The sequence below is a fragment of the Zhongshania borealis genome (assembly GCF_039539625.1).
GTDB classification, from domain to species: Bacteria; Pseudomonadota; Gammaproteobacteria; order Pseudomonadales; family Spongiibacteraceae; genus Spongiibacter; species Spongiibacter borealis.
This window is the reverse complement of record NZ_BAABDM010000012.1, coordinates 1-57,671: the sequence shown is the minus strand read 5'-3', so window position 1 is coordinate 57,671 and position 57,671 is coordinate 1. Positions and strand designations below refer to the sequence as shown.

Here is a 57,671-nt window from a genome sequence, read left to right as displayed (position 1 = left end):
ATTGACCCACCCTGATAGCCAGATGATGGCCTATATTTTACTTCTTTGCTGCGTTCAATTCCTCCTGCTGTGTTGTTGAGTGTTTTATCTTAAGCTATTATTTCCTGTTTCGATAATGTGGCAATGATGAGTCAGTCGATCCAATAAGGCAGTTGTCATCTTCTCATCGCCAAACACCGCTGACCATTCTGCGAAGCAGAGGTTTGTCGTAATGATGATACTCGTGCGTTCGTATCGCTTACTGATTAAGTGGAACAACAGTGCGCCACCTGCCTGTCTGAAGGGTAAGTCACCTAGCTCATTTAGGATGACGAGGTCGGTATGGATCAACCTGTTGGCAAGTCGTCCTTGCTGCCCCCGCAGTTTCTCCAGTTCAAGGGCATCAACCTGTTTAATGGTAGATAGGAAGCGAACTCGCTGACGCCATCCTAAAATTGCGGAGTTGAGACTAAAAAATCTGTAGTTAGTGTTTTCGACCGTCTGTTTATTAATTGTAGCCCTTCGTTCGATAGCTAAGCGTTAGTCACAGGCGCATCAAATAACAAGTTCCTGATGCCGGTCACTTGAAGAACGCCTCTTTTTATTGCCTTTGCTATACAGGCGAGTTTATCAACAGATAGCTGCACTGCCTTTCCAATTTGTGGGGTTTTCTGGGTCAGGTTAACTGGACGGAGCTTGATTAACTAATTGAAAAGTATAATAAAGAAAGCCGCAATGTGCGGCCTTTGGTGAATTTAGGAGTTTTTTTCTACTGCTAAAATATTCTCCCTAGCGAAAACTGGGCCAAATCTCAGATGATGGTCGTTGGGAAAGCTTGTAACACACTGATATTAAATGAAAAAGGCCGCTAATTAGCGGCCTTCGGGATCATCACTAGTGACAAAATGTCGTTCTCTAGTGAGAATTGCCGTGATGATTTACATCACCAAGTAAGCGCCCCACCAGTCTGATACTCAATTACACGAGTCTCAAAGAAGTTCTTCTCTTTGCGCAAGTCCATGATTTCGCTCATCCATGGGAATGGGTTTTGCGCGCCGGGGAATTGTTCTTTTAAGCCGAGCTGGCTTAGACGACGGTTGGCGATGAATTGGAGGTATTCTTCCATCATGCCGGAGTTCATGCCGAGTACGCCGCGGGGCATTGAGTCTTTGGCGTATTCGATTTCGAGCTGCATGCCTTCCACGATCATTTGGGTCACTTCGCCTTGGAATTTTTCGTTCCAGAGGTGTGGGTTTTCCAGTTTGATCTGGTTGATCATGTCGATGCCGAAGTTCAGGTGCATAGACTCGTCGCGGAGTATGTACTGGAACTGTTCGGCGATGCCGGTCATTTTGTTGCGGCGGCCCATAGACAGTATCTGGGTGAAGCCACAGTAGAAGAAGATGCCTTCGGTGACGGCGTAGAAGCCAATCAGGTTGCGGAGCAGTTCCTGGTCAGTTTCTGGGGTGCCGGTGTGGAAGTTAGGGTCGCCCAGTGCTTGGGTGTGTTGCAGGCTCCACGCCGCTTTTTTAGCGATGGAGGGCAGTTCGCGATACATGTTGAAGACTTCGGCTTCGTCCATGCCCAGCGACTCTACGCAGTACTGGTAGGCGTGGGTATGAATCGCTTCTTCAAAAGCTTGGCGCAGTAAGTACTGGCGGCACTCTGGGTTGGTGATGTGACGGTATACCGCCAGTACCAAGTTGTTGGCAACCAAGGAGTCGGCCGTTGAGAAGTAACCCAGTGAGCGCATGATGATGCGGCGCTCGTCGTCGGTCAGACCCTCTGGATTTTTCCACATGGCGATATCGGCGGTCATGTTTACTTCTTGGGGCATCCAGTGGTTGGCACAGCCGTCGAGGTATTTCTGCCACGCCCAGTCGTACTTAAAGGGTACGAGCTGGTTAAGATCGAGATGGCAGTTGATGATGCGTTTGTCTTCTACCCGCAAACGGGCCGCGCCCATTTCCAGTTCTTCTAAGCCTGCGGCAACGTCGAGGCTTTCGAGTGCGGCGTTGGCTTTGTCGAGTACGGCTTGGTCGACAACGGCTGGGCTGTCTTCGCTATTCATGGTGCTCAGAGCTGCAGATACCACGGGTTCAGCGACGGGGGCGGTTTGGGTTTTGGCAACTGGCGCTTTGGCAGGTGCTTCTTCTTTATCGAACTCATCCCAACTTAACATTTTATAACCTCAATTCCTTTATATGTGTTTTACGTCAGACGCCTGACGTCGGAGGCCAGACGAAGGGGCTCCTAAGAGCCCCGCCGCTTTACTGGCAGGCTTCGCAGTCTGGATCATCCAGTGAGCAGGCCAGCGGTACGGGTGCCGCTTGCGCCTGCGGTGCAGCGGCAGATGCGGTAGCTGCCGCTTTAGGTGCCGCTGACTGTGACGAAACCTTGTTCATTGAGCCTTGAGAAACGGTGGATTTCTCGGTGGAGCTGGCGGCCAATGCGCGGAGGTAATAAGTGGTTTTGAGGCCACGGTACCATGCCATGCGGTAGGTGATGTCCAGTTTTTTGCCGTTGGCGCCAGCTATATACAGGTTCAGAGACTGGGCTTGGTCTAGCCATTTTTGACGGCGGCTAGCGGCGTCTACCAACCAGCGCGGCTCTACTTCAAACGCGGTGGCGTATAGGGCTTTTAGGTCGTCTGGGATACGGTCGATTTTGCTTACCGAGCCTTCGTAGTACTTAAGATCGTTAACCATGACCGCGTCCCACAAACCGCGCGCTTTCAGGTCTTTTACCAGGTAGGGGTTCACTACAGTGAACTCGCCAGACAGGTTCGATTTAACGTATAGGTTTTGGTAAGTCGGTTCGATCGACTGCGACACGCCAGTGATGTTAGCAATGGTGGCGGTTGGTGCAATGGCCATCACGTTTGAGTTACGCATGCCTTGGGTTTTAACAACTTCGCGCAGGCTGGCCCAGTCTAGTGTTTGGCTGCGGTCTACTTCGATGTAGTCTGCGCCGCGCTCTTGCACAAGGATCTCTACTGAGTCGATGGGCAGAATGCCACGGCTCCACAGTGAACCTTCGTAGCTCTGGTAGCTGCCACGCTCGGCGGCCAAATCGCTAGAGGCTTTAATGGCGTAGTAGCTGATTGCTTCCATTGAACGATCGGCAAACTCTACTGCCTCGTCAGAGGAGTAGGGCAGGTGCTGTTTGTAAAGCGCGTCTTGGAAACCCATCAAGCCCAGGCCAACAGGACGGTGCTTGAAGTTAGAGTTTTTAGCCTGTGGCACGCTGTAGTAGTTGATGTCGATAACGTTATCGAGCATGCGTACGGCGGTCTTGACCGTTTTTTCTACTTTAGCGAGGTCTAGGCCGTTGTCGCCGATGTGCTGGGCAAGGTTGACCGAGCCAAGGTTACATACTGCGATTTCATCTTTGCTGGTGTTCAGGGTGATTTCTGTACACAGGTTAGACGAGTGAACGACGCCAATGTGCTGCTGTGGGCTACGCAGGTTACATGGGTCTTTAAAGGTGATCCATGGGTGGCCTGTTTCAAACAACATAGACAGAATCTTGCGCCACAAGTCAGCCGCTTTAACGCGCTTGTAGAGTTTGATCTCGCCTTTGCGGGTTAGCTCTTCGTAGTGCTCAAAACGCTCTTCGAAAGCCTTGCCGTAGAGGTCGTGCAGATCCGGTACATTGTTGGGCGAGAACAAGGTCCAGTCGCCGTCTTGGAATACCCGCTTCATAAACAAGTCAGGAATCCAGTTAGCTGTGTTCATGTCGTGGGTACGGCGGCGGTCATCACCGGTGTTTTTACGGAGCTCGAGGAATTCTTCGATGTCGATGTGCCAGCTTTCTAAATAAGCACATACCGCGCCTTTGCGCTTGCCGCCTTGGTTTACCGCAACGGCCGTGTCGTTAACCACTTTTAGGAAGGGAACAACACCTTGTGATTTGCCGTTAGTGCCTTTGATGTAAGCGCCGAGGCCGCGAACCGGGGTCCAGTCGTTGCCTAAGCCGCCAGCAAATTTAGACAACATGGCGTTGTCTTGAATGGCGCCATAAATGCCGTGCAGGTCGTCGGGCACAGTCGTCAGATAGCAAGATGACAGCTGTGGACGCAGGGTGCCGGCATTGAACAAGGTTGGCGTTGAGCTCATGTAATCAAAGGAGCTAAGCAGGTCGTAGAACTCAATGGCGCGGGCATTGCGGTCTTCTTCGTTCATTGCCAAACCCATGGCAACACGCATAAAGAAGATCTGTGGCAATTCAATGCGTACTTCGTCGCTGTGAATAAAATAGCGGTCGTACAACGTTTGCAGGCCAAGGTAATGGAACTGCATGTCGCGCTCAGGCTTGATGGCTTCGCCGAGGGCGGCAACGTCGTATTCGCTTTCTAGGCGTGGGTCTAGCAGCTCCAGCTCTGCGCCTTTGCGCAGGTAAATAGGCAGGGCTTGCGGGTAGTAAATACTCATGTCGTGCTGAGTTGCGCTCTGGGCAACCCCTAAAAAGTTCAGGGCTTCGGCGCGAAGTTTGTCGAGCAGCAGGCGGGCAGTAACCAAACTGTAGTTGTGCTCTTTCTCGACCATGGCGCGGGCGGTGATGACCAGCGAGGTGTTGACCTCGTCTTGGGGAACGCCGTTGTATAAGCTTTTAAGAGCTTCGTCTTGCACGTCTTGGGCAGAGACGTCGCTCAGGCCTTCGCAGGCTTCTTGTACGATAAATTCTAAGCGGCCTAAGTCCAGCGGCGATTCAGTGCCGTCGGCGTTTTTAACACGAATGCTGGGGTGCACTTTTTCGCCAAGCGGTGCTAGCTGGCTGCGCTCATCGGCGCGGGCGGCGCGATACAGTACATAGCCACGGGCTATTTTATGTTCGCCACTGCGCATCAGGGCCAGTTCGACTTGGTCCTGAATTTCTTCAATATGAATTGTGCCGCCAGAGGGCATGCGACGCTTGAAGGTAGCGCTGACTTGTTCGGTTAGTTTGGCAACGGTCTCGTGAATGCGGGTAGACGCGGCAGCGTTGCCACCTTCTACCGCTAAAAAGGCCTTGGTGATTGCCACGCTGATTTTGTCGTCGGTATAGCTCACAACGGAACCATTGCGTTTTATAACACGCAGTTGGCCTGGTGCAGTGGCTTTGAGTTCGGCGTCGCTAGCGTGCTGCGGTGGAGCGCCAGTGGCGCTAGTGCTGGTATCTTGTTGGGTTTGCATGATGTCTCTGGCCCTTGCTTGATGTCGTAGAACTGCTCTGCGTCAGTCTTGTATTTACCTCGTGAATTCCCGGTGCGGGAAGCGAGGGCTTGCGTAATACCCAAATAACACGGCTGCGGGAGTTATCCCGAAAGTGTGAATAGTTGTTATAAGGCTTGGGTGGAAAACCCTATATATAGGGTTTGGGTGAATCTGGGATACAAGATAATGCGGTTTTGATGATTTCGCAAGCACAAGATGTTGTGCGTCTTCTGTGGATAAAGTGTGGGTATGTGGTGGGCAAAATTGGGTGGGTTTTGAAGCGCCCGTAAGGCGGGCTTTTCAGCGCGGTGTTGCGGGAGTGAATACATTCTCAGGGCTGGTAGACGGATTACGCATAAGAGAATCTTTTTTTAGTTACTTCTGGGCTTGTTTTCACTCTGGTGTAATTCTTCACGGCCGAAAGCAATGAGGTGGTCGGCTTCGGTGTTGATTTTTACCACTTCATTTATCGCAAAATCTCGGTGGCTGGGCAGTAGTGCTTCTACGTGACTGCCGGTGGGCAGGCGCAAGGTGTAGAGTGTGGCGCTGCCGGAGAACACCTTTTTTTCAATAGTGGCGCTGATGCCGCCAAAGTCACTGAGCACAATATCGTCTGGGCGCAGCAACACTTCGACGGGCGTGCCTGGTGGCCATGCGTAGGCGCGGTTGCCCATCAAGGTGCCGAGTTCGGTGGTGACTGTATTGAGTTCGGTACCAATCACGCCGGGTAAGAAACTACCCTCGCCGATGAAATCAGCAACCAGGCGATTGCTGGGTTCGTGGTAGAGGTTAAAGGGCGTGTCCCATTGCTGCAGCTTGCCGTTGTAGAGCAGACCAATATGGTCGCTGAAAGCAAAGGCTTCGAGTTGGTCGTGGGTGACCAGTATGGCGCTGATACCGAGCTCTTTGAGAATGTCGCGTACTTCCAAACTCAGGCGTTTGCGCAGTTCGGCATCTAGGTTTGAAAACGGCTCATCGAGCAGTAATAAATCAGGGCTAGGCGCCAGTGCTCGTGCCAGTGCTACGCGCTGCTGTTGGCCGCCTGAGAGCTCGTGAGGAAAGCGATTTTCTACGCCTTCAAGGCGCACGAGTTCCAGTAGCTTCATGACTTTCTGGTATTGCACTTGGCGGCTCACTTTGCCGAGACCAAAGCGAATATTGTCGAACACGCTCAAATGAGGGAATAGGGCATAATCTTGGAACACCATGCCGATGCTGCGTAGCTCGGGGGTGACCATTGCACCGGGTTCGCTCAGGCGATTGCCGCGCAGGGTAACTGAGCCTTGGGTCAGCGGCTGGAAGCCAGCGATGGTGCGTAAGATAGTGGTTTTGCCGCAGCCACTGGGGCCGAGCAAGCTACAGATATCGCCATCGTTAACATGGAAGCTAACGTCGTCGACAACAGAGAGGCCTTCGTATTGGCATTGGATGTTTTTAACTTCTAGCACGGCTAGAGGCTGCTGGATGCTAGACGGGAGACGGGCGACGCAAAAGCGGGCGCGGCTTTGCCGCGCAATGCTGAGTCTACGGCGTAGCCGTCAGGCCTTAGCGTCTCCCGTCTCCCGTCCAGCGTTAAGCTAAGCATTAGGCCCGCGCCTCTAACAACAAAAACTCCATCAACGCTTTTTGCGCATGCAGGCGATTCTCTGCTTCATCCCAAATCACGGTGTTTGGGTTGTCCATCAGTTCGGCGCTGATTTCTTCGCCGCGTTTTGCGGGCAGGCAGTGCATGTAGAGTGCGTCGGGATTGGCGTGGGCCATAAGTGCGCTGTTTATTTGGTAGCCGGCAAGTTCCCTGCGACGCTCGGCTTTTTCCTCTTCCTGGCCCATTGATGCCCATACGTCGGTAACGAGCAGGTCGGAGCCGCGGGCGGCGTCCACCGGGTCGCGGAATATTTCTACGCGACCGCCGGCCTTGGCTACGATGTCGGCGCGGGGTTCAAAGCCTTCGGGGCAGGCAACTTTTAAATTGAAATCAAATTGCATAGCGGCGTGAATATAGGACTGGCACATATTGTTGCCGTCGCCAATCCAGGCGACTTGTTTACCCTTGATGCTGCCGCGGTGTTCGATAAACGTTTGAATATCGGCCAATAGCTGGCAGGGGTGATGGTCGTCGGTTAGTGCGTTGATTACCGGCACGCTAGAGTACGCAGCAAAACGTTCAATAATGCTGTGCTCAAAGGTGCGCACCATGATGATGTCGCACATTGAAGAGATGACTCTGCCGCTGTCTTCTACGGGTTCGCCGCGACCGAGCTGGGTGTCGCGGGGCGACAGGAAGATGGCATGGCCACCCAGGTGCGCCATACCCGCTTCAAACGAGATACGGGTTCGGGTTGAGGCCTTTTCAAACACCATACCCAAAACGTGATTGGGGAATTGCACGCTGGTTTTGTGGGCCTTGTGCTCGGCTTTGAGTTGGATGGCGCGCTGCATTAGAGTTTCTAATTCAGCGGGGCTCAAGTCCATGAGAGTTAAAAAATGTCTTAATGCCATACGGCTACCTTTGCTGCTGACCCGGCTTACGCCGCGCTGGACTGAGCTGGCCACTGACGAATCAGCGGGCAGAGTGTCGCGAGCAACTCGTCAATTTCTTGCTGGTTAATAATTAGCGGCGGCAGTAAACGCACCACTCGCTCTGCAGTTACATTGATTAGCAAACCTTTTTCTAATGCTTGCGCGACGAGTCCGCCGCAAGGGCTGCTCAGTTCAATGCCGATCATTAGGCCTTGGCCACGAATGTCTTTTACATGGGCCACGTCGCCCAGTTGCGCTTTCAGCTCCGCGATAATATAGCGGCCGTTTTCGGCAATAGTGTCGATCATACCGTTGCTGCTCAGGGTATTGACCACGGCGAGTCCTGCGGCGCACACCAGCGGATTACCGCCAAAGGTGGAGCCGTGATTGCCGGGCTGAAATAGCGCCGCCGCTTTGCCGTGGGCGAGGCAGGCGCCAATGGGTACGCCGCCACCTAAGCCTTTTGCCGTCACGACGACGTCTGGCATGACGTCGCTATGCTGGTAGGCAAAATATTTGCCGGTCCGACCGTTACCCGTCTGAACTTCGTCTAGCATCATCAGCCAGTCGTGTTTGTCGCACAGGGCGCGCAGCTGAGAAAGAAAGTCAGCAGGCAAGGTGTGAATGCCACCCTCACCTTGAATTGGTTCAATGAGGACGGCAGCGATGCTGTCGTTGTGTGCCGCGATATTTTCCAGTGCGGCTAAATCGCCGAAGGGCGCGCGAATAAAACCGCGTACCAATGGCTCAAAGCCTGCCTGAATTTTGCGATTGCCTGAAGCGGTGAGTGTGGCCAGCGTCCGGCCGTGAAAGGCCTGCTCCATAACAATAACGTGGGGAATATCTATGTTACGTTTGTGGCCGTGCATCCGCGCTAATTTAATGGCGGCTTCATTGCCTTCGGCGCCAGAATTGCAGAAGAACACATTCTCCATGCCGCTAATGGCACATAGCGCGGCAGCGAGTTCTTCCTGTTTTTGCACTGAGTATAAATTGGATGTGTGCAAAAGCTGCCCAGCTTGAGATTGAATTGCCTCGGTCAATGCAGGGTGGCCGTGACCAAGGGCGTTTACGCCAACGCCGCTAATGCAATCGAGATAGGCTTTGTTCTGTGTATCAAACAGTCGCACACCTTCGCCCCGGGTAAATGTTACCGGAAGGCGTCCGTAGGTGTTCATTAAAGCCGGCTGTGTCATCAACAGATCTCCGCGTGCCGAATTTGCAGATTTCGATGCAAATAAGGCACAAATAAAGCAGTGCAATGGATTTAAAACGCAAAAAGGCAGCCAGCGCTGCCCAGTCAGACCCTCAATAATATAAGGATTACCTTGGGATTTCTAGGCCTGTGGCAGAGCCATGAATTAATTAGCCCACACTTTTTGATAGAGACCCGTGATTTCCGCTGCATTGGGAATGCGCGGGTTGTTATTCGGTGAGCCGGAATCCAGTGCTTGCTGGGCCATAAGTGGTAAAGATTGCTGCCACAGCTGGGCGTCAATACCAAACTCGCTGGGTGTTGGCACATTCAGGTCACGGCACAGTAAACGGAGTCCGGCGATGAGTTTTTGATTGGCGTCGGCGTCGCTGTCATTGGCGTCGGCCATGGCCATGGCGCGGGCGCAATCAGCATAGCGCGCTGGGGCGCCGCTAATTGACCACGCGGTGATCTCTGGCAATAACATGGCATTGCTTAAACCATGAGGGACATGAAATAGCGCACCAATGGGGCGGCTCATGCCGTGGATTAGCGTTACCGATGCATTGGAAAAGGCGATGCCACCCTGGGTTGCCGCCAGCATCATGGCCTCGCGCGCCGGGCGGTTATCCGGTAGTTGGCAGGCGGTGCGGATATGGGTGTTGATGGCGGTCATTGCTGCCAGTGCGATGGTGTCAGTGAAGGTATTGGCCTTTTTGCTGACGTAGGCTTCGAGCGCATGGCAGAGGGTGTCGAGCCCGGTGTCGGCGGTTAAGCGCCAGGGCATGCTCAAGGTTAATTCAAAATCAACCAGCGCGGCGATGGGCATTAGACCAAGGCCCATGCACAGCATTTTTTCCTGGGTTTCGGTGTCGGTAATAACGCTAGCGCGAGTGACTTCTGAGCCGGTGCCCGCGGTGGTGGGTATGGCGATAACCGGCAGGCCGTCGTCAATTGTATTGGGTACTTTATAGTTGCGCATGGGCTGGTCGCGATGCGCCATGGCGGCAATGGCTTTGGCCGTGTCGATAGAGCTGCCGCCACCGAGTGCGACAACGCAATCATGCTCACCAAGGTGCAATACCGCGAGGCCTGCGGTAATGGCGTCGGTTGTTGGGTCGGGAACAACCCCAGTAAAGCGGTTGTGCACAAATCCTTGCTTACTTAGCTGAGCTTCGAGATCGTCTAGCCAGCCAAGGCTGACAATGAACGCGTCGGTAACAAGCAGTGGTTGCTTTAGGCCGAGTTCATCGAGTACCTCGGGTAACTGGCGGCTGACACCCGCGCCGATACGCAGTATTCGGGGTAGATTGATATTGGCGGTCATGGTCGGAATCTCGTATTTGTTAGCCCAGTATTTAATCCTGAGTCAGGGTGGAACACAAATTAGGTGTTGGCAGCGCATGCTTTTTTGCGTCAAATAGGTGCGTTTTTGATTTGCTCTGCTATACCAATGAGAAGTCATTTTAGCTGTGTCACTCCCCCTAGGTTAGGGCGTGGCTGCGTAGCTCAAGTGAATTACTAAATAAGAAACATATTTCGACGGGGAAATATAATGATGAAAAAACCACATTCTGGGCAGGCGATACTCGGGGTATCAATGGCCGTAGGCTTAGCTGTTGGCGCGCCATTAAGTTACGCGGAGTCCCCACGGGCAATAGAAGAAGTCTTGGTGACCGCGCGAAAACAATCAGAATCTTTGCAAGATGTGCCGTTTTCAATTACGGCAATGACAGAGGGCAAATTGCAGCAAAGCGGTGCGACCGATCTTGAGTCAATGGCAAATAATGTGGCTGGTATATCCATTCAAAATTTAGGGCCTGGCCAGAGTCAGGTCGCTATTCGCGGAATCTCCGCTGGCCAAATTGTGCGTGACCAGCCAGGTGTGAAAGAGCAGGTTGGCGTGTACATGGATGAGTCCGTTATTTCCATGTCGCTGTTTACGCCGGATCTGGATTTTTATGACATTAATCGCGTGGAAGTTTTGCGCGGCCCGCAGGGCACGCTTTTCGGTTCGGGCTCTTTGTCAGGCACCATTCGCTATATTACCAATCAGCCGGACTTTGAATCGCAGAGCGGTTCTGTGCAAGTGGGCGGAGAAACAGTAAAAGACGGTAGTGAAGGCGGTAATATCAAGGGCCATTGGAATGTGCCTTTAAGTAATACGGTGGCGTTGCGGGCTGTGGGCTACTATCAGCAATATGCTGGTTATATTGATGCACGCCAGCCTGATGGTAGCGTTAAACAGGATGTGAACGAAGGTAGTCGCGAAGGTTTGCGTTTAGCGATGACCTTTCAGCCCAGCGACGCCTTAACGATCACACCGAAAATTGTTTATCAGTCAATTGAAATGGACGGGTTTAATCGGGAGGATCAATACAATATTCTAGCTAACCCTTACACCGATCCGGCTAGTAGAGCGCCAGTCACGCTCGGCGAGTATGCGCAGTTCACTCAACTTCAGGAAAAGTTTGAAGACGACTTTACCCTGTTTGATTTAACTGTAAATTACGATTTGTCCGATTCCTTGACGCTAACGTCGGTGACGTCTTATACCGATCGCGATGTGTTGGTGTTGCGCGATGCGACAACCTTAAACGCCAGTATCGTCGGTGGCTCATACGGTGAAGCCGAAGCAATTTATACGCTAGATGCTCCGCTGTACGACACCACTGCCGCTGAAGTAACTACCCAAGAGTTGCGTTTAAGCTCATCGGGCGACTCGGCATTGCAGTGGGTTGGTGGCTTGTTCTATAGCGATGTTCGCCGCGACTACGCTCAATCCCTGCTGGTCACTGGTTTTGAGGCCGCTGGTCCTGTGCATCCAGATCTTTCGGGCACCACTGCCGGCGCAAGGGCAAAAACTGACGAACTTTATTTCTCCGAGGTACCCTACAAGCTTGAGCAAATTGCGCTATTTGGTGAATTGTCATACGACTTTAGTGACAAAACGACTGTGGTTGTAGGCGCACGTTGGTTTGACTACGAAGAGACGCGGGAGCTGACCTTTGACGGTATATACACGGCTGCGGTTATCGGTAAAAAAGGTAAGGTCTCTTCTGATGGCGTTTCGCCGCGCGTTATGGTGCGCCACGACGTAAATGACAACGTAATGATTAATGCGCAAGTGTCACAGGGCTTTCGTCTTGGTGGTATCAATGATCCGCTCAACGTTCCGCTTTGCAGCCCCACTGATTTAACAACCTTTGGTGGCAATGATACTTGGGACGATGAAAAGCTAACGAACTACGAAGTGGGCGCCAAATCCACGCTCTTTGGCGGCGCAGCGACCTTGAATGTGTCGGCGTTCTATAGTGACATCAAGGACCTGCAGGCGACGGTTGTTGCCGGCTCTTGTTCCTCGCGGTTGGTATACAACGTGCCCAAAGCGCATAGCCAAGGTTTTGAACTGGAGCTCTTTAGTCGTCCGTTAGATAACTTGGAGTTTGGTTTGTCTGGTAGTTATGTGCAGGCTGAGCTGGATTCTGAAGTTACGTCGACAACGGGTGGTGTGACCAGTGTTGTGGGCGGTATTCGCGATGGCAATGAATTGCCAACGGCGCCAGGTTTTCAGTTAGCTGCAACTGCGACCTATTACTTTCCGATTGTTGATGCATGGGAAGGCTACTTCACTGCGACTTATCAAAATATCGGTGCGCGTTATACTCAAATAGCCGATCAGGAAAACGGCGGCCAAGGTAGTGCGACCTTGTTCTCTGGTGTTGGCGACCCCCTGTCGCAATCTACCTTTGAATATGATCGTGAGCTTCCGGCTTATCAAATCGTTAATCTACGTTTGGGTGCTAAAACTGAGCAGTGGAATACCGCCTTGTTTATGAATAATGCCGCAGATGAAAAGGCGATTCTGTCACTTGATACTGAGCGTGATGGTCGCGGGCGAGTTGCCTACCACGTCAATCAGCCACGCACGATTGGTGTGAGTGCGCGGTACGATTTCTAAAATACTGTTTGCTGGCTTTACTTGCGGCCCTTCGGGGCCGTTTTTGTTTCTGTTAGATTGGTATGCGCGCGGATAATCGCGATAATGTCTCCATTTTGACTCTCTGGATTTTCCTATGGCAACAGCGGCCCCCAAACTCGATTCGGTAAAACTCGGACTGTTCGTTAGTCGCATGGAGTCGGTGTGCGAGGAAATGGGGGCAGTGCTGCAGCGTGCCGCGTTCTCACCAAATATAAAAGACCGCCTGGATTTTTCCTGCGCTATTTTTGATGCGGCAGGTCATTTATGCGCACAGGCGGCGCATATCCCGGTCCATCTTGGCAGCATGGCCTACGCCATGGCCGATATTGTTGATGCCTGTGAATGGCGGCCCGGTGATATGGTGGTAGTGAATGATCCGTTTTTAGGTGGCACGCATTTACCAGACGTCACTGTTATTGCGCCGTGTTTTGATGCGGCCGGCGTTTTGCAAGCATTTATCGCTAACCGCGCCCACCACGCCGACATTGGCGCTTCGGCGCCGGGATCTATGCCGCTGTCTAAAACCCTTACTGAAGAAGGTGTGGTGATTCCACCGACGGTCTTAGTGCGCGCTGGGATTTTGGACAAGGGGTTGCTCGATGAGTGGTTTGGCGACGGTCAGCACGGTGACTTTATTGCTCAAGTTAGTGCTAATCGTACTGGCTTGCAGCGCTTGAAAGAGCTTATTACCTTATTGCCTGTTGATTTTGATGTGGCAGTGAGTCAGCTGCAGGATTACGCTGAAGGCATAGCACGGCGGCGCTTGGTCGAGTTACCCATTGGTAGTTTCGCTTTCACCGACTATATGGATGACGATGGTTTTGGGCATCAGCAATTGCCAATCGCGGTGAAAATTACCTTGGGCGCGGCAGGCGTTGATGTCGATTTTAGCGGCAGCGCCTGGCAGGTCGAAGGCAATATAAATTGCCCGCTGTCGGTTGCCGCCGCCGCGGTGTATTACGTATTTCGCTGCTTGATGCCCGACGAAGTGCCGGTCTGTGCGGGGTTGTTTCGACCTATTCGACTGACGGCACCTGAAGGCTGCCTGCTGAATGCTCAGCGCCCCGCCGCAGTGGCTGCGGGTAATGTCGAAACGTCGATGCGTATTACCGATGCTGTTTTGGGCGCCTTGGCGCAGGCGGCGCCGGAGCTTATCCCTGCCGCCAGTCAGGGCACCATGAACAATGTCGCGATGGGCGGCAGGGGAGCGGGTGCAGACTGGGATTATTATGAAACCATCGCCGGTGGTATGGGCGCCCACGCGAATGGCGCGGGATTGAGCGCAGTGCAAAGCCATATGACGAACACGCTGAATACGCCGGTAGAGAGCTTGGAAATGCACTACCCCTTGCGCGTGCGTAGCTATAAGATTCGTCGCAACTCGGGTGGTGTGGGGCAGCATGTTGGAGGTGATGGCTTGATTCGCGAATTTGAGTTTTTGGCGCCAACACAGTTCACTTTGCTCACCGAGCGTCGGCGACTTGCGCCGTGGGGCTTGGCGGGCGGCGGCGCTGGCGCGGTGGGTAAAAACCGTCTTAATGACCAAAGCTTACCTGGCAAAATCAGCATGACTGCCGTCGCCGGCGATGTACTTAAGATAGAAACGCCGGGCGGGGGTGGGTGGGGTGGATCGTCTGACGTCGGAAGTCTGATGTCTGGCGATCCAGTCAATGGCGGCTTGGAATGATTCAGCACTCACAGGATTTGCAGGCTTTTACATCCGACCTCCGACTTCTGACCCCCGACGGTTTTCAGCCCGATCCATTACTTTTGCTCGCGATATTGCTAGAATGGCGCGAATTCTCCCCGATAAGCGCCGTAGGTGAATCAGGCCTTATCACTGTAATCCGACAAGTAGGTGGTCCATGGACACAATTGAAGCAATCAAGCAGCAAATTACAGCCAATCCGATTATCCTTTATATGAAGGGTTCGCCAAATCAGCCTCAGTGCGGTTTCTCTGCACGGGCGTCACAGGCACTAATGGAATGCGGTGAGCGTTTTGCGTTTGTGGATATTTTGTCTAATCCTGATATTCGCACCAAAATGCCCGAATTTGCTAACTGGCCGACCTTCCCTCAGTTATGGGTTGCCGGTGAGTTGGTTGGCGGCTGTGACATTATTTGTGAGATGCACGAAAGCGGCGAACTGAAAATATTGGTTCAGGAAACGGCCGCGACGAGCACGCCTGCTGAATAAGCTTCGTTTGTAAGTTGTTTCGAGAAGCCCGGTGATTAAGTCATCGGGTTTTTTTATGCCCAAAACAGAAATAGTAATGAGAATGCTTTGCATTTAGATTGTTGCTTGTTATGATTTGCCGCGTTTTACAAAGGTGTCTTAGCTGTTGTTGCGAGGTGGTGGCTTTGAGGCTGATAAAGAATAAGCGGGCTACGAGATTCCGCGCTACTAGACTGGAGAGTTTTTAATGAAAAAGACCGTATTAGCTGCGGCCATTGCTGCGCTGCCTATGGCTGTGTACGCCGAAACTGCACCGACCAATGCCGAAATGTGGCAGATCATTCAACAGCAGCAGCGCGAAATTGAACGTTTGACTGCGGAGCAAAAACAAGCTGAAAACATGATCAATGCCACGGCCGATGCGGTAGAAAAATCTGCAACTGTCGCCGACTGGGCAAACCGCACCACTATTGGCGGGTATGGTGAACACCACTTTAATCATTTTAAAGACAAGGATGATAAGGTCGATGCGCACCGTTTTGTGATTTATGTTGGTCATCAGTTTAGTGATACCGTGCGCTTCTTCTCCGAAGTTGAAATTGAACACGGCTTTGTTGAAGACACTGATGACGGTAGCGGCCCAGGCGAATTGGAACTGGAGCAAGCCTATATCGCATGGGATTTCACTCAAGGCCATACTTTAACCATGGGGCAATTCCTTGTGCCGGTTGGCATTCTTAACGAAACTCACGAGCCGGATACCTTTTACGGTACTGAGCGTAATAACGTTGAGAAAGAAATTCTACCAGCGACTTGGTGGGAAACTGGGGTGATGCTCAGTGGTGAAATATTGCCGGGTCTGAGCTACAACGCGGCGCTGCACAGCGGCTTAAAAATTGATCCTACTGGCAACGGCGCTATCCGCGGCGGTCGTCAAAAGTCGGCTAATGCAACTGCAGAAGATCTGGCTTACACCGGTCGCTTGGTGTTCAACGGAATTAGTGGTTTGGAATTGGCTGCGACCTATCAGCACCAGCAAGATGTTACCCAAGGCGCAGGTGACGACGGCGAAGCTGATTTAATTGAATTGCAGGTTCGTTATCAATGGCAGAGCCTAACCCTGACTGCACTGAGCGCGGAGTGGGACATCAACGGTAATGACTTTGTTGCCAACGGCAGCGACAAGCAGGAAGGTCAGTATGTTGAGGCCTCTTATAAACTCACGCCTTCGGTTGGTGTGTTTGTGCGCCAAGGTGAATGGGATAATCTTGCTAATAGCGGCACCGACACCGAGATTGAGCAGTTTGATGTGGGCGTTAATTACTGGCTGACTAAAAGTGTTGTACTCAAGGCTGATCTGTCTGAGCAAGACGGCGCCAAAGATGATGACTCGATCAACCTTGGTTTGGGTTGGAGTTTCTGATTGGCTATTCAGTTAGCTAAGCTTAGAACGCGCAGCGGGCTCTTGCCCGCTGTTGCTGTTATTGGGTTAATGTTAATTTTGCAGTTGTTTGTGTCGCCGCCGACACATGCCGCCAGTGCGGGGCAGTATTTAACGGTGGACGAATTTCTGGGCTTGGGTTTTGGCAATGAAGCTAAGCCGGAGCCTAAGGTGCTTTGGTTAACGCCGGAGTTAAAGGCGCGAATAAAGTTGGTTCGCGGTAAGGATTTTCCATTGTTGCGGGTTCGGTATTGGCAGCAAGGCCAAAAAACGGCGTGGATATTGGAAGAAATTGGCAAGGAAAGGCCAATTACCATTGGTGTTGTCGTTGATGCTGGTGGCGCAAGTTCAGCGGTGGCTCGGGTTGAGATTTTGGCATTTCGAGAGAGTCGCGGCTGGGAAGTGCGCCACGACTTTTTCACCGAGCAGTTTCGCGGTGCAGCGCTGGTTGACGGCGATGGATTGAGTCAGCATATCGATGGTATTACCGGTGCGACCTTGTCGGTGCGTGCGGTAAAGCAAGTTGCACTTGTTGCATTACTCCTTGCGGATGCGGTAAAAGGTTCAGCTGACTCTAGCGCAGCGGAATAAGTAGTGAGCCCCTATCGTATATTTAGAATGTTGTTATTGCGCTGGCATCGCCGTATTGGGGTAGCCGCCGCCATCTTTGTTGTTATGTTGGTCGCTACCGGCATAGCTATAAACCACAGTAGCGATTTGGGTTTAGATGAAAAGCCCTTAAAACAAGCTTGGTTATTAAATCATTACGGCATTCCAACGCCGGTTCTTCGCAGTTTTCCTTTAAATAGTTTAGCCGTTGGTGATGCTTGGTTAAGTCAGCTTGGCGACGGTTTGTATCTTGCTGAAAAGAAAATTGGCAGCTGTGCTAGTGAGTTATTAGGCGCGGTTTCGCTGCCTGAAGTCATTGCTGTTCTATGCATTGGGCGCCTGCAACTATTTACCCGCAGCGGTGAGAAGTTAGATGATATTAGTGAGTCCTTAGGCTTACCCGGTGAGGTTGATGCTATTGCGGTGAACCCGCAGGCGGTATTGCTGCGAACTCCAAGTGCAGTGCTGGCATTTGATTCACGCACGTTAATGTTCTCGGCGATCGGCGCAAGCGACGTTGAATGGGCTGGCGCGGCTTTGGCGCCGCCGGCATTGCAGCGCGGTCTCTTTGCGCAATATCACGGCAGTGGCTTGAGTTGGGAGCGATTGCTGCTGGATCTGCACAGTGGTCGTTTGTTTGGTTCCGCTGGGGTTTTTGTTGTCGACTTGGCGGCAATAGCATTGCTACTCATTGCTCTCAGTGGTGTTTGGGTTTGGGTGAGTAAACCAGGACGATGGAAGCGACCCTCGTAATTGGCCGGCGCTGCGTGGCGCCGTGGGTTACCGGTCAATGGTGATTAGTTGACTTCGTGCTACGGTCTAGGCTGTTATCATTGGAGTGACCGTAATGACCTCAACCCTAAATATGTGGCGCAAGTTGTCGCCCTATCCCGCTGGTAAGTGGACGTTTTCCAAGGCGGTTTGTCTCAAAGCCCCTTATTTCGCAACGATAAAACCCTGCTTTGAAGAATTAGACGTCGGCCACGCTGTAGTGCGGATTAAAGAGCACCGCGCTATTCATAATCATATTGGCAGTGTGCACGCGATAGCAATGTGTAATCTGGCTGAGGTCTGCGCTGGTGTAGTCAGTATGGTGTCGCTGCCTGAAGGTATGCGCTGGATTCCCGCGGGTATGACCGTACGCTATTTAGGGCGCGCCAAAGGTGTTTTGCGGGCCTACGCTAGCATGCGTGAAATTGTCCCTGGCGAAAAAGGCTCAGTGCCAGTGATTGTGGAAGTGAAGAACGAAGCGGGCGAAGTGGTGTTTGATGCTGAGATTGCGATTCATGTATCGCCGATGAAGACGGCTTAATGCTTGATGCTTGATGCTTGATGCTTGACGGGAGATGGGAGACGCTAAGATTAGCCGGTTGAGTTAACCGGCATAATGCTGCGCGTGTAGTTCAAGGTTTTGTCTTGGCCGGGCTAAAACACTTTAATTTCAAGCTGCCTCCACGCTGCCTTTGCGTCTCCCGTCTAGCGTTCGCCGTCTCCCGGGCTTTTTAGCTCAGACTGCCCATCACCGATTGCTGGTAGTTCTGGATACCCACTTTCTCGATGAGACCAAGCTGGGTTTCCAGCCAGTCTACATGTTCTTCTTCTGACTCCAGAATCTCTTCAAACAGTTCACGACTGATGTAGTCGTTAACAGTCTCGCAGTGTTTAATGCCGTCTTTTAGGTCGGGAATCGCTTTTAGTTCAAGTGCTAAATCGCATTCCAGCATTTCTTTGGTGTTTTCGCCAATCATCAATTTGCCGAGATCTTGTAGATTAGGTAAGCCTTCTAGAAATAATATGCGCTCGATCAATTTATCGGCGTGTTTCATTTCGTCTATTGATTCGTGGTATTCGTGGTCAGCGAGCTGCTTCAGGCCCCAGTCTTTGTACATGCGTGAATGCAGGAAGTACTGGTTTATTGCGACGAGTTCGTTGCCGAGAGCTTTATTAAGATAGGCAATAACTTTGCTGTCACCTTTCATTGGGCAGATCCTTTACATGGTTAGCAGATTTTCTAAGTGTGGACTGGGCTTGGTGAGTATTCAAGTCTGAATGCTTTACCGGAGATAGGAGGCGCAAAAGCGCTAGCTTCACGTCAGGTGCTGAGGGAGTGTGTGATTTTAACGAAAGTTAGAAACGATTTTAGGGGGCGGCACTTAGGCCGCCGCGTAACAGAGACTCTCGTCATAACTATTTAAGTAGCTGTCGTAAACTTCTCTGGCGACAATGCCGCATTTGCCGCACTGGCTGGCCAAATCAAGTTGGCGACGCACTTCGCGAAAGCTGCCAGCACCAGCATCCACGCTATCGCGGATATGCTTATCTGTAATTCCTTTGCAAAGACAAACGTACATACTGGTATCGATCTCGCTCAGCACATTTATTGAATGGCAACGATAATGCAAATGAGAATGCTTGTCAATTGTATGTGGCGGTTTGTTAGTGATAGCTAGTGCCTATGGTCACGATTAGAAAATTCAATGGGATAGATCGGGGGTGGGGTGTATGATTGCCGGTCTAAATAAGGCTTTTACAGCGGCATTTTGCCGTTGTAAAAATTAAACAAATATAAAACCGGAGGTTTATAAACATGGGTGTTTTAGTAGGTAAGCCAGCTCCAGATTTCACTTGCGCAGCTGTATTGGGTACTGGCGAAATCGTAGATAGCTTCACTTTGAGCGAAGCTGCAAAAGGCAAGTACGCTTTATTGTTCTTCTATCCACTGGATTTCACATTTGTATGTCCTTCTGAGTTGATCGCACTTGATCACCGCATGGACAAATTCCGTGAGTTGGGTGTAGAAGTCATCAGTGTTTCTATCGATTCTCAGTTTACTCACAACGCATGGCGCAACACCGCAATTAAAGACGGCGGTATTGGTCCTGTTACATACACGATGGCTGCTGACGTACGTCACGACATCTGCCGTGCCTACGACGTTGAAGCCGAAGGCGGCGTTGCATTCCGCGGTGCATTCTTAATCGACAAAGAAGGTCAGGTACGTTCACAGTTGATCAATGACCTGCCACTGGGCCGTAACATTGATGAGCTAGTGCGTTTGGTTGAGGCCCTGCAGTTCCACGAAGAGCACGGCGAAGTTTGCCCCGCTGGCTGGAATAAAGGTGATAAAGGTATGGATGCATCGCCAGACGGCGTTGCTGCATACCTAGCAGAGAATTCAGGCAAGCTGTAATGAGATAAGTCTGACGTCGGAAGTCTGGCGTCTTACGTAAAAAAGCCCGGTGCGTTAAACGCACCGGGCTTTTTTTATGCCTTTAGCTTCAGGCGTCCGACCTCAGACGCCCGAGCAAATTCCGCTTTACGCGAAATTTGCAGCAGCAAATTCCCAGTTGACCAAGTTCCAGAAACCTTCTTCCAAGTACTTAGGGCGGGCATTGCGGTAGTCGATGTAGTAAGCGTGTTCCCATACATCGGCGGTGATCAGCGGAGTTTGACCTTCGCGAGCAATCGGGGTGTCAGCGTCGTCGGTGTTGACGATTTCAAGGCTGCCGTCGCTATTTTTAACCAGCCAAGTCCAGCCTGAGCCGAAGTTGCCCATCGCTTTGGCGTTGAATGCCGTTTTGAATGCATCTAATGAGCCGAAAGCTTTGTCGATGGCTGCTGCTAGGTCGCCAGTTGGTGCGCCGCCGCCATTGGGGCTAAGGCTGTTCCAGTAGAAAGTGTGGTTCCAAACCTGAGCGGCTTGGTTGAACATAACACCGCTAGAAGTTTTGATGATCTCCTCTAGTGTTTTGCCTTCAAACTCGCTGCCGGGAAGCAGTTCATTGAGTTTGGTCACATAGGCGTTGTGGTGCTTGCCGTGGTGAAAGTCGAGGGTTTCCGCAGAGATATGCGGTTGCAGTGCGTCTTTCGCATAGGGCAGTGCGGGTAATTCAAAAGCCATTGGATTCTCTCCTGAGAGTTGTGGGTTGCGCTTGGTAAATATAGGCGTTGAACTCAATTCAATATTAGCAAAATCAGGACCAGCGCCAGCCGCCTAATTGTTGCCAGCGGTTGACGATCTGGCAAAATAATTCGGCCGTTTTCAAGGCGTCGTACGCGGCACTGTGCGCTTCATTGTTGTCGAAATCGATATCTGCCAATTGGCAGGCTCGAGCTAGCACGGTGTGGCCATAGGCCAGCCCGGAAAGGCTGGCGGTATCCATCACCGAAAAAGGGTGGAAGGGGTTGCGTTTGATACTGCTGCGCTCGATGGCGGCCAATACAAAGCCGAGATCAAAGTGCGCATTATGCCCAACCAGCACCGCTCGGGTGCACCCACTGGCTTTTACCTGCTGACGAATTCGTTTCATCAGTTCGCCCATAACAGTCACTTCTTTTTGTGCCTGTCGTAGTGGGTTATGGGGATCGATGCCGGTAAATTCAAGGGCAGCGGGCTCAAGGTTTGCGCCTTCAAAGGGTTCAACGTTATAGCTTACCGTTTCATCTGGCTCCAGCTGACCCGAGTCATCCATGCGTAGAAACGTGGCGGCAATCTCTAGCACCGCGTCGGTTTGACTGTTGAAACCGCCGGTTTCAACATCGATAACGACGGGCAAAAAGCCGCGAAACCGTTGCGAGATCATTGATTTTTCATCACAAAAGTCCATATCGGTCTCAGCCAAGCTGCCAGTGAATTTGTTCACCACCGCGCAGCGGGTAAATAGTATCGCTGCCGAGCGGCAGCTGCTCTGGAGCAGTCCAGGCTTGCTTGATCAAGGTAATGCTGTCGCTATTGCGGGGCAGGCCGTAAAAGTCAGCACCGTAAAAACTGGCAAAGGCTTCAAGCTTGTCCAAAGCTCCTGCTGCTTCAAAGGCTTCAGCGTACATCTCAATGGCCGCGTAGGCAGTATAACAGCCTGCGCAGCCACAGCTGGTTTCTTTACGGCTTTTGGCGTGGGGCGCGGAGTCTGTGCCTAAGAAGAACTTTGGACTACCCGACGTCGCGGCGCTGATTAAGGCTTGTTGATGGGTGTTGCGTTTAAGGATCGGCAGGCAGTAATAGTGGGGGCGAATCCCGCCCGCGAGCATGTGGTTGCGATTGTACAGCAAATGGTGAGCGGTAATGGTGGCTGCGATATTGGTGCTGGCCGCACTCACAAACTGGGCTGCATCGGCAGTGGTGATGTGCTCCAACACCATTTTAAGATTGGGGAAGGTGGCCGCGATGGGCGCTAAGTGGCGCTCTATAAAGCGGGCTTCGCGATCGAATATGTCGATGTCGGCGTCTGTGACTTCACCGTGAACCAAGAGGGGTAGACCGTGCTTTTCCATGGCGGCGAGCACGGGATAGAGGTTTTCAATACTGGTAACGCCGGAGTCCGAATTGGTCGTGGCGCCAGCGGGGTAGAGCTTAGCGGCAAAGACTGTGTCTGATGCTGCCGCGTCGGCAATATCAGCGGCCGTGGTTTTATCGGTGAGGTATAAAACCATCAGCGGCGCGACCTGGTGCCCGCTTGCTGGTAGTGCCTCCACAATGCGTTGGCGGTAGGCATTCGCCTCAGCCAAGTTGCGCACCGGCGGGGTTAAATTGGGCATAACAATAACGCGGCCGAAATAGCGGCTGGCATCGGCGACGGTGTGGGTTAATACCTCACCATCACGCAGGTGGATGTGCCAGTCGTCGGGGCGGGTAATTTTTAAGGTTTGCATGAAAGGCCTTAATCAGTGTCGGCGGCGATGCTGGCTAGCACCGGGCCGGAGGGCAATAGCTCTGACGGAGAATGCTACAGGAATTTGGGGCCGGTATAAACACCCACGGGCTTGCGCCGTGGGTGTTTGAGGCTTAGTGCCACTCTGCAGCGGCGCTTAAAAGCTCGTACTACTGTTGGTCTTGGTGGGTAAATTCCAGCTCGTCGCTATTGGCAGAAATAATACTGCTGCCAATTCCGGGAACCTTTATTAGATCCTCGGTGGACGTAAATGGACCGTTGCTGCTGCGGTAGGCAATTATCGCCTCGGCGCGTTTTTCACCGATGCCCTTGAGGGTTTGTAGTTCTTCTGCTGTCGCAGTATTGATATCGAGTGCGTGACCAGAAAAAGCAGTCAGCAATAGGCTACAAAGAAAGACGAGGTGTGCCGACCAGCGGCGAAGAGAGTTTTTCATCAGCAAATTCCTTTTGGTTGATGAGTATTGGCGATGTTTATTTTAACCGACACCAAAAGCGGTGCCGATTAAAATAGTAGAGCAGCAGACGGCGTTTGCAAAGTCCTTAACGAACTTTGATTTCAGTCCATAGCTTGTTCACTAGTCGACGCTCTTTGGCGTTGCGGGCGCTAACCGTCTCTAGTTTTGCCTGCAGTTCTGGTGTTGGGAATATTGCGGTGATTTTGAGTATATCTTCATCAATGAACGGCGTTGCCGCCGCATTAGGGTTGCCAGTACCGACAATAGTGGTCAGCTCCGCGGCATTTTGTGGATCCATCATGAAATTAATGAACATGTGGGCCAGCTCAGGATCGCGGGCTTTCTTGGGAATGACCATATTGTCGAGCGCTAACACCGCGCCTTGCGTTGGTAAAACAAAGTTAACGCTGAAATCACGACCGGCGTCGGCAGCGTCGGCGCGGGCCTGGAACATATCGCTGGAATAACCGTGGGCGACCCAGATATTGCCAACGGTAAGTTCTTTGATATAACTAGACGAGTTAAAGGCCGCCCAATAAGGCTTGGCTTTGAGAATCGCCGCCTGAGCTTCTTTCAGGTGCTGCTCGTTATTGTCGTTGATGGAGTAACCCAGGTATTTCAGCGCCGCACCGAATAACTCTTCGGCGTCATCCATTACCGTGACCTTACCTTTGATTTTAGCTAACACGGCAGGGTCAAAAATAATTGACCAGTCGGCGGGGTCAATGCCCAGCTCGGCGATTTTGTTCTCGTTATAGCCGACCAAGGTCGTGGTAAAGGCGTAGGGCAGGGAGTAAACGTTGCCTGGGTCATAAGCCTTGTTCATATAGCCTGCGGCGCTATTGCCAATATTACCCAGCTTGGTTTTATCAAGTGGCAATAAAAAACCCTGTTTAATCAGTGCTTCTACGGCATTTTGAGTGGGAATGACCACGTCGTAGTCACCGCCACCGGCTAGTAGTTTGGCCATCATTTCTTCGGTGGCAGAGAAGTAGTCCTGCACTACCTTGCAGCCGCACAGGGCTTCAAAGCGGGCGACGGTTTCTTCGGCAATATAGTCGTTCCAGTTGAATAGATTTAAGGCTTTTTCAGCCATAGCAAATTGCGAAAGGCACAGCACAAAACAGCACAGTAACTTTTTCACGGTGGCGTCCTTCTAAAAGGGTAAGTGGGTTATTGCCGCAAAACTGCGGGCGAGATTTTAGACAGCAGGGTAATTAAGGTCAGGGTGACCAACATCAACAGGGTTGATACAGCGTTAACTTCCGGGGTGACCGCGATTTTTACCATTGAATAGATTTCCAGCGGCAGGGTTGAGCTGCCGACCCCGGCAGTAAAAAAGGTAATCACAAAATCATCTATCGATAAGGTGAAGGCCATTAATGCACCGGCAATAATACCGGGCATTAATAGTGGCAAGCTAATCAGTCTAAAACTCTGCCAGGGACTGGCGCCCAGGTCACGAGCAGCTTCAATTAAACTTTGGTCCATGCCTGCAAGTCGAGATTGCACTGCTAGCGCGACAAAACCAATGCAAAAGCTTACGTGGGCGAGAATAATCGACACGGAGCCAAGGCTGATGTTGAGTAAAATAAACATCAAAAGCAGGCTTACGCCGATCAAAATATCGGGCATGGCAATAGGGCCAAGTACCAATGCCGGAAGCCATTTTTGGCGGCCGCGATACATGGCTAGCCCAGCCAAGGTGCCGAGCACCGTGGCCATGGCTGCGCTAACGATAGCGATAATCAGAGAGTTGCCCGCGGCCCGCAGAATATCTTCATTGTGAATGAGTTTTTCATACCATTTCCATGTAAAACCCACCCATTCGGCATTTAGCTTTGAGTCGTTAAAGGAAAAAACCACTACCACGATGAGCGGCACGTACAGGAATAAATACACCAATACCCCGGTGCAAAGCAGGGCTTTACTGGGCCGATTATTTACCATTATCGGCGCCCCCGGTTTTGCCGAGTTTTGCGGCAAGAAAAACGAGTAGCAGTGTGATGCCCGTAAGCACTAGGGATAATACGCTACCAAAGGGCCAGTCCCGCGACTCGACAAACTGTTGCTTAATCACATTGCCAATCATAATGCCATTGGTGCCGCCGAGGAGGTCGGGAATGGCGAAAATACCGAGTGAGGGAATAAAGACCAAGATTGCGCCGGCATAAATGCCGGGGAGAGATTGCGGCCAAGTGATGAGCCAAAAGCACTGAAAGCGATTAGCGCCAAGGTCTTGGGCGGCATCGAGCAGGCGGCTGTCGTGTTTTTCTAAATTGGCGTACAGCGGCAAAATCATAAAAGGTAGATGCACATAAACTAGGCAAGTGATGACCGCGGTGCTGCTAAACATGAGGCTGATTGGCTCAAGACCGAGGGCGGCAGTGGCATGGTTTAGGCCTATGGTTAGTGCACCTTGGGGGCTAAAAATAATCATCCAGGCATAAATGCGGACGAGAAAATTACTCCAAAAAGGCAGGATGACCATAAGCAATAACAGATCGCGAAAACGTTTTTTGCTGCGGGCGATCATCAGCGCCAGTGGGTAAGCCATGACGGTGCAAATTGCGGTGGTGATTAATGCATAGCCCAAAGACTTAAATAGGAGGCCGAGATAAATGCCTGATTCAAATAGGCGCTGCCAATTCTCTAGGGTGAAATCGAGACTGAATTCGCCGTCTTCTATGTAATACCACGGCGCTAGGCCACCGTATTCGCCGGGATAGCGAAACGAGGCGAAGAGCATCATTAGGCTGGGCACGGCGAAAAACAGCAGTAGATAGATGCCCGGTGGCAGGGCCATCAGATTATTGCGAAGGCGTTCGGCGCGATTCATTAAGGTCTGCACTGGCTTACGGCACCAAATGGCCGGCGTCGATACGCCAGGCAATTTGCACGGCGTCGCCGGTGTCGAATAGACGGATTCGGCCGGGTGCGTCATTGGCGAGCATAGCCTCAATGAGCACACCGTTTGCAAGTTCGATGATATACACGGTGACATCGCCCAGATACAGCATGTCGTGGACTTTGCCGCTGAACGCTACTTCATCGGCGTTTGCGGTAAGTTTGGCAGCAAGGCGAATTTTTTCGGGGCGCAGTGTTAGCGCGCAGCTGTCACCGCGCGTAAAACTGATTTCGGGGTTGGCGGTAGCGGCGATTTCACCCAGACCCGCTATTGCGATGTTAATTTTTTGCTCGGCGCAGCTAACCACCTTGGCGTCGAGAATATTGCACTGGCCGATAAAGTCCGCCACAAAGCGATTGTCGGGGTAGCTGTAGAGCACCGAGGGTTCGTCAATCTGGCTGATCTCGCCTTTGTTCATTACCGCAATGCGGTGCGACAAAGCTAGTGCTTCGCCTTGATCATGGGTGACGTACACAAAGGTGATGCCGACTTCTTTTTGCAGATTGATCAGCTCGATTTGCATTTGTTCGCGCAATTTTGCGTCCAGCGCGGATAAAGGTTCGTCTAGCAACAGCAAGCGCGGGCGGTTCACCAGCGCGCGGGCAATCGCGATGCGTTGCTTCTGGCCGCCTGATAGGGCGTCAGGGTAGTGATTGGCTTTATCTGGCAGGCGCACATCGTCGAGGACTTCTGTTACGCGATGGGCAATTTCAGCCTTGCTCATTTTGGCCATGCGCAGCGGAAAGGCGATATTCTCCGCCACGGTCATGTGGGGGAACAGCGCATAGCTTTGAAATACCGTGTGTACCGGCCGCTTTTCAGGTGGCAGGGCGCACAGGGATTTGCCGTCGAGCAGAATCTGGCCGCTATCGGCTTCATCAAAGCCAGCAATTAGGCGCAATAAGGTGGTTTTGCCACAGCCGGACGGGCCCAGCAGAGTGAAAAACTCGCCGGCTTGGATGTGCAAACTAACTTTGTCGAGCGCGACAAAATCGCCGAAGCTACGTGAAACAGCGTTTATCTCTAGCACGGCGTGGGGGGCTTCCGTCGCAATGTGGAATTTGCGCTATTTTTTGCCAGCAATAGCCTTGTCGTCAATAGGCTGAGGGCTACTCATTTCAATAGTTTTACCGCTTTTTTACCGATCTGGGCAGAAGGCGCAAGCTGGCATGGCGCAGCGGGGCAAAGACCGCTAAAATGGCGGTCTTTTTTTAATCTCGCAGACACAGCGTTTTGCGGGGGCTTCAGCGGAGTGTTAAATGTCGGATATCAATAAAGTAGTCTTGGCTTATTCAGGTGGCCTCGACACCTCAGTGATTGTCAGGTGGCTGCAAGATACCTACAAATGTGAAGTGGTGACTTTTACCGCTGATATCGGTCAGGGCGAGGAAGTGGAGCCCGCACGCGCAAAAGCCAAGGCGCTGGGCGTACAAGAAATTTACATCGATGATCTGCGTGAAGAATATGTGCGCGATTTCGTCTATCCCATGTTTCGCGCCAATGCGATTTATGAAGGCGAGTATTTGCTGGGCACCTCTATCGCCCGCCCGCTGATTGCTAAGCGTCTAATTGAAATAGCGAATGAAACCGGCGCGGATGCAATTTCCCACGGCGCAACGGGTAAAGGTAATGACCAAGTGCGTTTCGAGCTGGGCGCATACTCGCTTAAGCCGGGCATCAAAGTGATTGCGCCATGGCGCGAGTGGGATCTGACTTCCCGGGAAACCCTGATGGCCTACTGCGCAGAGCGCAATATCCCCGTCGACTTTGCCGGCAAGAAGAAAAAATCCCCTTATTCCATGGACGCCAACTTGCTGCACATCTCCTACGAGGGTGGCAACTTGGAAGACCCATACTGGGAGCCAGAAGAAGACATGTGGCGTTGGTCCGTAAGCCCAGAAGCGGCGCCCGACACCCCAACGTATATTGAGATCGGCTATGAAAAAGGCGACCCAATTACCTTGAATGGCGAGGCGCTCAGCCCCGCTACGATGCTAGCTACACTGAATAAGATTGGCGGTGACAACGGTATTGGCCGTTTGGATTTGGTCGAAAACCGCTATGTGGGCATGAAGTCTCGTGGCTGTTACGAGACACCTGGCGGCACCATCATGTTGCGCGCTCACCGCGCCATTGAATCCATCACCCTAGATCGCGAAGCGGCGCATCTGAAAGATGAATTGATGCCTCGTTATGCAAAACTTATCTATAACGGCTATTGGTTCAGCCCCGAACGCCGTATGCTACAGGCGGCCATAGACGACTCGCAGGGTTTTGTTAACGGTGTTGTACGATTGAAACTCTACAAGGGAAATGTGGTCGTAGTGGGTCGCAAGTCTGACAATTCACTCTTTGATGAGAAAATTGCCACATTTGAAGACGATGCGGGCGCTTACGATCAAAAAGACGCAGAAGGCTTTATTAAACTCAATGCTCTGCGTCTGCGTATTGCCGCGAATAAAGGCCGCTCACAGCTGTAATTTATTCGTTGTTTAAGGGGCCGGCAAAGCCCCTTTTTACTTTATATAGATCTATCTTTTGTGATGGTGCCTGGCTTGAATGTTGGTCGCACTGTCAATAAAACGCTGGTATGCGTGTTGGCGCTGCCCTGAAATGTAAATTGGGATGCTATTGATGATTTTTGAACCGCAGATGTACGGACGTAAATTCTGGGCGCTGTCGCTCGCCATCGGCATCGTTGCCACCACTGCCTGCAGTGGTGACAGCAGTAGCAGTAGTTTTAGTGGAACCGAGCCCAATTCCCGGCAGTTTACAGTCAATGAGTCCCTGGGTAGCGTCAGCTTTTCTAAAAATGGCGTTGCTGGCCAATCACTGGATTTAAATTTGGCTATCGGCAGTGGCGCGTTCCGGCCGCTTACGGCGTCTAATAATGTTTTTTATACCATAACTGACCGTGGTCCAACGATTGACTGCGCCGACAGCGACGCGGTGCTTGGCATCGCCGATTTTTGTGATGGCAACAGCGGTTCTATTTTTGCGTTAAAAGACTACTCGCCAAAAATTATCAAATGGCAGCTCAGTGGTATTGGTACAGAATTAGCGTTAGCGAAGTCTGAAGAAATTACCCTGACGGGCAGTGGCGGTAGCGCGATTAATGGTCTGCCAAATAATTTCTCGAGTGCAGTTGTCGAAAAAGCCTACGATAACGAAGGTGTCGAATTGACTCCGAGTGCAAATGGTATTGACCCCGAGGCACTGGTGCTCCTGAACAATGGTAATTTCTGGGTGGCTGAAGAAAATGGCCCAAGTTTATTACTGGTAAGCAGTACGGGTGAGATTTTAGAGCGCCAAGTCCCCGCTGGGATGATTGGCGACTTAGTTAACGACCCCAGTGGAGCGGCAAGCTACTCGGTGAGTGACGATATTATTCCCGCTATTTTTGGTAAGCGGAAAGTTGATCGCGGTATTGAAGCACTGGCGCTGAGCCCAGATAACTTAAGCCTTTATCTCTTTATGCAAGGCCCGCTAGATAACCCTCAGAGCGGTGTGGCTGACTCGCGTATTGTACGTGTCTTAAAAGTTGCACTGAACGAAGACGGCACGGCAGATGCGGTTGTCGGTGAGTATCTTTACCGCTTAGATCCGCCTGCAAACTTTGCAATCAAGGCGACAGGAGCGGGTGATCTCGACGGTGGCGATTTCGTGGCACAGAGCGAAGTAACTATAAATGAAGCCATCGCTCTGGCCGAAGATTACGTTGTAGTTGTTGAGCAGGCCAATACAGTTAGCAAGTTCTATCGATTGAATCTGGCAAACGCTACCAATATTTTGGACACCGCGTGGGACTCAAGTACCACCAGTCCAAGTTTAGAAGAGCAAAATCTTGTTGCTGACACCAAATTTATCACCAAACAGCTAGGTTTTGATTCCTTGACGATGCCTCTGCCGGATGGAATTGATGCGTTGGCGGAGAACATAGAAGGTTTCGCGCTACTAGATTCTAACTTCGGCGTGGTATTAAACGATAACCACTACGGCATTGGCGGTGTAAGCAATGTGGTTAAGGTGTTGCCGGTTGGCGCCTTTGTGGTGACGTCCTCGGCGCCGCTGGAAGCGGGCTTAGATTACGCTAACTCTGCTTCTTTCTCGGTTGCTGGCGCTGGCTATGATGTGGGTGCGGCAACTGCGGTAGCGGGTGATAGCACCTACTCGCGTTTATTTGTGGTTAACGCTGAAACTGACTCTGTTGATATTGTCGATGTTTCCGAGCCCCTCACGCCGGTCATTGCGACCCCTGCTAGCGTGGATCTAGTCGCTGCAGCGACAGATGCCGGTATTACAATAGGCTCGCCAAAATGGGTTACTACCGCCGGCCTGTATTTGGCTGTGGCGCTAGATAATGTTGACCCCCAAGAAAATGGCATTGTCGCGGTTTACTTATTGTCTGACTTAAGTCTTGTGAGAACTTTTGAAGTTGGCCCGTCGCCGAAAATGGCTATCTTCGATTTGCTCGGCATTAAGATTGCTGTCGCAAATGAAGGCCAGCCCAGCGATGACTACAACGTAGATCCAGAAGGCAGTGTGTCAATCATCGATCTCAGCAATGGCATTGATGTCGCCGACGTTGTGGAAATTGGTTTCACTGAATTTAACATCGGCGCGAGCCGCGCCGCTGACTTGCCGGCCGGTGTACGAGTGTTTGGCCCAGGCGCTAGTGTTGCTCAAGATTTGGAGCCAGAGCATATCGCGGTATCGTTGGACAACACCAAGTTGTTTGTGACACTGCAGGAAAATAATGCGGTAGTGGTTATCGATCTAGACGATGAAACTATCGATCGCATTGTGGCACTGGGCAGCAAAGACTTTGGTCTGGTCGGCAACGAGGTGGATGTTACTGCTGATTCCACGGCGGATATTCGCAGTTGGCCTGGTGTTTATGGCTTGTATCAGCCAGACGGCATTAGTGCATACCGTTTTGGTGGTAAGAACTACTTTATAACTGCAAACGAAGGTAGCGCCAGAAATTACAGTGGTTTTAGTGAACAGCGCACCGTTGCTGAGCTAGATGGTGTTTCTGGCCCAGCAATCGACGCCGACAATCAGAACTTTCCTAACCCAGCTCCTGAGCTTGAAGGTTTGATTGTTAGTAGCGAAGCCGGCGATACCGATGACGATGGTGATATTGATGAGATTACTGCCTTTGGTGCCCGCTCATTCTCGATATGGAATGAAGAGGGTGAGCTGCAATTTGATTCAGGTAATGACTTAGCGAAGATTACTGAAGCGGCCTTGGGCGCTAACTTTAACGACGCTGATACCGCGAGCCCAGCTAATGGCGCGGCGCCGAAAGGTATCACCTTGGTCTCTAGCAGTAGTCGTATCTACGCCTTTGTTAGCTTGGAGCGTGCCGGCGGTATCGCGATATACGATGTGACTTCGCCACTGGGTGTGCAGTTTGTTCAGTATGTGAATAACCGCGACTTTGGTGCGGGTACTGGTGATGAAGGCGCCAACGGTATCTCACTCTTTGTTGTTGGTAGCCAAGCGTATCTCGCCGTGGCGAATGCAAAGAGCGGCAACGTGCGGATTCTGGAAATCGATACGGATACATCGACAAGTACTACCGAGTAAAGCTTAAACGCTTTCGATGGAAACGCTGACGGCCTGTAATTAGTTTTTTACAGGCCGTTTTTGTAATTTACGTTGCAACGTGCGGCGATGCATACCCAGTTGCCGCGCCGTTTCAGAAATATTGCCTTCGTTTTTTGTCAGCACCCGCTGAATATGCTCCCACTCAATACGGTCTAGTGATGGCGGACTGAGCTCTGGTGTGGGTGATGTTGCAGCCACCGGCTTGTCGGCCAATGCGGCAAGAATTTCGGTCGTACTGGCTGGTTTTTGCAAGTAATTGTCAGCGCCGAGTTTAATGGCGTCGACGGTGGTAGCGATACTTGAATAGCCCGTAAGCATCAGCATTTTGATCGTGGGAAAGCGCTGGCGCAGGACCGGGATTAAATGTAGCCCCGAGCGCGTTTCCAATTTTAAATCGATGATCGCCTTATCTGGGCTAAATCGATCGCACAGCGCCACGGCGGTGTCGACATCGTGAACCACTTCAACCTCAAAGCCGCGACGCTGTAAAGACCGACACAGGGTGGCGCTGAAGCCAAGGTCATCGTCAACCACTAAAATTTTGGGATTTCTGTTTGTCATGCGACCACCTTGGCGCAGGGTAAGCGGAGTTCTACGCGACTGCCACCACCATCGCGGCGTTGCCAGCGTAACTCACCGCCATAACGGTTGGCGGTGGCGTTGCTTAAAAAGAGTCCGAGTCCTCGGCCTTTGCCTTTACTGCTGACAAAGGCCTTGCTCATGATGTTGGCTTGCTCGGCGCTGAGTCCCGGACCACGGTCGCTAATGGCGAAAATAAGATGTGGTTCGTCAATGCTTATGTCTAAGTCGACCTGCGCTGGGCTCACATCTGCGGCATTGTTTAACAGGTTTAAAATCGCCTGACTGACCGTGCCGTCCAGTTTAAGTGCCGTGTTGGCGAGTGTGGGCTGGTGGCTGCTGCGAAGTTCGCAATCGGGCCGCATTACCTGCCAGCGCTCACGCAAGTTAGCCAAATAGTGGGCCACCGTTGTGTTGTTGATTTGCCCCTCGCTTAAGTCCCGCGCGGTGTTGACGAGGCTAGCGAGTATGTCGCGGCAGTGATCGAGCTGCTGATTCAGGGTATTGATGTCGGCGCGGCTGTCGTCATCTAGGCCTTGGCCATCAAAATCCTCAAGGATAATTTTCATTGTCGACAGCGGGCTGCCTAGCTCATGAGCGGTGCCCGCTGCGAGGCTGGCCACGGCTAGTAACTGATCGTCTTGCAGGCGGTGTTCGCGGCTGCTGGCGAGCTCAGCTTCGCGCTGACGCAAGCTGTGAGCCATCTTGAACACGAAGTAAGTGATAAGCAGCGCACTGACCAAAAAATTGGCCCACATGCCCAGTATATGTGTGTTGGGCGCGCCACCGTGTTGGTGCTGCATTGGCGCAATCGCTTCCAGTGGGATGAAGTTGAAGAGAAGAAAGCTATAGGCGCCAAAGCCGAGTGCGCCTAATAGCCAAGTGTAGGCCCAGGGTAGCGTCGCGGCAGAAATACACAGCGGCACTAGTAAATAGGAAATGAATGGGTTGTTGGCGCCACCGGAAAAATACAGTACGGCACTAAAACCAAGGGTGTCGACACACAGATGGATGAATAGCTCGACGTCGGTTACTGGCCAACTTTGGTAGCTGCGCCACCAGCTAAACACGGCAAAGCCCGAAATGGCGCTCAGCAATAACTTTAGGGTGACGTAGGGTAGCATCCAGTTGAGCTGGCTTTCGGCGTAGAATACCGCAGCGAATTGTCCGGCGATGACCAAGCTCCGAATGAAGCACAGGCCACGTAAATTAGCGGTGTTGGGCTGCAAATTAGGTTCCCGAAAAGCATGTGTAAAAGTACTAGTATAGCCTTAAGCCTCGGCGTGGTCAGGCGGTGCGACACTTTGCCGCATCCCTTAAGCTAAGTCAGCTTGTTACACTGCGACCCCGTTTTTAGAAGATGTTGGACGCGATTATGCGTAAGTTTGCTGCTTTACTCTCCCTGTTGGCCAGTGCCCACGTATTTTCTCATGAAACAACGACTGGAGAACTCGCTACTGGCGCGATTAGCCACGCGCCAATCGGGGTAATGGGGGATCACTTGCATAAGACCGGTGAATGGATGTTCTCTTATCGCTATATGCACATGGAGATGGACGGTAATTTAGACGGTAATGATTCGGTTTCTTCTGCCGAAATTACCGGCACCATGATGAGCCCTGGTCCCTATATGGTGGCACCTCTGGAAATGAGCATGGAGATGCACATGCTGGGGGCTATGTATGCGCCCAACGATGCGGTTACATTTATGGCGATGCTGCCGTTAGTCAATAAAGAGATGAATCTTATCACCCGCATGGGCGCCGAATTCACCACAAAAACCTCCGGCCTTGGTGACGTAAAAGTGGGCGCCTTGCTCAATGCTTTTTCGTCGGCAGATCGCCGCCACCGCATTCATATCAATCTTGGTTTGAGTCTGCCAACGGGCAGTATTGACGAGCGAGACGACACGCCTGCGATGGCGAATGCTAAATTGCCCTATGGCATGCAGCTTGGCTCGGGTAGTTTTGACCTCCGGCCTGGACTAACCTATCAGGCCTATTCGGCAAACTACAATTGGGGCGCTCAGGCCTTGGCGACCATCCGTACTGACAATAATGATAACGGCTACCGCTTAGGTAATCGTTACGAAGCGAATGTTTGGATTGCTCGGAGCTGGATGAGCTCGCTGAGTAGCTCACTGCGGCTGAGCCATACTTCTTGGGGAAATATAAAGGGCAGCGATCCGGACCTTAATCCGATGATGGTGCCAACCGCCGACACCAATGCTCAGGGTGGCGAGCGGAGCGACTTAGCCATCGGTGTGAATCATCTGTTTGAACAGGGTGCCCTGAAGGGTCAGCGTTTAGCGGTAGAGTACAGTGTACCGGTCTACCAAGAATTAGACGGCCCACAAATGGAAATGCAAAAATCCATTACTTTGGGCTGGCAGTACGCCATTTAATGAAAACTTAACCGAGGGAGAGTAGGCTACGCTGTGTTTAATACAAATCGACCACAGCGTATTTGCAATTAAAGGATTTAGCGTATGTCCCGCCGTTTGTTAGTTTCTATTCATTTGTATCTTGCCGCATTTTTCGCGCCTATGGTTATTATCATGGCGGTGTCGGGTGGCTTGTATTTATTAGGCGTAAAAGGCCAAATGCAAAGCGCGGAATTAGGGTTTGTTAGCGGCCTCAAACTGGATGCGGAGAGCCCCACGCTATTCGATGATGTGGATGCTGCCTTGTTAGGTCTTGGCGTGGAAGCTAATTTTGAATATGTGAAAGGCAAGGGAAGCGAATTTTCTACACGTCCAAGTAGCAGAGAACATTACCGTTTAAGGCAGAGGGCCGATGGCGTTGCTGTCAGCGTGGTGTCGCCGAGTTTGCAAGGGGCGGTAATGGAATTACACAAAGGTCACGGGCCGAGCTGGTATAAGCAATTCCAGACTGCCTTTGCACTAGGCCTTATTTTCATCATGATGAGCGGCCTGTATTTAGGCTTGATGAGTGCAGCTTATCGGCGTCAAACTTTGGTGCTGTGTAGTGCTGGCTTGTTTATATTCTTGGCGCTCGCCTTTTTGTAAAACCTTCTCGTACCCGCTATTTTGCCGGTCCTATTGATTCACTCACTGAGCTCAATAGTGCTGGCGATATCAGCATTGGCATAAGCGCCCCCAATAATACTTGCTGACGGATAGCCGGCTTTGTGTAAAGCCAGCAGGCAAGCGTCTGCGCGATTTGGTGGCACACTTGCCAGCAGCCCACCAGAGGTTTGCGGATCGAATAGTAGTGGGTAGCAGGGGTGGTTTATCCAGCTGTCGGCGCCCTTTATGGCAATGCTTAAGCGTTGGTTCTGAGCTTGCAAACTGCTGCTTATGCCGTTTGCCAAACAGCATAGTGCGCCGTCGAGTGCCGGAATATTGTTGAGCTTTATTCGTGCCGATAGGCCGCTGGGCTTGAGCATTTCAATTAGGTGGCCAATAAGCCCAAAACCGGTTATATCGGTACAGGCGGTGGAAGCGTGGGCTTTGAAAATTTCACCGGCGCGGCGGTTGCTCGATAGCATGGCTGCAATTGCCGTCTCTAACCATTTCCCCTCGGCCTGTAATTGGCCGTGGGCGGCGAAGAGGGTGCCGGTGCCAAGGGCCTGAGTCAAAATCAGTACTTGGCCGGCGTGCAGTGTGGACTTGTTTAAAATGGCGTCGTCCGCTGCTAGGCCATTCACCGCGAAGCCAATGCTAAGTTCGCTGGCTTCACTGCTATGACCGCCGGTCAAACTGCAGTTATTGTCATTGAGTACCTTAACGGCGCCGCTCATTAATTGTAAAAGGTCACGCTCGATAATCTTGTCGCCGCCGAATGGCAGGCTGGCAAGTGCGAGTGCACTTTGCGGCGCCGCGTTCATGGCAAACAAATCACTTAAGGCATGTTGTGCGGCGATCTGGCCGAGTAAATAAGGTTCGTCGATAAATGCCCGAAAGTGATCAATACTTTGTAATAACAGCTGGGGCTGACCGTCGTCGTTGCTGTTGTTTATGCGAATTGCAGCGGCGTCGTCGGCGCTGTCTAAACCCCAAACTACATCGTCGCGCTGCACCGGCTGTAGCTGCCGTATTACTTTGCTTAAACTCGATGCGCCAATTTTTGCGCCACAGCCGCCGCAGCGCATGGCTAATTCAGCGTGGGGGGCTGGGGTTTCGGAACCGCTGATGACTGGATCGACGATAGCTGAAGTAGGGCTGGGCGGTTTCATGCTCTGCTTCGAGAACATGTCCATAAAGCGCTGGTCTATTCGGTGTTTCCAGCGCCACACCCAGTCGCCGCGCAAGGTGGGCCAAAGCGGCCGATGGGCAATGGCCTGTTTGTCGCCAAGGGCGAGAATACTTAAAAAGTTTTGCTGTGGTCGGTGTTGCTTTAATGGCTTGGCCAAAAATTTGCGTTGTAAATTCTCGAACAAAACTGGCCCTTGGCGCACGGCAAATACCCCTGCTGCTGGGCGCGGGTGTTTAGTTTGCTGGGCAATGTCTCCGGCGGCAAAGACAAAGTCGTGGCTTGTTGATTGCAGCGTGTCTAGTAGCTGGATAAAGCCCTTGCTGTCGGTCGCCAGCCCCGACTGCTGAGGCCATGTTGCCGCGCTGGCCTGGGTGCACCAGAATGTGTGCTCGCTCTTCAGTGGCGCTGTGCTGTTGTTGAAGTGGATAGATCCGGCGCTAAGTTTTGTTACCTCGCAATTGGCGTGAAGTTGAATACCGCAGTTGCTGAGCTGAACTTCAATCGGTTTTCGAACACGCTCGGGGTAGCTACTCAGTATGTGACTGCTGCGATAAACCAGATGCAGAGTAACTGGTCGGCGGATGTTGCGCTGCTGAATGGCGTGATGCATGGCCAAAATTAACTCGACGCCAGCAGCGCCGCCGCCAACCACGGTAATTGCGGCGGACTCGCTGCTGTCGTGCAATTGCTTTAGGCATTGTTGCCAGCGCGGATAAAGTGCGCTGATCGGTTTGACCGGTGTGGCAAACTCGGCGATGCCGGGTAAGCTTAAGTCGGGAGTAATCCCGCTATTAATAGAAAGTAAGTCAAAACCGATTGCTGGCCGGCTAGGGGCATTTGCGAGCCACAGTTCACGCTTGTTTAAATCTAGGCGTTCAACACTCGCTTGGATAAAACGAGCGCCCGCAAATTGGCAGAGTCGCATTAGGTCAATATGGGCGTCGTCAAAGCGATAGTGGCCGGCAACTAGACCGGGCAGCATGCCCGAATACGGGGTTTGCACCTGCGGTGAAATAAGCGTTAAGCGTACGCCAGGTAGAGGCCGCATCCCCCACATTTTTATCACTTGCGCGTGGGCGTGACCGCCACCAACAAGAATGAGGTCTTGGTAATAGGTGGTTGCTGGGGGTGTCATTGCCATAGCGCTTAGAGTGTCTCAGCTGTGGTGTTTAAGTGTAGGCGTTTGCGCAGCCAATGTGCCAAACCATCTGCGCTCATATTCAGCAGCGCCGCACACAAAATTAACAGCATTGCGCGGTCAAAGCGAAACTCTTCAAAGGCCGAGTCAATATAAAACCCGAGGGTGCCAATGCCTAAGATGCCGAGGATAGCCGTTTCGCGCATGATCACTTCCCAGCGGTAAAGAAGCAATGCCAAAAAATGGCGGTAAACGCGTGGCAAAACCTCATAAAAATAACGATTACGACCTTGGCATGCGTCGTCGCGAAGTACAAGGTCGCCGCTAAAACGGCCGAGTAAATGCGCGATAATTGCGCCGTTGTGAACGCCCAGTGCAAGTATGGCGGGCAGCATCGAGGGCCCGAGTAACAGCAAGCCTATGAAGGCCAGTAAATACTCTGGGAGAGTGCGGGCAAGGATTAAAAAGCCGTCGCCAATATTACGTTTGAGTGGGCTAAAAAATTGCTGAGAATTAAGGGGAAACCATGCGAGGCTGAGTATGGCGGTAAGCAATAGTGCAATTTGGCTCAGAATTAAGGTGCTGCCAACGCCTGGCGCGATTTGCTGGTGCCACAACAGTGTTAACCAGTCAGACAAACCGCTTAAGTCGGTATTGCTTGGGTGGCGCAATGGCGCAGGAATGATATCTTCGCTGAAAAATCGGGTGATATTCGCCCAGCTTATATGAGCGGCGGGCGGCAAATAGATAAAAGCACTAATAAGGTAAATGGGTAACAAGGCTTTTTTAAGCCACCATCGCAGACTAACAACGATTGCCAGTAACACGTAGAGCAGCGCCGCGGCGTCATTGTACTGGCCGTTACCAAGGGCGGTTTCCAGGTGGTAACCAAGCGTCGGCAGACCGATAAAACCTAAGACGATACTTGAGCGAATCGCGCACTCAAAACGGTAGCTTGTGTATTGCCGCAGCGGCCGCCATGCGAGCGGCAGAGTAGTGTAAAAAAACGCGCTCAAGCCACTACTGTGCAATAGGTTGTTGCGCGGCGCGGCGTCGGTTTCTTCAAATAATTCGCCGTAAATCTTGGCGAGGATGCCTGCATAGGGTAGCGCAATCGCGAGCAAGCCTGCGAGGGGTGATAAACCAAGTAATTGAATAAAAATGAGCGCCCAAAACAGTTCGTGAATTGCGCGGATAAATGCGCAAAATGCGCGCACTACTGAAAAACGATACAACAGTGCCAGTGCAAAACCAGCGATGACCGCTAGGGCCATGCCTTGTAGGGCAAAGGCAAGGGTGGTAAACGCACTGTTGGCAATGGCAGAAAATGACCAGAAGTTAGGGGCAATAAGTCCTTTGCCCATACGTAGCAACTCACGGCTGGCTTGGCTGGCGCTTATGTCGAGGTCGGCAAAAAACACGCAGGCAATGGCGATCAGCGCAAGGCCGTAGCTTAGGTGCTTGGGGCTTTTTAAGAGGCTGTGCGTAAAGCGCGTGGGGCGAGTCATCGCAGTTTAATCATGATGGTAGAGCGCGTTTAGCTGATCGTCGCTAAGCTGTTTGCTGGGCAGATCAAAGGCGATGCGGCCGTGTTTCAAACCAATAATGCGATCGCAGACTTTGCGGGCTTGCTCTGTGTCATGTAGGGCTAAAATGACCGTGTCGTGGCTATGGCTAATCAAGCTCAATATTCCGTCTGCTTGAAAACCGTCTAGGGCAGATACCGGCTCGTCGCCTAAAAATATTTTTTGTCGCTGGTACAGCGCGCGGCCAATGGCAACCCGCTGCTGTTGCCCGCCAGACAAACTGCCGAGCGGTTTAAATAGCTGATCATAAATTCCTAGTTGGTTTGCTAACAGCGTAATTTCCTTTCTCGGCGCAGCCAAAGGCTTGATCAGATTCCACGCATTATAAAGCGCAGAGTGCCGCGATAAACTTCCCATGTAGATATTGTGGTAACTGCTTAACATAGGTACCAAGCCACTGTGTTGCGGACACCATGCACATTGGCTGGAGTGTAAGCCGCGCAGATGTTTTAGCAGTGTAGATTTCCCAGAGCCAGAGGCGCCGACCAGTGCGAGCCGCTCGCCAGCGGTAATGCTTAAGTTTATATCGCGCAGTACAACGCGGCCCTGATAGCTCAGGGTTGTGTCGTTTAGGCTAAACAGCGCTGGAGCGTCAGTTGCTGCGCTAGCGGTGGGGTCAGTCTGCATCCATCAGGCCGATCGCGGTGGCGGTGTCTTTTATCGCCTGGTAATCGTCGTTGCTGGCTTTCACAAACGATTGTCGTGGGAAGGCCGCTAATATTTCTGGGTCGCTAATAGCAAGTAGGGTTTTCGCCACCTTGGCTTTGAAGCCTGCGCCAAACCGGTCGTCGACATCGCCGCGAATACTCCACTGATAATCAGGGTAGCTAGGTGTTTTCCATATTACGCTGACTTGGCTTGGGTCAATAATGCCGGCCGCGAGTTCGTCTTCCCAGACCTTGTAGTTGACTGCGCCGACTTCATAGGCACCGGATTGTACTAGTGCGATAGTGCGGCTGTGGTCGTCTGAAAAGCCTACTCGACTAAACGCCTGCTCGGGCGTTTTATTCAATGCTTGGCGAATATAAAACTCCGGCATTAAACGACCAGAGGTAGAGCCCTTGGATCCGAAGGTAAAGCGTTTGCCTGCAATGCTCGTGGGGAAATCTTCGGATTTGCTCAGACCGGTGCTGTGGTGAGCAATAATATACGTCACAAAAAACTGGTCTTCATAACCCTGGGCAATGGCCTCGCTGTTAGGCACTAATTCCCGTGCTTGCACGCCAGACAGGCCGCCAAACCAAGCCAATTGAACCTGATTATTTCTAAACGCTGTGACTGCCGCTGCGTAGCTCTTGACCGGGATGTATTTTACTTCGACACCCAGTTCTTTTTCTAAATACGCCGCGACCTTGCTAAAGCGCTCTTGCAGACGCGACTCGTCCTGATCTGGGATAGCGGTAAAGGTAAATGTCTCAGCGACCGCGCTGAGGGAAATACTGGTTGAGACGAGCAGCGCTGTTAAAACAGTCAATAACCGCACGATATTCTCCTTTTGAGAGTGGGGTAGCTGGGGAATTACATAGTGCAAGTTCTTGTTGCCCAGTCGACTAAGTCATCTTTGTCGCCGCGGAATATTTCGCGGCCGTCGCGCTTAGTCTGTTGGTAGTCGTACATGGGGTCGTAATAGTCGCGGAGTAACAGCGCAATGCCGGGGCGAAATGCCTCGGCATTGCCACTGAGTTCTAGCTCGTCTAGGGCGGCACTAAATTCGCTGTGCAGTTGTTTGTGACGATCGCCGCCGAGGCGTTTGCGAATGCGGTCGAGGTTGCCAAGAATTTGTGCGCGGAATTTTTCGTTGCCACGTTCTTCGCCGTAGACAGCAATGTACTCTGGACGCGCGGCGCTCACATACTCTTCAAGAGCGATGTCGATTCGCTCCTCAAACGGGGTTTCTAACACTGCCAATGGTGCGCGTTGCATTGTGGCCTGTAGCTCTAATGGCAACGTGACTGAGCCAATCATATGGCCCTCGTCTTCGGTAAATAGCGGTGACCAAGGGTGGGTGTTGCGTAGCTTTAGCACAGCAATGCTTAGGGTATTTTCAAAATCGATTTGCGCAGGCTGAGCGTGCACTCGGCGGCCAAAGGCCGAACCGCGATGATTAGCCAAGCCCTCTAAATCAAAGCTGTGTGCGATCCGCTGAATAACCCGGGTTTTGCCGCTGCCGGTGCGCCCTGCAACGAGTACCAGAGGTGCGCTGGCCTTGCGCAACGCGAGGCTATTGGCGTCGAGTTCGTCAATTAGAAAACGCCGCATGGCCTTGTAGCCACCCGTAATTAAAGGGTAGTCAATGCCCGCTTCGGCAATAAGTTGTTTGCTAAGGTTGGACCGCAAACCGCCTCTAAAGCAATATAAATAACCTTCGGGATGTTGCTGTGCATGTCGCGTCCAATCCGCAATGCGCTGGGTTTGAATGTCGGGGGTGGCTAGCTGCCAACCCAGCGCGATCGCTGCGTCCTGGCCCTGTTCTTTGTAGCGGGTGCCGATAAGGTGGCGCTGCTCGTCGTCGAGTAGTGGAATGTTAACTGCGGTAGGAAATGCGCCTTTGCTGAACTCCACAGGCGCGCGTACATCCAGCAAGGGAATATCCTTGAGGAAAAGTGTGCGGAAGTCGTCACAATTGTCGCGCTTGGCCATAAGTTTGTATTTTTCTGAGAGGCCAGCAGTCTACGCTGAATAGGCGGCAGTGAGAAGTTGCGGATGTTTGCTTCGCAGATGCTTATTGCGGTAGAGGCGGAGGGTTATTTTAACCGTGCAATGCCTAGCAAGACACTAATCGCGCCGCCAACCATGCCGGCCCATGCCTCGATAGGGGTGTCACCGTTTAGTGCTCGACCAATTTGAGCGCTGGCTGAATCATAGATGTTGTAACCCCACAGGGTTAATGCGACGCCGGCCACGACGAGCACGATACCAATAACTTTACTGTTCATGTTCACACCAGTTGGTCTAGTTTACAGCTGAATTAAGCTGGGGCTTACATAAACACATCGCCGGGGTGAAAGACACCAATAAAGCGGCGCGCCTCGCTGTAAAGCAGAGCCGTGCCGCTGTGCCCTTGTTATAGCAGTTGTGCGATATTGTCTGGCGTGAAGGGTTTTAATGTGTCGAGTTGACCATTTTTGATCTTGTTTACCCAGTCAGCGTTTGCCAAAAGAGCGCGACCAATCGCGATTAAGTCGAATTCATGGCTATTCATTTTTTCAAGCAACTTATCGATATTAACAACGTCGGCACCTTCGCCGCGAAACGAAGAAAGAAACTCTTGGTCGAGCCCAACGCTGCCAACACTAATTGTTGGCTTACCGGTAATTTTCTTGGTCCAGCCAGCCAGGTTCATGTCCGAACCTTCAAATTCCGGTTCCCAAAATCGACGTTGGCTGCAGTGGAAAATATCTACGCCGGCGTCACTCAAGGGCTGTAAAAATTCGGCTAATTCTTCAGGTGTATTGGTGAGGCGCGCGGTGTAGTCTTGCTGCTTCCATTGCGACCAGCGGAACACAATTGGAAAGCCTTCGCCGCAGCGCTCGCGCACGGCTTTTACAATCTCAATGGCAAACTGGCTGCGTGCTTTTAAGCTGCCGCCATATCGATCGGTGCGGACATTGGTGTCTGCCCAGAAAAACTGGTCGATCAAATACCCGTGGGCGCCGTGTATCTCCACACCATCAAAACCGATTTCTTTTGCATCAAACGCCGCTTGGGCGTAGTCGGCAACTAAGCCTTCAACTTCTTCGGTCGTTAGTGCCTCAAACACTTTCTTATCTTTCGATACCAGACCAGAGGGTGATGCTGTGGGTGCGTCAGGTACTGGGCCGGTGCCTGGGCGTCGGGTTGCGCCAATATGCCATATTTGCGGCATGATTTTGCCGCCAACAGAATGTACGGCATCAACGACTTTCTTCCAGCCTGCCAAGGCTTCTTCTCCAAAGAAAGACGGGTAGCTGGTGTTGTCGGTCGCTGCTGGGTGATTAATGAGAGTGCCTTCGGTAATGATTAAGCCAACACCGCCTTCGGCGCGTCGACGGTAATACTCGGCAACGTCATCAGTAGGAATACCATTGGGTGAAAACCCACGTGTCATTGGGGCCATCACGGTGCGGTTGGCGAGCTTAAGTTGACCTAGTTCAAAGGGGGTAAATAAAGCACTGGTGTTCATGTGGTACCTCAAAAAAGACAAATGATGCTTTCATTGCTAGGTGTTTAGTATACTTTTTCAAAAACAGAAGATAATCGGCTAATATTACGAAATACTTTTGCTGGATTTGCAACAATGGACAAGCTTAAGGCTATGTATCACCTGTGCTGTATCGCTGAGGCGGGGAGTTTTAGCGGAGCCGCAAAGGCCGCGAATGTGCCCGTGTCGGCGGTGTCGCGTAGTATTCAAGCGCTGGAATCGGAACTCGGGGCGGCGTTATTGAAGCGGAGTACGCGGCATGTGGCGCTCACCGAAATTGGCCGAATATATCTCAATGAATCCAAAGACATACTGGCTGCAATCGAGCGAGCCGAGGGCCGAGTCGGCAGTTATCAAAATGCACCTTCCGGTGTGCTGCGCATCAGCGCGCTGCCGCACTATGGTGAATTTAGGATGCTGCCACTCCTGCAAGAATTCCAGTCGCGCTACCCGCAAATCGTCATCGACCTTGAGTTGTCTAATCGACCCGCCGACCTCCAGCGTGACGGCATCGACATTGCCATTCGTGGCGGCAGTGAACCGGATGGTCGGGTGATTGCTCAGCGCCTAGAAGATAATACTCATCGGCTTTGTGCCTCCGCGTCTTATATTGCTCAGTATGGCATGCCGCAAACCATTGCCGAGCTTAGTCATCACCGCGCACTGCTGTACCGCAGCCCGTCACAGATATTGCATTGGCACGTGGAACGTCAGGGGACATGGCAACGTGTTGATATTAGTACCGCACAAATTAGTAATAGCTTTCGGGTTATTCGTCAGGCCTTACTAACCGACCAGGGGGTAGCAATGCTGCCGAGCTGGAGTGTTGAAGAAGAAATTGCCGACGGACGGCTGTGCTGGGTGCCTCTGCCAGAAATTTTGTCGATCGCGGCTAGCCATCCGGCCAGTAGTGTGTACATGTTGTATCAACAGCCGCAGTACACGGTTCCTAAAATCAAAGTCGCTGTCGACTTTTTCAAAAAATACCTCTCCTAATGCGGTATCGTTGTCCTAGTAAGTCAAGCTTACGGATTGGAGAGGGCCTTGGCCCTAAGTATCGACTAAGCCCTTATGCTTTTGATTAGCAGCGGTCCTGCTGCACTTGTTTGAAGCCGGCTTTATGTGACGAAGCTACGTTCATATAGGGCATTGTAGCGTGCATGCTTTTCTAACTTTGCTCAGCAGGTATACTCAGAAAAACTATTTTGCCTTACGCGCGAAGGAATTTCGCCTTTGCTGTGTTTAAACATGAATATGGATTTTCTCTGCTGAGCGAGGACGGTGACTTCAGCGCTGCAGCAATTGCATTGGTTTTAATATGAATAATTCCCCGCGTTTGAGTCGTACCCAGAAAACTGCTTTTGGGGTGGTGTTATTGCTGCTGTTTGTGGTCGGCATTTGGTATTTGCTCGGGCGTACGCCGCCAGCGCCGGAGCCAGTGATGCGGCGCGGCTGGGGTGGTCAAACCACATCGGTGCGAGTGGTTCCAGTAGAAATGGGCGGCTTAAATGTTCAAGTTCGCTCCATCGGCACAGTGACACCGCTCAATACGGTTATTGTCCGCAGTCGGGTTGGCGGGGTGTTAAACCGCATTGCGTTCACTGAGGGTACTGAAGTACAAAAAGGCGATCTACTGGCTGAGATCGATCCCCTGCCATACAAAGCCCAGCTTGATCAAGCTCAGGGACAGCTGCAGCAAAATCAAGCGCAGCTTGCCAATGCTGAAGCGGATTTAAAATTATACCAAGGGCTTTATGCCGAAGACTCTATTGCCCGCCAACAACTCGACAGTCAAGCGGCCTTGGTGCGGGAATTACAGGGCGCCCGCAAAAGTCAGCAGGCCCAAGTCGACGATGCGCGCTTGCAGCTGTCGTGGACGCGTATTGTAGCGCCGATCTCTGGGCGTCTCGGTTTACGACGGGTTGATGCGGGTAATCTTATTACTGCAAACGACAGTGAGGGTTTGGTTACCATCACTCAGACCAAGCCTATTGCAGTGATCTTTACTGTGCCAGAGGTCGAAGTACCTGCTCTTTTAACGGCATTTAATAGCGGCAAGCCACTGCAGGTTGAGGCCTTGAATCGCAATGAGCAAACCGTTATTGCCACCGGAAAATTACTGACTTTCGACAATCAAATCGACACCGCCACCGGTACATTGCGCGCCAAGGCCGCATTTGAAAACATTGATAACTCGCTATTCCCAAATCAGTTCGTCAATGTACGGCTGCGGCTAGACAGTATTGATGATGCCTTAACCATTCCCGCCGACGCCGTTCAACACGGTTCGCAAGGCAGCTATGTTTACGTGGTTGAAAACGGCAAAGCCTATACTCGCGAAGTGACAACCGGCATTGTCGATGGTGATCGTGTTGCCATTACGTCAGGCTTGCAGTCAGGTGAACGGGTAGTCTTGGAAGGTTTGGATCGTTTGCGTGATGGTCGTAGCGTTATCGTTGAGGGTGATGCGTCCCCTGAGTTTGATCAAGCTCCGCGCTCACTCGATGCACCAAAAGGTGAGCGCCGGGAGGGCGGTCCACGCGAGGGTAAGGACATGCGCGAAGGCGGGGCCAATGGCGCGGATGGTCATCGGCCTGACCGCAATGGCGCCACTGCGCCACCACGTGAAAATTAGGCGCGCTGATGAATAGTATTTCACGCCCCTTTATTCTGCGGCCGGTGGCGACCTCGCTATTAATGTTTGCGCTGTTAGCCGCGGGGATTTTATCGTGGCGACTCTTACCGGTGGCGGCACTGCCTCAGGTGGAATACCCCATTATTCAAGTATTCACCTTTCACCCCGGCGCTGGGCCAGATGTGACCGCACGCACGATCACGGCACCTTTGGAGAGACGGCTGGGGCAGATTCCCGGTTTAAAACAAATGGCGTCCACCAGTTCAGGTGGCGCCTCGGTCATCACCCTACAGTTCGCCTTAGAGGTCGATTTGGGGGTGGCCGAGCAAGAGGTGCAGGCTGCATTGAATGCTGCTGATAGCTTGCTGCCCAATGATCTTCCCACCCCGCCAATATACCGCAAAGTGAATCCCGCCGACGCACCAATTATGACCTTGGCGATCAGCTCGGGCAGCTTAGCGTTGCCGGAGGTTCACGATTTAGTCGACACCCGCATGGCACAGAAATTGGCCCAGTTGCAGGGCGTAGGACTCGTGAGCTTGGCGGGCGGTCAGCGCCCAGCGCTGCGTATTCAAGTTAACCCCACAGCAATTACTGCTTATGGTTTGAGCTTGAATGCAATTCGTTCGGTGATTACGGCGACTAATGTCAATCAACCTAAGGGGAGCTTTGACGGCCCAAATCGCACGACCTTACTCGATGCCAACGATCAGATTCGCTCGGTAAAGGATTACGAAAAGCTGATTATCGCCTACCAAGATGGTGCGCCACTGCGTTTGGGTGATGTGGCAAAAATCAGTGATGGTGCAGAAGATCGATTCCTGGCGGCTTGGGCCAATAGCCAAGCAGCGGTGCTGCTGAATATTCAAAAGCAACCGGGTGCGAATGTCATAGAAGTCGCTGACCGAGTGCGGGCTTTATTGCCGCAGCTTTCTGCAACCATGCCAACGGCGGTGGATGTTACTGTGCTGAGTGACCGCACTGATAGTATTCGCGCCTCGGTGAAAGACGTGCAAAAGGAACTGCTGTTCGCGATCGGTTTGGTGGTCTTGGTGACCTTTGCCTTTTTACGCAGTGTGCCTGCCACCATTATTCCCAGCGTCGCGGTGCCGCTTTCTTTGGTTGGTACCTTTGCGTTTATGTATTTAGCCGAGTTCTCAATTAACAATTTAAGTCTTATGGCCTTGACCATCGCCACTGGCTTTGTAGTCGACGATGCCATCGTGATGTTGGAGAACATTGCGCGCCACCGCGAGAACGGTGATACACCGCTAGTGGCCGCCCTAAAGGGCGCTAAGGAAATTGGCTTTACCTTAATCTCTTTAACATTGTCGCTTATCGCAGTATTGATACCGCTGCTATTTATGGCCGATGTGGTTGGCCGCATGTTCCATGAATTTGCGGTGACCTTGGCGGTCGCTATCGGCATTTCGCTGGTGGTGTCGTTGACCTTAACACCCATGATGTGTGCGCGAATGTTACGCCAGCCACTGCACACAGAAGAGCAGGGTACCGGGACAATGGATCGCATTATCGCCCGTTATGGCGAAATGTTGGATTGGGTTTTGGCTCGTCAGCCTGCGGCAATGCTGGCCATGTTGGCCACAATTGTAGTCACGGTGTTGCTTTATTTTGCCGTAGATAAAGATTTTTTTCCGGTGCAGGACAGTGGGGTAATTCAGCTTGTTACCGAGGCGCCGCAAAGTTCCTCTTTTACGGCGATGTCTCGTCGCCAGCAGGCATTGGCGGCTGCGCTTTTAGAAGATCCTGGTGTGTCGAGCCTGTCTTCTTTTATTGGCGTAGACGGCAGTAATACCTCTTTAAATAGTGGCCGCATGTTTATCAATTTGCCCGCCCATCATTTACGTAGCGAATCGGTGTTTGAGGTGATGACGCGGTTGCGAGAGCGAGCCGAGGCCGTGCCGGGAATCGAGGCCTGGTTTCAACCAGTGCAAGAGCTGAGTATCGAAGATCAAATCAGTCGCACCCAGTATCGCTTCACCCTAACGGCTGCTAGCACCGCTGAACTTGGCGAATGGGTGCCGAAGCTGATGGCGGTATTACAACAGCGTCCAGAGCTAGAGGATGTTGCCAGCGACTTGCAGCAACAAGGCGAAGAGGCCTATATCAATATTGATCGCGATGCGGCGGCGCGACTAGGCGTGAGTGTGTCTGCTATTGCCGACACGCTGCAAAACGCTTATGGCCAGCGCCAAATTGCGACCCTGTTCACTCAGTCGAATCAGTACCGTGTGGTTTTGGAGGTTGATCCTTTGCAAAGCAGTGGTTTGGCAGCGCTAAAAAGTTTGTATGTGCCGACGGCTTCGGGCGTGCCGGCACCGCTGAGCAGCGTGGCAAGTATAGAGCAGCGCAAAGCGGCCTTAGTGATTAACCATCAGGGCCAATTTCCCGCCGCGACGCTATCGTTCAATTTGGCCAAGGGTGCATCACTGGGGGAGGCTGTAAAGGCGATCGAAGCAGCGCAGTTAGCGATTGATTTGCCGCTGGGCATAGAGAGTCGTTTTCAGGGGGCCGCTGAGGCATTTCGAGCCTCGCTGGCCAATACCTTGTGGTTGGTGTTGGCGGCGGTGGCGACAATGTACGTGGTGTTAGGTGTGTTATATGAAAGCACGATTCACCCCATCACCATACTTTCAACTTTGCCTTCTGCGACAGTCGGCGCGCTGTTAGCGCTGCTTATTACCGGTAGGTCACTGGATATGGTGGCGGTCATCGGTGTGGTATTGCTGATTGGTTTGGTTAAAAAAAATGGCATCATGATGGTGGACTTTGCCTTAGATGCTCAGCGCAACCACGGTATGAACCCGCGCGAGGCAATCCATCGTGCGGCACTAATGCGGTTTCGACCAATATTAATGACTACTTTGGCAGCGTTGTTTGGCGCCTTGCCGCTGATGTTGGCCGGAGGCTCCGGCGCTGAATTGCGGCAGCCGCTGGGCTTGGTTATGGTCGGCGGCTTATTGGTGAGCCAGGTCTTAACCCTGTTTACCACGCCGGTGGTATATTTATTTTTTGACCGCTTTCGTGGGACGGAATACAGCGAAACAGATATTGCGCTAGACGATGGCACTGTCGCTTCAGGTAGTCAAAAGTGAATTTGTCGCGGCCTTTTATCTACCGACCAGTGGCGACGGGCTTGCTGTCTGTGGCCCTAATTTTAGTGGGCCTGTTGGCGTGGCGCTTGTTACCAGTGGCGCCGCTACCCCAAGTAGATTTTCCGGTGATTCGCGTTAGCGCGAGTTTACCCGGCGCTAGCCCAGAAAGTATGGCGGCTACGGTAGCAACGCCGCTTGAGCGGGCGTTGGGCAGTATCAGTGGTATTGCCGCGATTTCATCGGTGAGCAACCAAGGGTCAGCGCAGGTGGTATTGACCTTTGATCTCGATCGCAATATTGATGAGGCTGCGCGAGACGTTCAAGCAGCAATTAATGTAGTGCGTGGTGAATTGCCTGCGGGTATGCCGGGCAACCCAGAGTACCGCAAAATTGACCCTTCCCAAGCGCCCATTATGGGATTGGCGCTAAGCTCAAACAATTTGTCGCCAAGTAAGCTCTACGATGCGGCCTCCACTATTCTTGCGCAGCGATTGGCGCAGATTGTTGGTGTTGGTGAAGTCGGGGTGAGTGGGGCATCTCTGCCTGCTGTTCGGGTGCAGCTCGACCCTGGTGCCTTATTGCATCGAGGCATTGCGCTGGACGAAGTTCGCAGCGCCATCAGTCAAGCCAATAATGCCTTGCGACCACTCGGTGTTATCGAGGATAGCCAACATCGCTGGCGGGTGAGCACGAATGATCCTTTGCGCAAGGCCAGTGAATACCGTGATTTGGTGATTCGTTACAGTGACGGCGCGGTGGTGCGCTTGGGCGACGTGGCGGAGGTTTTTGAGTCGGTAGAAGACCGCTACAGTAGTGGTTTTCACAATGACCGCCCCGCCGTTATGCTGATGATCAGTCGTCAAGGTGGCGCTAATATTGTTGAAACTATAGACGCGATTTACGAGGAATTACCCCGGCTACGTGCCCTGATGCCCGCCGACAGTGAGTTGGCCGTGATCATGGATCGCTCGCCAGTTATTCGTGCCACCCTCAGCGAAGCACAGTTGAGCTTGTTGATCTCTGTGATCTTGGTCCTGCTGGTGGTGTGGTTGTTCTTGGGGAGTTTGCGCACTGCATTAATCCCCGCTATCGCCATACCGGTCTCGTTGATCGGTGCTTTTGTGGCAATGTATTTTTACGGTTTCTCTTTAAATAATTTATCACTTATGGCGCTCGTAGTAGCCTGCGGTTTAGTGGTCGACGATGCCATTGTGGTACTTGAGAATATTGAACGTCATATTGAAGCGGGTTTGTCACCACTGCAGGCATCATTGGTAGGGGCCAAGGAAGTTGGCTTTACCCTGCTGGCGATGAATTTAGCTTTAGTTGTGGTGTTTGTGTCGATACTGTTTATGGGGGGGGTGGTTGAGCGTTTATTCCGCGAATTTTCCATTACCTTAGCTGCGGCAATGCTTATTTCCTTGCTGGTGTCACTCACTCTCACACCGAGCTTATGTGCGCGCTGGTTGCGATCACGCACAACAATCAGTAACAGAGAAAGCGTTGTTGCGAGATTTGAAACTACCCTGGCGGCTTACAGTCATGAAATGTTTGAATCGCTAAAAAATGGCTACATACGCAGCCTAGACTGGGCGCTGCGGCACGGCATCGTGGTTATGTTGGTATTGGCTGGAGTGATTGCCTGTAATGCTTATTTGTATATCGCATTGCCAAAAACGACCTTACCCCAGCAAGACACCGGGCAGGTGCGCGGCTTTGTACGCGGTGATGACGGTTTTTCTTTTCAATTGATGCAGCCCAAAATTGAAGTGTTTCGGCAGTATATTCTTGCCGATCCCGCCGTTGCTGATGTCACTGGGACCAGCAGTTTGACCAATGCCCACATCACATTGAATTTAAAACCGCTGTCGGAGCGAGGTGTGTCTGCGCAGGCGGTAGTCGATCGTTTGCGAACGAATGCCCCTAAAGTGCCCGGCGCGGTATTGCGTCTTATGGTGGATCAAGATATTCGCTTTGGCTCGCCATTTAGTGGCAATGAATATGAGCTTATTTTGCGATCAGACTCCCTAGAAGCGCTTGATAAATGGAGTCGTATCGCCGCCGAGGCCATGCAGAGTTTGCCTGAGCTGGTCGATGTGGATTCCATTGGCAATGAAGATGCGCGTCAGGTCACCCTTAATATTGATCGTGAGCTGGCGAAGCAGTATGGCGTGGATATGAGCACCGTCGCGTCGATGTTGAATAATGCGTTTTCTCAGCGCCAGGTTGCCACCTTATACGACGATATGAATCAGTATCGAGTCGTCATGGAGTTGGCCCCGGGCTATACCTCGCAGCCGGCGGTACTCAGTCAACTCAACGTGCTTACCAGCGATGGTGCCCGAGTGCCGCTGTCTACCTTTGCAACTTGGGACTATGGCATGGGTGAAGACCGCATTCGTCACGAAGGCCAGTTTGCCTCTGAAGGTATCGGTTATGGTCTTGCCCCGGGTGTGTCGGCCCTTGAGGCCGAAGCCGCCATTGCCGAGGCGTTAGATAAAATTATGTTGCCCACCTCGGTTCACGTTGCCCCGGATGGCGGTCGTCCAAGTTTTGGTGCGGACCTCAGCCAGCCTTGGTTGATACTGTGGGTGTTGCTGGCGGTGTATTTAGTCTTGGGGATTTTGTATGAAAGTACCTTGCACCCACTGACTATCTTGTCGACCCTGCCCTCGGCGGGCATCGGGGCTTTGCTGGCCTTGAAAACCAGCCAAACCCCATTAAGTTTAATTGCCTTATTGGGACTGTTTTTATTGATTGGCATTGTCATGAAAAATGCCATATTGATGATCGACTTTGCCCTGCAAGCGCAGCGCCGCGACGGTATGTCACCAGAGCAGGCCATTCGTGAGGCAGCTAGGCTGCGGCTGCGCGCCATACTAATGACAAATCTCGCCGGTCTTTTGGGCGCGGTGCCTCTGGCCATTGGTTTTGGCGAGGGCGCCGAATTGCGGCGGCCATTGGGCATTACTATTATTGGCGGCCTCGCTGTTAGCCAGTTGTTAACGCTGTATACCACTCCCCTTATTTATCTTTATTTAGAGCGGCTGCGGCAATACATGCTACGCGATAAATCACCTGCGCCAGTGGTCGAAAACAAGTGATATGAATTATATGAATCGAGCAAAAATAAATTATTTCTTTCTGTTGTCGCTGTTGTTTAGCGTGTCGGCGTGCATGGTCGGGCCTGACTACCAGCCGCCGGAGTCGATGGTGCCTGCAGAGTTTAAATACGATTCCGGCTGGCAAACCACTTCGCCGCAAAGTTGGGCCGCGCAGGGCGAGTGGTGGATGGCGTACAATGACCCCGATTTAAATTTATTGCTTAATCAGGCTGCGGAAGCTAATCAAACCTTGGCGCAAGCAGAGGCCCGTTTTCGAGCTGCCCAGAGCCAGTGGCGGTTGGCGCGGGGTGACTATAGCCCCCAGTTAGATTTGACTCTAAGTGGTGATCGCAGCGGTGGTGCCAGCACGCTCGGTAGCGAAAATTACAGCGCTCGCCTTGGCTTGAGTTGGGCACCGGATTTATGGGGACGTGTTCGTCGAAGCGTTCAAGCTAGTCATGCCAATTTGCAAAGCAGTGCTGCGAATATGGTGGCCGCGCGTTTAACAATTCAACTGGCTGTTGCCCAGAGTTATGTTCGGCTGCGGGCGCTGGATTTACAGCGCGATCTTCTTGAGCAAACGATGAAAACTTATGATCGCTCCACTCAGTTGACCCGCAATCAATATAAGGCCGGTATCGTCCCGCGTTCAGATGTGATTCAGGCCGAAACCCAGAGCCAGGCCTTAAAATCAGACCTTATCGATTTAGCCAGCCAGCGTGCTATTGAAGAAAATACCATCGCGGTGTTGCTCGGCAAAGCACCGGTCAATTTTGCTTTGGCGCCGGCACCAAGTTTGCCAGTTCTGCCGGAATTGCCGATCGCCCTGCCTTCGACACTTATTTCTAGGCGCCCCGATGTAGTTGCGGCTGAGCGGGAGTTGGCTGCCGCCAGCGCTGAAATAGGCGTGGCACAGGCGGCGTGGTTGCCAAGCTTCAGTATAAGCGCGGGTTACGGTGCAAACACGGCGAGGTTTAGCGACCTATTCGATGCACCAAATGCCGTTTGGTCCATAGGGCCATCGTTGGTGCAGACCTTGTTTGATGGTGGCGCACGGCGAGCGAGCAAGGCCATTGCTGTTGCGCTGTACGATGAGCAGCTCGCAGTCTATCGGCAGACCGTCTTGGACAGTTTAGCTGAGGTGGAAAATACGCTTGCGACATTAGCTTTGCTGGAGAAAAAAATTCAGCAGCAAGATATATTGCTGAAGCTGGCCGAAGAAAACGAACGCATTGTTAGCAACCGCTATAGATCGGGTTTAGTCAGTTATTTGGAAGTCGCTATTGCTCAGAATCAAACCCTCAGTACGCGCCGTACACGCCTTGCAACCATTGCTAGTCGTCTGCAGGCATCTCTGCAATTGGCAGCGGTAATCGGGGGTGGTTGGGATATTAAGGACCCTGTCGTGCAGTTAGTTATTGCCGATAAACGATTAGTTAGCGAAACAGAATAGTCGTGCGTTTACGGTTGGGCGGGGCGATGGTGTCTTGGGCTTATATATTGCCTGTGCGGTATTCAGCGTATGATAGCGTCGCTCAGTGGTCTATCGCTGACATTAATATATAGCTGATGGGTGTTTTAAAACCACCGCAAAGTCTATGTAATTAACACTCTCCCGCATAGGCATAGGTGCCGTTATGAATCGCAAAAAGAAAATGAATAAGGTACTCAACCAAAAGATAAAAAAGGCCAATGCCAAAAGCCAGCCAAATAATAAACCCCGTTATATCTCTAAGGCGGAGCGGGCTGCTGCCGCTGAGCGGGATGCGCCAGAGGTTTAAGCGCTGTATTTGGGTTGGCGCCGTCAATGCTGGGATGATTGGCGTTTTTTTGCTGGAGTTTTCAGGTGTTTGGGCTGTTAGTTTGGATTGTCTGTGGATCGCTGGGGCATTACGGCCGATTTAAAGGCGAGCTAAGTGGGATAAAATGATGAATATCCGCAGCTTATAGGTTTATTCCACAGTGATTTACTGGTAATAGGGGGTAGACAGCGTCTGAAATCTCTATATACTCAATCGCAGCTAGAAAGTTCGACCTATATTTATGTACACCATTTCGAAGTCCTGTCTGTAGTTTTCGTCCTGTACTTCATAAGTAATAGAATCACTTCCAGCCTAATCGATCTGATTTCAGATCAAAAATTACCTTTGAATATTTCAGGAATAAAATTATGTCTACTACTACTGGCACAGTAAAATGGTTCAACGAATCTAAAGGCTTTGGCTTCATCGAGCAAGAATCTGGCCCAGACGTTTTCGCTCACTTCAGCGCTATCTCTGGTTCAGGCTTCAAAACTTTGGTTGAAGGCCAGCGGGTTCAGTTCACTGTTACTCAGGGCCAGAAAGGTCCTCAGGCAGAGAACATCGTAGCACTGTAATTTGCTATGCGGCCGCGCCCTCGGGCAGCGGCCAGCTTCAAACCCTTGTGGATTGAATGCTAAAGGGGCAGGACCTACGGGTCTTGCCCTTTTTTCATTTCAGCAACACTATTTAACATCCGGTTCCATCGCGCCACCGCCGCGCATTTTTCTGGCGGTATTACAGGATACACATTGTGAGTCAGCTAGAATTTTCTACCCTTCCGCTTAACCCCTCGTTATTGCAAAACCTGAGCTCGCTCGGCTATACCGAGATGACCCCCATTCAGGCCAAGGCTTTGCCGCACACTTTGCACGGTAAAGACGTTATTGCACAGGGTAAAACCGGTTCGGGAAAAACCGCTGTCTTCGGTCTTACCCAGTTACAAAAATTAGATGTAAAAAAGTTTTATGTGCAGTCTTTGGTATTGTGCCCGACTCGTGAATTGGCCGATCAGGTTGCTAAAGAGCTGCGTAAGTTAGCGCGTACTATTCATAATATTAAGGTGTTAACGCTGTGTGGCGGCATGCCCTTTGGTCCGCAAGTTGGCTCCCTAGAACACGGCGCGCATATTGTGGTTGGTACCCCTGGTCGTATTGAAGAACATGTGCGCAAAGGCACGCTTAAATTAGATAATGTGAATACCCTTGTTTTAGATGAAGCAGACCGCATGTTGGAAATGGGTTTTCAAGATGCCCTCGATACCATCATCGGTTATATCCCTAAAGAGCGGCAAACCCTGTTGTTTAGCGCAACCTATCCTGACGAAATTCAGGATGTTGCCACCCGTATTATGCAGCGGCCGCTTTTGGTTAAAGTGGAGTCTACCCACGACAATGAAAGTATTGCGCAGCACTTTTTTAAAGTGGCAGACAATACTCAGCGTATTGTCGCGGTAAAACTGCTGCTACTGCGCTACCGTCCAGATTCCACGGTTATTTTTTGCAATACTCGCCATGAAACCCAGCAGGTGTGTGACGATCTTCGCGAAGCAGGTTTTAGTGTGCAGGCTTTACACGGCGATTTGGATCAAAAGATGCGGGATCAAACGCTAGTGCGCTTTGCCAATAAAAGCGTGTCAATTCTAGTGGCCACTGACGTTGCCGCCCGAGGCTTAGACATCGACGCCCTCGACGCGGTGATTAACTACCATATCGCCCGCGACGCTGAAGTGCATATTCACCGGATTGGCCGTACCGGCCGTGCTGGAGGTAAAGGTATTGCTTGTAGCCTGTATACCGAACGTGAAAGTGCCAAAATTGCCCGGATAGAAGAAATGCGCGGCAATAAAATTGTGCCGGAGGCGCTGCCCCAGGTGAATTATTTAGATAAGCCCACTTTCAAGCCGCCGATGGCTTGCCTGCAGATCGATGGCGGCAAAAAGCAAAAAATTCGCCCTGGCGATATTGTTGGTGCACTTACGGGTGCTGACGGCATAGCCGGCACCGACGTGGGTAAAATCCACGTATTCGACAATACCGCTTATGTGGCTGTGCGTAATGATGTGGCCGCTGACGCGCTGCGTAAGTTGAGCGAAGGCCAGCTCAAGGGTCGTAACTTTAGGGTGCGCCGTATTCGCGGCTAATTTTGTTGTAATCAGGCGGCCGCAGTCTCTGTACGGTCGCCTAAATAGCACCCTTGAGTCAGCCTTGCTATTTACTCGTCCCTTTAATGAATAAAATCCTCTTTAAAGTTCACCGCCTACTCGCTTTTTGGCTGTGTGTGCCACTCTTGTTGATTAGCCTTAGCGGCAGCGTATTGGTGTTTAAGCATGAGGTCGATGCGCTGCTGATGCCTGAGCTTGTTCGGCTTGCTCCGGGTAACGAGGTGTGGCGGTCTTTTGATGAATTGCTGAGTTCTTTCTACCAAACCTACCCTGACTATGAAGTCACTGGCTGGCAGATGTATGCGGATCCCGGTCGAGCCGACCTTGTTTATGTTATGGCGCGCGGCGGTAGTGAGTGGTCATCCCTGTTTTTTGATCAATACAGCGGTAGGGCTTTGTCGCCACCTACGTCGCCGAAATATTATGTAACTGATCTAGTTAGGGAGTTCCACTATACATTTTTGGCGGGCCACCTCGGTTTGCTGCTCGGCGCCGTTGTGGCGGTATTGCTGTGTCTGCAATCGCTTGTCGGCCTGATATTACATCGCAAATTTTGGAAGGTGCTGTTCACCTTGCGTTACCGGGCGCGGCCGATAATTTATCTCGGCGATATCCATAAATTACTCGGCGCGATTTCTGCGCCAGTATTATTGGTGCTTGGTTTTACCGGGGCATTTTGGAATATAAGTCAGTTACGTCATAGCGTGCAGAAACCGCCATCGACTGCCTATGTCGTTGGTGAGCGTTTATATAATCCGGCGCTGTCGATTGATGCGCTAGTCCAAGAGAGTCAGCTGCGTGTGGTGGGTTTGACGCCGAGCTTTATCTCGCTCCCGAGTAAACCTAGCTATAGCATTGGTATTTTCGGAGGGTCTACCGAACAGCATCGTCTCTATAGTAACTTTGCCAATACTGTTCGCTACAACGCGCGAACTGGGGGGTATGTCTCCATGCGTGATATTCGTGACTCCGACTCAGTGGATCAAATGAAAAACAGTTTCCGGCGTCTTCACTTCGGCGATTTTGCTGGGAATTGGAGTCGGGTAGTTTGGGCAATATTAGGTTTTAGCCCGGTGGTGTTAATTGCCTCGGGGTTGGCAATGTGGCGCCTGCGTCGGCCACAGCGGTTGCGGCAGGCTAAAAGAAGAGCGCTTCAGCGGCGCTAGGGGGTAATTCGCTTGCCACGCTGTGTTGCACGAGCTTTATTCTGCATGTGATTTGTTAGCAGTTGCGCCGTAAACCCTCGCCCCTATTCGGGCGGGGATATAAGGCGTCCAGGCGCCAGCCTGGTGGGGTTTCTTGTTGCTCGATGTACTGCCGAAGCACTTCTATAGGCGCTCCACCGGCAGAGCAGGCAAAATAGGATCGACTCCAAAGAGCAGAACTTTTCGATAACCTCCGCAAGTCAGG

The 57,671-nt window shown here is 51.8% G+C and carries 46 protein-coding genes and 2 pseudogenes; 21 read left to right on the top strand and 27 right to left on the bottom strand.

Translation table 11 applies throughout. From position 1 onward, the window contains the following. Nucleotides 1-37: 37 nt before the first annotated feature. From ABD836_RS18225 to ABD836_RS18195, 7 genes and pseudogenes are all read right to left on the bottom strand, one after another. Nucleotides 38-420: pseudogene (locus tag ABD836_RS18225) on the bottom strand (ATP-binding protein); the annotation flags it as partial. A gap of 502 nt (nucleotides 421-922) precedes the next feature. Then, nucleotides 923-2,161, bottom strand: a complete 1,239-nt coding sequence (locus ABD836_RS18220; RefSeq protein ID WP_344938741.1) for a ribonucleotide-diphosphate reductase subunit beta — start codon at nucleotides 2,159-2,161, stop codon at nucleotides 923-925. Nucleotides 2,162-2,249: 88 nt separating this feature from the next. Continuing rightward, complete coding sequence (locus ABD836_RS18215) at nucleotides 2,250-5,153, bottom strand: ribonucleoside-diphosphate reductase subunit alpha (protein ID WP_344938740.1); 2,904 nt, start codon at nucleotides 5,151-5,153, stop codon at nucleotides 2,250-2,252. 392 nt (nucleotides 5,154-5,545) lie between these two features. After that, nucleotides 5,546-6,622 (bottom strand): ABC transporter ATP-binding protein, encoded by a 1,077-nt coding sequence (locus ABD836_RS18210; RefSeq protein ID WP_344938738.1) that lies wholly within the window; start codon nucleotides 6,620-6,622, stop codon nucleotides 5,546-5,548. 136 nt (nucleotides 6,623-6,758) lie between these two features. Continuing rightward, nucleotides 6,759-7,673, bottom strand: coding sequence for an ornithine carbamoyltransferase (argF, locus tag ABD836_RS18205; protein ID WP_344938736.1), 915 nt, complete (start codon nucleotides 7,671-7,673; stop codon nucleotides 6,759-6,761). A 26-nt stretch (nucleotides 7,674-7,699) separates the two neighbouring features. Further along, a complete protein-coding gene (locus ABD836_RS18200; RefSeq protein ID WP_344938734.1) occupies nucleotides 7,700-8,890 on the bottom strand; it encodes an aspartate aminotransferase family protein in 1,191 nt (396 codons plus the stop codon). 165 nt (nucleotides 8,891-9,055) lie between these two features. Next, complete coding sequence (locus tag ABD836_RS18195; RefSeq protein WP_344938732.1) at nucleotides 9,056-10,216, bottom strand: iron-containing alcohol dehydrogenase; 1,161 nt, start codon at nucleotides 10,214-10,216, stop codon at nucleotides 9,056-9,058. Between the two features lie 228 nt (nucleotides 10,217-10,444). On the opposite strand from ABD836_RS18195, the gene ABD836_RS18190 reads away from it, so the two are divergent. From ABD836_RS18190 to ABD836_RS18160, 7 genes are all read left to right on the top strand, one after another. Beyond that, entirely contained in the window at nucleotides 10,445-12,850 is a 2,406-nt protein-coding gene (locus ABD836_RS18190) for a TonB-dependent receptor (RefSeq protein ID WP_344938730.1), read from the top strand. A 115-nt stretch (nucleotides 12,851-12,965) separates the two neighbouring features. Continuing rightward, nucleotides 12,966-14,558, top strand: a complete 1,593-nt coding sequence (locus tag ABD836_RS18185; protein WP_344938728.1) for a hydantoinase B/oxoprolinase family protein — start codon at nucleotides 12,966-12,968, stop codon at nucleotides 14,556-14,558. 178 nt (nucleotides 14,559-14,736) lie between these two features. Next, complete coding sequence (gene grxD / locus ABD836_RS18180; RefSeq protein WP_344938726.1) at nucleotides 14,737-15,069, top strand: Grx4 family monothiol glutaredoxin; 333 nt, start codon at nucleotides 14,737-14,739, stop codon at nucleotides 15,067-15,069. 226 nt (nucleotides 15,070-15,295) lie between these two features. Continuing rightward, on the top strand, nucleotides 15,296-16,471 hold the full coding sequence (locus ABD836_RS18175) for a porin (protein ID WP_344938724.1): 1,176 nt from the start codon (nucleotides 15,296-15,298) through the stop codon (nucleotides 16,469-16,471). Beyond that, nucleotides 16,472-17,080: an FMN-binding protein gene (locus ABD836_RS18170; RefSeq protein WP_344938723.1), complete on the top strand. Its 609-nt coding sequence runs from the start codon at nucleotides 16,472-16,474 to the stop codon at nucleotides 17,078-17,080. Nucleotides 17,081-17,083: 3 nt separating this feature from the next. After that, nucleotides 17,084-17,851, top strand: a complete 768-nt coding sequence (locus ABD836_RS18165; RefSeq protein WP_344938721.1) for a PepSY domain-containing protein — start codon at nucleotides 17,084-17,086, stop codon at nucleotides 17,849-17,851. 94 nt (nucleotides 17,852-17,945) lie between these two features. Next, nucleotides 17,946-18,410 (top strand): hotdog fold domain-containing protein, encoded by a 465-nt coding sequence (locus ABD836_RS18160; protein ID WP_344938720.1) that lies wholly within the window; start codon nucleotides 17,946-17,948, stop codon nucleotides 18,408-18,410. Between the two features lie 190 nt (nucleotides 18,411-18,600). Here ABD836_RS18160 and bfr read toward each other — a convergent pair whose 3' ends face one another. Continuing rightward, the gene (bfr, locus tag ABD836_RS18155) at nucleotides 18,601-19,077 is read right to left on the bottom strand and encodes a bacterioferritin (RefSeq protein ID WP_344938718.1); all 477 of its coding nucleotides are present in this window, start codon (nucleotides 19,075-19,077) and stop codon (nucleotides 18,601-18,603) included. 174 nt (nucleotides 19,078-19,251) lie between these two features. Beyond that, a complete protein-coding gene (locus ABD836_RS18150) occupies nucleotides 19,252-19,449 on the bottom strand; it encodes a bacterioferritin-associated ferredoxin (protein WP_344938717.1) in 198 nt (65 codons plus the stop codon). Nucleotides 19,450-19,685: 236 nt separating this feature from the next. On the opposite strand from ABD836_RS18150, the gene ABD836_RS18145 reads away from it, so the two are divergent. After that, nucleotides 19,686-20,288 (top strand): peroxiredoxin, encoded by a 603-nt coding sequence (locus tag ABD836_RS18145; protein ID WP_344938715.1) that lies wholly within the window; start codon nucleotides 19,686-19,688, stop codon nucleotides 20,286-20,288. Nucleotides 20,289-20,414: 126 nt separating this feature from the next. Here ABD836_RS18145 and ABD836_RS18140 read toward each other — a convergent pair whose 3' ends face one another. The 8 genes from ABD836_RS18140 to ABD836_RS18105 all read right to left on the bottom strand — a co-directional run bounded on the left by ABD836_RS18140 (nucleotide 20,415) and on the right by ABD836_RS18105 (nucleotide 27,160). Then, nucleotides 20,415-20,999, bottom strand: a complete 585-nt coding sequence (locus tag ABD836_RS18140; RefSeq protein ID WP_301027949.1) for a superoxide dismutase — start codon at nucleotides 20,997-20,999, stop codon at nucleotides 20,415-20,417. A gap of 73 nt (nucleotides 21,000-21,072) precedes the next feature. After that, a complete protein-coding gene (gene rnt / locus ABD836_RS18135) occupies nucleotides 21,073-21,705 on the bottom strand; it encodes a ribonuclease T (protein WP_301028149.1) in 633 nt (210 codons plus the stop codon). A 7-nt stretch (nucleotides 21,706-21,712) separates the two neighbouring features. Further along, entirely contained in the window at nucleotides 21,713-22,747 is a 1,035-nt protein-coding gene (gene pyrC / locus ABD836_RS18130; protein ID WP_344938713.1) for a dihydroorotase, read from the bottom strand. A gap of 169 nt (nucleotides 22,748-22,916) precedes the next feature. Then, the gene (locus ABD836_RS18125) at nucleotides 22,917-23,201 is read right to left on the bottom strand and encodes a ComEA family DNA-binding protein (RefSeq protein WP_344938711.1); all 285 of its coding nucleotides are present in this window, start codon (nucleotides 23,199-23,201) and stop codon (nucleotides 22,917-22,919) included. Between the two features lie 106 nt (nucleotides 23,202-23,307). Then, nucleotides 23,308-24,366, bottom strand: a complete 1,059-nt coding sequence (locus tag ABD836_RS18120; protein ID WP_344938709.1) for a polyamine ABC transporter substrate-binding protein — start codon at nucleotides 24,364-24,366, stop codon at nucleotides 23,308-23,310. A 29-nt stretch (nucleotides 24,367-24,395) separates the two neighbouring features. Then, complete coding sequence (locus ABD836_RS18115; RefSeq protein ID WP_344938708.1) at nucleotides 24,396-25,172, bottom strand: ABC transporter permease; 777 nt, start codon at nucleotides 25,170-25,172, stop codon at nucleotides 24,396-24,398. Beyond that, a complete protein-coding gene (locus tag ABD836_RS18110) occupies nucleotides 25,162-26,061 on the bottom strand; it encodes an ABC transporter permease (RefSeq protein ID WP_344938706.1) in 900 nt (299 codons plus the stop codon). The genes ABD836_RS18115 and ABD836_RS18110 overlap by 11 nt, the downstream gene beginning before the upstream one ends. 16 nt (nucleotides 26,062-26,077) lie before the next feature. Further along, nucleotides 26,078-27,160, bottom strand: coding sequence for an ABC transporter ATP-binding protein (locus tag ABD836_RS18105; protein WP_344938705.1), 1,083 nt, complete (start codon nucleotides 27,158-27,160; stop codon nucleotides 26,078-26,080). 229 nt (nucleotides 27,161-27,389) lie between these two features. Between ABD836_RS18105 and ABD836_RS18100 the strand changes: the two genes are divergently transcribed. Both ABD836_RS18100 and ABD836_RS18095 read left to right on the top strand, forming a co-directional pair. After that, nucleotides 27,390-28,610, top strand: coding sequence for an argininosuccinate synthase (locus tag ABD836_RS18100; protein ID WP_344938703.1), 1,221 nt, complete (start codon nucleotides 27,390-27,392; stop codon nucleotides 28,608-28,610). A gap of 154 nt (nucleotides 28,611-28,764) precedes the next feature. Then, a complete protein-coding gene (locus ABD836_RS18095; protein WP_344938702.1) occupies nucleotides 28,765-31,722 on the top strand; it encodes a choice-of-anchor I family protein in 2,958 nt (985 codons plus the stop codon). A gap of 39 nt (nucleotides 31,723-31,761) precedes the next feature. Here ABD836_RS18095 and ABD836_RS18090 read toward each other — a convergent pair whose 3' ends face one another. Both ABD836_RS18090 and ABD836_RS18085 read right to left on the bottom strand, forming a co-directional pair. Further along, a complete protein-coding gene (locus tag ABD836_RS18090; protein ID WP_344938700.1) occupies nucleotides 31,762-32,304 on the bottom strand; it encodes a response regulator transcription factor in 543 nt (180 codons plus the stop codon). Further along, nucleotides 32,301-33,551, bottom strand: a complete 1,251-nt coding sequence (locus ABD836_RS18085; RefSeq protein WP_344938699.1) for a sensor histidine kinase — start codon at nucleotides 33,549-33,551, stop codon at nucleotides 32,301-32,303. Before ABD836_RS18085 ends, ABD836_RS18090 begins: the two co-directional genes overlap by 4 nt. A 146-nt stretch (nucleotides 33,552-33,697) precedes the next feature. Here ABD836_RS18085 and ABD836_RS18080 point away from each other — a divergent pair, with 146 nt between their 5' ends. Continuing rightward, nucleotides 33,698-34,726 carry a transporter gene (locus tag ABD836_RS18080; protein WP_344938697.1) on the top strand — a complete coding sequence of 343 codons (1,029 nt, stop codon included), beginning with the start codon at nucleotides 33,698-33,700 and terminating at the stop codon, nucleotides 34,724-34,726. Between the two features lie 84 nt (nucleotides 34,727-34,810). Next, on the top strand, nucleotides 34,811-35,350 hold the full coding sequence (locus tag ABD836_RS18075; RefSeq protein WP_344938695.1) for a hypothetical protein: 540 nt from the start codon (nucleotides 34,811-34,813) through the stop codon (nucleotides 35,348-35,350). Nucleotides 35,351-35,388: 38 nt separating this feature from the next. Here ABD836_RS18075 and selD read toward each other — a convergent pair whose 3' ends face one another. The 7 genes from selD to ABD836_RS18040 all read right to left on the bottom strand — a co-directional run bounded on the left by selD (nucleotide 35,389) and on the right by ABD836_RS18040 (nucleotide 43,425). Beyond that, nucleotides 35,389-37,674 carry a selenide, water dikinase SelD gene (selD, locus tag ABD836_RS18070; protein WP_344938693.1) on the bottom strand — a complete coding sequence of 762 codons (2,286 nt, stop codon included), beginning with the start codon at nucleotides 37,672-37,674 and terminating at the stop codon, nucleotides 35,389-35,391. Between the two features lie 11 nt (nucleotides 37,675-37,685). After that, complete coding sequence (locus ABD836_RS18065; RefSeq protein WP_344938692.1) at nucleotides 37,686-39,185, bottom strand: PhnE/PtxC family ABC transporter permease; 1,500 nt, start codon at nucleotides 39,183-39,185, stop codon at nucleotides 37,686-37,688. A 6-nt stretch (nucleotides 39,186-39,191) separates the two neighbouring features. Continuing rightward, nucleotides 39,192-39,890, bottom strand: coding sequence for an ATP-binding cassette domain-containing protein (locus ABD836_RS18060; RefSeq protein WP_344938690.1), 699 nt, complete (start codon nucleotides 39,888-39,890; stop codon nucleotides 39,192-39,194). After that, nucleotides 39,880-40,746 (bottom strand): putative selenate ABC transporter substrate-binding protein, encoded by an 867-nt coding sequence (locus ABD836_RS18055; protein WP_344938688.1) that lies wholly within the window; start codon nucleotides 40,744-40,746, stop codon nucleotides 39,880-39,882. The genes ABD836_RS18060 and ABD836_RS18055 overlap by 11 nt, the downstream gene beginning before the upstream one ends. A 35-nt stretch (nucleotides 40,747-40,781) precedes the next feature. Continuing rightward, nucleotides 40,782-41,903 carry a tRNA 2-selenouridine(34) synthase MnmH gene (gene mnmH, locus ABD836_RS18050; RefSeq protein WP_344938686.1) on the bottom strand — a complete coding sequence of 374 codons (1,122 nt, stop codon included), beginning with the start codon at nucleotides 41,901-41,903 and terminating at the stop codon, nucleotides 40,782-40,784. Nucleotides 41,904-42,007: 104 nt separating this feature from the next. Beyond that, on the bottom strand, nucleotides 42,008-42,199 hold the full coding sequence (locus tag ABD836_RS18045; protein WP_344938685.1) for a DUF3185 family protein: 192 nt from the start codon (nucleotides 42,197-42,199) through the stop codon (nucleotides 42,008-42,010). Between the two features lie 128 nt (nucleotides 42,200-42,327). After that, nucleotides 42,328-43,425, bottom strand: coding sequence for an NADH:flavin oxidoreductase (locus tag ABD836_RS18040; protein ID WP_344938683.1), 1,098 nt, complete (start codon nucleotides 43,423-43,425; stop codon nucleotides 42,328-42,330). 114 nt (nucleotides 43,426-43,539) lie between these two features. Here ABD836_RS18040 and ABD836_RS18035 point away from each other — a divergent pair, with 114 nt between their 5' ends. The 9 genes from ABD836_RS18035 (at nucleotide 43,540) to ABD836_RS17995 (ending at nucleotide 57,427) form a co-directional block, all read left to right on the top strand. Next, complete coding sequence (locus tag ABD836_RS18035) at nucleotides 43,540-44,439, top strand: LysR family transcriptional regulator (RefSeq protein WP_344938681.1); 900 nt, start codon at nucleotides 43,540-43,542, stop codon at nucleotides 44,437-44,439. 322 nt (nucleotides 44,440-44,761) lie between these two features. Next, nucleotides 44,762-46,078: an efflux RND transporter periplasmic adaptor subunit gene (locus tag ABD836_RS18030; RefSeq protein WP_344938679.1), complete on the top strand. Its 1,317-nt coding sequence runs from the start codon at nucleotides 44,762-44,764 to the stop codon at nucleotides 46,076-46,078. 8 nt (nucleotides 46,079-46,086) lie between these two features. Continuing rightward, nucleotides 46,087-49,194 (top strand): multidrug efflux RND transporter permease subunit, encoded by a 3,108-nt coding sequence (locus ABD836_RS18025; protein ID WP_344938677.1) that lies wholly within the window; start codon nucleotides 46,087-46,089, stop codon nucleotides 49,192-49,194. Continuing rightward, nucleotides 49,191-52,298, top strand: coding sequence for an efflux RND transporter permease subunit (locus tag ABD836_RS18020; RefSeq protein ID WP_344938675.1), 3,108 nt, complete (start codon nucleotides 49,191-49,193; stop codon nucleotides 52,296-52,298). Before ABD836_RS18025 ends, ABD836_RS18020 begins: the two co-directional genes overlap by 4 nt. Nucleotides 52,299-52,308: 10 nt before the next feature. Continuing rightward, on the top strand, nucleotides 52,309-53,751 hold the full coding sequence (locus ABD836_RS18015; RefSeq protein ID WP_344938673.1) for an efflux transporter outer membrane subunit: 1,443 nt from the start codon (nucleotides 52,309-52,311) through the stop codon (nucleotides 53,749-53,751). A 184-nt stretch (nucleotides 53,752-53,935) separates the two neighbouring features. Continuing rightward, nucleotides 53,936-54,079 carry a DUF2986 domain-containing protein gene (locus ABD836_RS18010; protein ID WP_344938671.1) on the top strand — a complete coding sequence of 48 codons (144 nt, stop codon included), beginning with the start codon at nucleotides 53,936-53,938 and terminating at the stop codon, nucleotides 54,077-54,079. A gap of 389 nt (nucleotides 54,080-54,468) precedes the next feature. Further along, nucleotides 54,469-54,675: a cold-shock protein gene (locus ABD836_RS18005; RefSeq protein WP_008251819.1), complete on the top strand. Its 207-nt coding sequence runs from the start codon at nucleotides 54,469-54,471 to the stop codon at nucleotides 54,673-54,675. Between the two features lie 173 nt (nucleotides 54,676-54,848). Further along, nucleotides 54,849-56,240, top strand: a complete 1,392-nt coding sequence (gene dbpA / locus ABD836_RS18000) for an ATP-dependent RNA helicase DbpA (RefSeq protein ID WP_344938816.1) — start codon at nucleotides 54,849-54,851, stop codon at nucleotides 56,238-56,240. Between the two features lie 86 nt (nucleotides 56,241-56,326). Then, nucleotides 56,327-57,427 carry a PepSY-associated TM helix domain-containing protein gene (locus ABD836_RS17995; protein WP_344938667.1) on the top strand — a complete coding sequence of 367 codons (1,101 nt, stop codon included), beginning with the start codon at nucleotides 56,327-56,329 and terminating at the stop codon, nucleotides 57,425-57,427. Between the two features lie 124 nt (nucleotides 57,428-57,551). Here the strand turns inward: ABD836_RS17995 and ABD836_RS17990 are convergent. Further along, nucleotides 57,552-57,671: pseudogene (locus ABD836_RS17990) on the bottom strand (transposase); the annotation flags it as partial.

What these genes read in the sequence shown, in the direction of transcription:
- ABD836_RS18220 (WP_344938741.1), bottom strand. Translation starts at nt 2,161, where the DNA reads ATGTTAAGTTGGGATGAGTTCGATAAAGAAGAAGCACCTGCCAAAGCG.
- ABD836_RS18215 (WP_344938740.1), bottom strand. Translation starts at nt 5,153, where the DNA reads ATGCAAACCCAACAAGATACCAGCACTAGCGCCACTGGCGCTCCACCG.
- argF (WP_344938736.1), bottom strand. Translation starts at nt 7,673, where the DNA reads ATGGCATTAAGACATTTTTTAACTCTCATGGACTTGAGCCCCGCTGAA.
- ABD836_RS18200 (WP_344938734.1), bottom strand. Translation starts at nt 8,890, where the DNA reads ATGACACAGCCGGCTTTAATGAACACCTACGGACGCCTTCCGGTAACA.
- ABD836_RS18195 (WP_344938732.1), bottom strand. Translation starts at nt 10,216, where the DNA reads ATGACCGCCAATATCAATCTACCCCGAATACTGCGTATCGGCGCGGGT.
- ABD836_RS18190 (WP_344938730.1), top strand. Translation starts at nt 10,445, where the DNA reads ATGATGAAAAAACCACATTCTGGGCAGGCGATACTCGGGGTATCAATG.
- ABD836_RS18185 (WP_344938728.1), top strand. Translation starts at nt 12,966, where the DNA reads ATGGCAACAGCGGCCCCCAAACTCGATTCGGTAAAACTCGGACTGTTC.
- grxD (WP_344938726.1), top strand. Translation starts at nt 14,737, where the DNA reads ATGGACACAATTGAAGCAATCAAGCAGCAAATTACAGCCAATCCGATT.
- ABD836_RS18175 (WP_344938724.1), top strand. Translation starts at nt 15,296, where the DNA reads ATGAAAAAGACCGTATTAGCTGCGGCCATTGCTGCGCTGCCTATGGCT.
- ABD836_RS18160 (WP_344938720.1), top strand. Translation starts at nt 17,946, where the DNA reads ATGACCTCAACCCTAAATATGTGGCGCAAGTTGTCGCCCTATCCCGCT.
- bfr (WP_344938718.1), bottom strand. Translation starts at nt 19,077, where the DNA reads ATGAAAGGTGACAGCAAAGTTATTGCCTATCTTAATAAAGCTCTCGGC.
- ABD836_RS18150 (WP_344938717.1), bottom strand. Translation starts at nt 19,449, where the DNA reads ATGTACGTTTGTCTTTGCAAAGGAATTACAGATAAGCATATCCGCGAT.
- ABD836_RS18145 (WP_344938715.1), top strand. Translation starts at nt 19,686, where the DNA reads ATGGGTGTTTTAGTAGGTAAGCCAGCTCCAGATTTCACTTGCGCAGCT.
- ABD836_RS18140 (WP_301027949.1), bottom strand. Translation starts at nt 20,999, where the DNA reads ATGGCTTTTGAATTACCCGCACTGCCCTATGCGAAAGACGCACTGCAA.
- rnt (WP_301028149.1), bottom strand. Translation starts at nt 21,705, where the DNA reads ATGGACTTTTGTGATGAAAAATCAATGATCTCGCAACGGTTTCGCGGC.
- pyrC (WP_344938713.1), bottom strand. Translation starts at nt 22,747, where the DNA reads ATGCAAACCTTAAAAATTACCCGCCCCGACGACTGGCACATCCACCTG.
- ABD836_RS18125 (WP_344938711.1), bottom strand. Translation starts at nt 23,201, where the DNA reads ATGAAAAACTCTCTTCGCCGCTGGTCGGCACACCTCGTCTTTCTTTGT.
- ABD836_RS18115 (WP_344938708.1), bottom strand. Translation starts at nt 25,172, where the DNA reads ATGGTAAATAATCGGCCCAGTAAAGCCCTGCTTTGCACCGGGGTATTG.
- ABD836_RS18110 (WP_344938706.1), bottom strand. Translation starts at nt 26,061, where the DNA reads ATGAATCGCGCCGAACGCCTTCGCAATAATCTGATGGCCCTGCCACCG.
- ABD836_RS18100 (WP_344938703.1), top strand. Translation starts at nt 27,390, where the DNA reads ATGTCGGATATCAATAAAGTAGTCTTGGCTTATTCAGGTGGCCTCGAC.
- ABD836_RS18095 (WP_344938702.1), top strand. Translation starts at nt 28,765, where the DNA reads ATGATTTTTGAACCGCAGATGTACGGACGTAAATTCTGGGCGCTGTCG.
- ABD836_RS18090 (WP_344938700.1), bottom strand. Translation starts at nt 32,304, where the DNA reads ATGACAAACAGAAATCCCAAAATTTTAGTGGTTGACGATGACCTTGGC.
- ABD836_RS18080 (WP_344938697.1), top strand. Translation starts at nt 33,698, where the DNA reads ATGCGTAAGTTTGCTGCTTTACTCTCCCTGTTGGCCAGTGCCCACGTA.
- ABD836_RS18075 (WP_344938695.1), top strand. Translation starts at nt 34,811, where the DNA reads ATGTCCCGCCGTTTGTTAGTTTCTATTCATTTGTATCTTGCCGCATTT.
- selD (WP_344938693.1), bottom strand. Translation starts at nt 37,674, where the DNA reads ATGACACCCCCAGCAACCACCTATTACCAAGACCTCATTCTTGTTGGT.
- ABD836_RS18065 (WP_344938692.1), bottom strand. Translation starts at nt 39,185, where the DNA reads ATGACTCGCCCCACGCGCTTTACGCACAGCCTCTTAAAAAGCCCCAAG.
- ABD836_RS18060 (WP_344938690.1), bottom strand. Translation starts at nt 39,890, where the DNA reads ATGCAGACTGACCCCACCGCTAGCGCAGCAACTGACGCTCCAGCGCTG.
- mnmH (WP_344938686.1), bottom strand. Translation starts at nt 41,903, where the DNA reads ATGGCCAAGCGCGACAATTGTGACGACTTCCGCACACTTTTCCTCAAG.
- ABD836_RS18045 (WP_344938685.1), bottom strand. Translation starts at nt 42,199, where the DNA reads ATGAACAGTAAAGTTATTGGTATCGTGCTCGTCGTGGCCGGCGTCGCA.
- ABD836_RS18040 (WP_344938683.1), bottom strand. Translation starts at nt 43,425, where the DNA reads ATGAACACCAGTGCTTTATTTACCCCCTTTGAACTAGGTCAACTTAAG.
- ABD836_RS18035 (WP_344938681.1), top strand. Translation starts at nt 43,540, where the DNA reads ATGGACAAGCTTAAGGCTATGTATCACCTGTGCTGTATCGCTGAGGCG.
- ABD836_RS18030 (WP_344938679.1), top strand. Translation starts at nt 44,762, where the DNA reads ATGAATAATTCCCCGCGTTTGAGTCGTACCCAGAAAACTGCTTTTGGG.
- ABD836_RS18025 (WP_344938677.1), top strand. Translation starts at nt 46,087, where the DNA reads ATGAATAGTATTTCACGCCCCTTTATTCTGCGGCCGGTGGCGACCTCG.
- ABD836_RS18015 (WP_344938673.1), top strand. Translation starts at nt 52,309, where the DNA reads ATGAATCGAGCAAAAATAAATTATTTCTTTCTGTTGTCGCTGTTGTTT.
- ABD836_RS18010 (WP_344938671.1), top strand. Translation starts at nt 53,936, where the DNA reads ATGAATCGCAAAAAGAAAATGAATAAGGTACTCAACCAAAAGATAAAA.
- ABD836_RS18005 (WP_008251819.1), top strand. Translation starts at nt 54,469, where the DNA reads ATGTCTACTACTACTGGCACAGTAAAATGGTTCAACGAATCTAAAGGC.
- ABD836_RS17995 (WP_344938667.1), top strand. Translation starts at nt 56,327, where the DNA reads ATGAATAAAATCCTCTTTAAAGTTCACCGCCTACTCGCTTTTTGGCTG.